This is a genomic window from Halalkalibacter urbisdiaboli (genome assembly GCF_002156385.1).
Classification (GTDB): domain Bacteria; phylum Bacillota; class Bacilli; order Bacillales; family Bacillaceae_D; genus Halalkalibacter_A; species Halalkalibacter_A urbisdiaboli.
On the sequence record NZ_MVJM01000002.1, the window covers coordinates 173,014 to 230,684 of the forward strand.

Sequence of the window (57,671 nt, forward strand, 5' to 3'; positions counted from 1 at the left end):
CTTTCATCTTGCTGAGGATATGACGTATTGGCTCTCAGTTTTTAAATCAGTACAGTACGAAATTAGTGCAGGACACTTTTTACCTGAACCTACTGGGCAATGGAATGTTTCTTCCTTTCCGTTTAAAAAATGGCTTAAAGCATTACCAGAGTCTAGTATGTCACTTCGTCCAAACACATCTTACATTCAACGTGAGCAAGTAAACATTTCACTTGAAGAACGCTTTAAAAAAGCTGTTATTCAAACAAGTGATGCTGCCATTCGTCATTTGCTAACTCATGACGAAGTTACGAATCAATTTCGACTATGGGAACAATCAGTCGATTCGTCATTACGACCCGTTGTTCGCAGGCTTATTAAACCTGAAATGATTGAAACGTCCATTTCAGCCCAAGCCTTTCAACAACAGCTTGGTACTGTTACTGTTCAGCCGTTTAAATCAGGTCTTGCTTTACATGAACCGAACTCACCTGAAGACCCGTGGAAGTTAACTCTTTGTGTGATTGACCGCAAGCGCCCTTCGCATATAGTTGAGATGGTTGATCTTGAACGTGGTGAGCATCCTTGGCGAAGTAATCCTATTGCTCAATTAAAGCAGGATGTTCAACAGGCTAAACAACTAATTCACATCCTGTCTTCATTAAGCTTAGCAACACCTGAACTCAGTTTAAGTCCTGATGAAGCCTATGAACTATTTACAACACATGACCAAACGTTAAAGGATATAGGCTTTCATTTAATTATTCCTAAATGGGTTCACGAAAAAAGACGCGTCCGGATTGAATTGAATATGGAAGAACAACAGCCTCCTGCTGGCTATAGTGAGCCATTGCTTGACTGGCAAAGCTTAGCATCATTTACTTATAATATTGCAATTGGGGATGCTACGTTATCAGTAGAGGAATTTGAGAGCTATGTTGAAGGGCATCGGCCCTTTATTTATAGTAATGGACAATGGATAGCATGGGACCCTACTTTAGCGAGTCAGCTTCGTTCCTACCTTGATCAGTTGGACCAAAAAACATCATATCTTGAAGCATGGAAATTAGACCAGGAAGAAGGTCCAGAGCATATTGATATCGGGTGGGATGTTAACTGGGGAAGAGAGCTAGCCCAATCCCTAGAAGCTATATATAGTCAATCACCTCCACTCATTAACTTGCCTAAAAGGTTTCATGGTGAGCTAAGACCGTACCAGCATGAGGGCGTTTCATGGCTTGCTCATTTAAGAAGAACGGGTTTTGGTGGTTGTTTAGCAGATGATATGGGATTAGGAAAATCCATTCAAACGATTGTCTACATCCTTTATGTCCTAGAGGCTCAAAAACGGGATGGAGAACCTTCTAAGCCCTTTTTGCTTATTTGTCCAACATCCTTGCTTTATAACTGGCTTCAAGAATGTGAAACCTTTGCTCCTGACTTAAAGGTTTTCGTACATCATGGTCAAACACGAGTACAAGATATCGATGAGTTCACTCTCTCTGAATGGGATCTTGTTTTAACTTCCTATCAGCTTGCTGTCCGAGATGAGGAGTTATTTTCTAACCTAACGTGGAATGGGTTAATTTTAGATGAGGCTCAACATATTAAAAACGTCGAAACAAAACAAAGAAGAGCCATCAAAGCGATTCATGCCAAACATAGAGTGGCATTAACAGGAACACCGATAGAAAATAAATTAAAAGAGCTATGGTCGCTTATGGATGTATTAAACCCTACTTATCTTGGCTCCTTTCGACATTTTCAGGAGCAATTTATCCGCCCTATTGAAAGAGACCAGGATAATAAACGGCTTGAACAGCTACAGCAACTCATTCATCCATTCATTTTGCGAAGAAAAAAATCAGATGAATCCTTGCAGCTTGGCCTACCAGAAAAACGAGAACATGTTCACAAGGTTCATTTATCTGTTGAACAGGCAGCTTTATATCAGGCTGTTGTTGATGATGTTCTTTCTCAGCTTGAACAGGTTTCACAATTTGAACGACGCGCGTTAATCTTGAGAAGTCTGACGAAATTAAAGCAAATATGCAATCACCCTGCGCATTTCCTTAAGGATCGTGACATTGAAGGCCACCAATCAGAAAAGTGGGATGCTTTACTAGAATTAACGGACGATATTCATGCTCATAATGAAAAAGTCCTTATTTTTACTCAATATAAGGAAATGGGTTCACTTATTACAACAGAACTTGAAAAACGCTTTAACCAACCAGTTCCGTTTCTCCATGGGAGCTTAACGCGCTCGAAACGCCAGGAAGCCATTCTCACCTTCCAAGAAAACAAACAAATTCCTGTGTTTGTTTTATCATTAAAGGCTGGTGGGGTTGGGCTAAATTTAACAGCTGCCAATCATGTCATTCACTATGATCGTTGGTGGAATCCTGCGGTTGAAAATCAGGCAACAGACCGCGCCTTCCGAATTGGTCAAACACAGGATGTGACCGTGCATAAGCTTATGACAAGAGGAACCTTGGAAGAACGGATTGATCGAATGCTTACTCAAAAACAAGCACTTGCTGATCAGATTTTAGCGGCAGGAGAACAACGGGTTACTGAATTATCAAATGATGAAATTTATGAGCTTATTCGCTTAACGACGACAGTGAAAGGATGATTTTAAGTGAATAAACGATTATCTGAGCCATTTCAAACCTACTGGAATGGCAAAGCGAAAAGACCTGAAATAACAAAGAGCTCGACTACCGATAAGAATCATACTGATTCACAAGATGAACAGTGGTTAGAACTCCGTCAAGCGATTCAACACGCTGCCCAACAGCAATGGTCATTAAACAAATAATGACCAACGGGCTGTCTTAAAAGCTTAAAGCGTACATGAAGGCAGTGCCAAAAGGTTAAAAAACAACCTTTTGGCACTGCCTCTTTTATAATCGACTCAAAACATTCTTAAATACCGACTAAAAGTCACTATTCAGACCTCAGCCTATTTGGTAAAGTAAATAAATTCAAACTACATTTGAGGTGTATAGAAAATGGATGAGCTTTTTAAAGCGATTATTCTAGGCATAGTTGAAGGTCTTACAGAATTTTTACCCGTTTCATCTACTGGCCATATGATTTTAACTGCTCATTTATTAGATTTTAAAGGTGAGCGCGCAGCAACGTTTGAAATTGTCGTTCAGCTAGGTGCCGTGCTTGCCGTGCTCATTTTATATTTCAAACGATTTCTTGGCTTTCTATCTCTTAAACCCGGTATAACCGAGCGTTCAGGGATCAACCTTATCCACTTAATCGTTGCAATGTTACCTGCTATTGTCGTTGGACTTGCACTACATCGGTTTATAAAAGCTTATTTATTCGGTCCTACAACTGTACTCATTGGTTTGATACTTGGCGGTGTTTTGTTAATTGTTGCTGATAAGGTAAACAAAACGATGACCTCTGAAACGATGGACGATATTACGTATAAACAAGCATTCGGTATCGGTTTGTTTCAATGCCTCGCTCTTTGGCCCGGATTCTCTCGCTCCGGTTCAACTATGTCTGGTGGAATCTTACTTGGCGTTAGTCAAAAGGCTGCTGCGGAGTTTACCTTTATTATTTCCGTTCCGATGATGTTTGCCGCTTCTGGCTTAGATTTATATAAAAGTCGTGATTTCTTAACAAGCGCAGACCTTCCTGTTTTCCTCGTTGGTTTAGCTGTATCGTTTGTAGTTGCCATGTTCGCAATTGTTACCTTTTTACGCGTTGTTAAGAAACTTAAACTCTCTTACTTTGCTTATTATCGCTTTGCGTTAGCTGGGGTTTTCTTCTTTATCTTATATGTCTAAAGGCCTTTTTGTCTTAGACAAAATTGCTGTATCAAAAGCTTAAAGAGTGCCTAGCTTTTACGATGAGACCCCACTCATCGTAAAGGCTGTGCCAAAAGGTTAAAAAACCACCTGGCACAGCCTCTTTTTTTTCTTATTTCACTTCAACTGATTTTGTGTACGTATCTGCTGCCACTTCTTCACCATTGATTGCAGCGACTAGTAAAGAGGCGTGCAGGGTATATGGACCTGCTTCCATCTGTTCTAGATTAATCGTTTCCTCATACACCTTTGATTCACCTGGTGCGAGTGTTTCATGAACGAGTGCCATTGTAAACATATGCTCCCTAGAAAAACGATATAGCTCTTCCCCAGACTCGTTTGTTAAAACTAGCTCATATTTTTGCCCAGACATAAAATCTAGTGTTACTTCTTCATTTGTTTCATTTGTTACCGTTACTTTTATTTCAAGCTCGTGATCTATTTTTGAAGCATCGACGTTAAAAGTCAAAGGTTCCCCCCCTTTCACTGGAACAGATACATTTGTACTTTGGCCACATCCTAGTAATATAAGAAGTAAAGCGATCATAAAGAGGTAAAAATGACGTTTCATTTAATCCCTCTCCTTTCTATTCTTTTCGAAACAACCCAAAAATTCCTGCTGTTTCAACTATATTTGTAAAGGCATCTGGATCTGAGGCTTGAATCACATGCTTTAATTCATATAATTCATAGCGGGTTAATACCATCATGAGTACTTCTTTCTCGTCATCAGTATAACCGCCTTTTGCTGGTAAGCGAGTTATCCCTCGAGATAACTTCTCATGAATCGCTACTCTAAGCTTCTCCGCTTTTTTCGTCACAATCATCGCCGTTAGCTTTACGTGTCGAGTATGAATCGCATCGATAACTCTAGATGAAACGTAAAGGGTAACGAGTGTATATAGTGCCTTTTCTGGATCAAAAATAAATCCAGAAGCAATAACGATAACGCTATTAATCGCAAAAAAATAAATGCCTACTGGACGGTCACTATATCGTGATAATATCAGCACAACGATGTCAAGTCCACCAGTAGAAGCTCCCCACTTAAGGGTAATTCCAGCACCAATGGCAATGATTACCCCGCCAAATACTGCATTTAAAAGAATATCTGGAGAAAAGGACCAAATGGGAATAAGTTCAAGTGATAAAGTCGTTACAGCTACACTAACAATGCTATAAACGGTAAAGCTCTTTCCAATTTTCATCCACCCTAAAATAGCAACAGGAATATTTAACACAAAGAGCAACACACCTGTTGAAATTGGTAAAACCGTTGCTAATAATTGAGCTAATCCAGTAAAACCACTTGCAAAAACATTTGCTGGAATTAAAAAGAAATTCAGTGCAACTGCAACTAATATTGCGCCGATAATAATAATTATTGCTTTTTCTATTTCCTTTATCATGTATAATCCCTCTTTTATGATACCTGCTCCTTACCTTGTATTAAATGAGCTTCAAACCACTTGACTGAATGAAGAATCGCCTTCCGTGAAACTTTGTGATCCGCTTTCTCGTCGATTGAAAAATGAAGACGGTCAGGTGCATGCTGATAATGCTCCGTAATATCACGATAAAGTTGCTCTGAAAATGCATAAGGGACAACCTTATCTCTCTTTCCATGCCAAATAAAGAGTGGGCGCTTTTTTAGTTTGTCAAATTGCTGTGCTGGATCAAACGCCTTTAATTTTTCAAGCATCGTTTCAACCATTGATGGTTCAATCTCGATGCCTTTATTCTTAAACGACTCAAGCTGTTGCTCTGCAAAGCTTTGATAATAAGCAGTCCCCATAAATGATACAGCTGTATTAATCCACGAATACTGCATCATTGCACCGAACGTTGTTATGGCCCCCATCGATGTACCGACTACGCCAATTCGCTCCTCGTCACTCATTAAACGTTCGATAACATGCTGCTTTAATTGTTCTAATTCTTTCACAGACGTAAGGACAATATCCCAAAAAGAAAAATCGCGCTCTCTCCCTACTACGTCCCCTTCTCTTTCACCATGGTGAATAGCATCTGGTAATAGAACTCGGAAACCTTTTTCCGCTAATAAATACGCGACATGTAAGTTATGCTCCTTCGCACTTGTGTATCCATGAAGAAAGAATACAGTCGGCATCTTTCGTGAGTGAAGGAATTCTTGTTTCACTACATGTAACGTTGGAATCTCAGCAATAGTTTCATTACTAACCAAAATCATCGTATCCCCCCGAATTAAGACATATACCTAAGTATAGCATTACCTAATCATTCCTTATACTTACATAACCTTGAAAATAATCAAAGAAAGGTGCCCCAGAAGCAATGTGCGGAGTTGTTGCCATCTCTTAAAAAGCCTGCTATGAGAGGGGCACTGAAAAAGGGTGCTTTTCCCTTTTTCAGTGCCCTTTAAGTAATGTGCGGAGCCGTTGCCTGGTTTTGAAAGCCTTGCTACGAGTGGTTTTCTCGTAGCAAGGCGCGCAACGTGCGAAGCCATTACTTCTTCTTTGAGTTACAAGAAGTAGTTTTTCAGTGGCCTCGCTATGAGTGGGTTTCTCATAGCAGGCGAGCAACGTGCGAAACCATTACTTCTTCTTTGAGTTACAAGAAGTAGTTTTTCAGTGGCCTCTGGCTTTTACCTTTTTATTAGTGTCTACTCTATAGGATACAGTTTACCTTTTGGGGCACCTCTTTAATTATTGGTGTTCTTTATTGAAATATTGGACTGTGTAAAGAGCACCTTCATTCACCATTTCATTATCTTCCATCTCGTTCGGGTGGGGATGTCCAAGTTTCAGACGCTTGTCCTCTGCAACATCGGATGCTGTTCGATTGGTTAGGTTCGCATAAAACTCTCGTACCTTACGCCCTACTTTTGCTCTAGTTTCCTCGTTTCTTAAAAGGACTGTCCCAGTTCCAACCGCAATCATTGTTGTCGTTAAAAGTATTTTCTTTTTCACCAGAATCTCCACCTTTCTTATTCTGTTACCATCCCTATTCCCGTTCTCTTTAGCTTTAAACCTTACCTTCATATATTTAAGAGAATTGGACATAATAAGGTTGACAACGAATAGAAAGAGGTGCCCTCATGTCTAGAACTGGAGATTCCAATAAAAAAAAGAAAGACAATAATGCTAAAAACCAAATGAAAAACATCCAAGCTCATGAGAATGCAGAGCATGGAAAGCATACGTACTCTAAAGAAGTCGACCACAAATAGGCTCATAAATGAGCACAAAGAAGGAAGAGAACTAAAGGTCCTCTTCCTCTTTTTCCTTTTGCTCACCAAAACCATAAAGATGGTGATCCCAAATACCAATTCGTTCAATCTTTTGATTCTCAGCAATAAACCAAATCGACCCAAACTCTACATCATAAACAACAATTTGTTTTCCATCTTCCTGAAAACGAGTGTTCTGACTCCCGTATGCCCTTATCGCGTCTGTAAGCCTGTCTCCCACTTTTATCCCTTTTGACGTCTCTAATTGATTAGTTGCTATTAATAAATAGGTGACTTCATTCTCAATAATTTCAATTTGAATATCAGGTACTTCACCAGTTCTAGTATATCCATAACGATCCTTATACGAAAATGAGTTCATTTCACCATAAAAACCAATATAATCAGCTTTTTTTCCAAAACCAGTATTCCAATGGATCCCTGACAATTCCTCGTTAACTTCTTCTTTCGTCATACCAATTGTTAAGTTTTCAACAACCATGAGCTGTGGAGTATTCACATGAACAATTGCTTCTTGCTCATAGAAATAAGCATCAAATCCTAATAACTCCACATCTGAAAGCTTGATCATATCCCGATTATTAATTTTTACTATCTCTAATTCACAAAGCTCTTCAATTTCCTCTTCTTCCTCAAGCTCACCCTTTAAAAGGCGCGTAATATATGCCGAATCGATATTCCACTCCTCGTTAATTTCCACCGCTTTTAACAAAATAGGTCGAACAGGGAGCCAAATCTCGTCTTCAAAAAATTCAATATCACCTTGATAACGTTGTTCCTGGCCATCAAGGTAGAACCATATTTTTTCTGCAGCCTCTATTTCATTTGAGAACATTAATAGAGTTGACACTGATAATAAACATCCTAGTATCCAAGCTTTCACTGTTCGTCTCAACTCCATCTCCTTTTATTCTTCCAATAGTTTACTAGATTTAGTACAATTTTTCTAATGAATTTTTTGTAGAAAAATCAGATAAATCAAGTAACCATGTCAACTTCTGATTGCATTCATATGAAAAAAGTATCATACTAGGTTTATAAGAACACAAGATTATCAAAAAAAGGGGAATAATGATGCTGTTTTCGAAAAAAAAACCTTCACAAAATCAGACCTTTGAACCAACTATGACTATATCGACAGAACCGAAATTATCTTTTTTCAATAAAGAACTTGAGTCTCGGGTTCAATTTATAGGTTTTACAAAAAAACACATTGAACTTTTGCAAGAGTTACATCCTTTTTTTCAAACGATAAGCGATAACCTTGTTGAAGCTGCAGTTCAACACGTATATCAGGAACCTACCTTGAAAAAAGTGGCTGATGCTTACTCTACACGCGATCGGCTTAAAGAAGTATTTCAAGAATACTTAGATTCCACTTTTTCAGGAAAAATTGACGATGAATATATTCAACAACGTACTAAAATTGGACATGCGTCTCGTGATGCAGAACTGTCGCTTACTTGGTTTCTAGCTACATACCAAGTATTCCTTCAGCTGCTTGTTCCTCAACTAGTTAAACAATTTCACCATGATCCAACGAAATTATCAGATATGATTGTTGCAGCTACAAATACATTAAGTTTGGATTCTCAACTCATTGCTGAGTCTTTTATGCTAACAGGTCGAAACGCATCTTCAATTGATGAGGCCACCGCTTCATTACAACAAGAACTTACAGCAATAAGCGAGGAGCTTGCTGCAACGATTGAACAGACTGAAGCATCAACTACTGAAACAGCATCAAAAGCACAGCATGTAGGGAAGGAAACTGAAGAAACTGTGAAAACAAGTGAGCATCTCCGCACATTAACGGGGGAAAATGTTTCACATGTGAGCTCCATGAGTGATACATTCCAACATCTTGAAGAACAACTAGTTGATTCCATCTCAAAAACTGAACAACTAAAAACAATTGCTGAAAAAATAAATCAAATGACAAACGAAATCGAAAAAGTATCTGACCAAACAAACTTGTTGGCGCTCAACGCCTCTATTGAAGCAGCACGTGCTGGCGAGCATGGGAAAGGGTTCTCTGTTGTAGCATCAGAGGTTCGAAAACTTGCTGAGCAATCAAAGGAAATGAGTACAACGATTATCTCTCTCGTTCAGCAAAGTAATCAAACGATTGAAACTTTAGTAGCAGCAATGAATGAAGTTAATGAATCACGAGATAAATCTAGTAAGAGTCTAGAGCAAATGAGAAATGGACTCCAAACGGTTGAAACGGAAATGGCCCAATATATAGAAAGACTTCGTGGAAACAAACTGGATATGGATAACATCGTAGCCGCTGTTCAAGAAATTCAAAAAGCAACAGGTGGACTAACCGCTATGTCAGTTACTTTATTAGAAAAAGCAGAGGGATTAACTAGAGAATAAAAACATAAATATCATTCATTGTTTAACTTGAAAAAAAGGGGCTGTGCCAAAAAGGTTAAAAAAACAACCTTTTGGCACAGCCTCCTATTAATTTCGTACAATTTCCCATTGCTGATTAGCACCACCGTTTTTTGTCCATTGTACGACATTTCCTCCATCTGACATTGATTTCCCTTCGACATCAAGGGCTTTCCCACTGTTACGATTCACAATCGAAAAATATCCATCACTGTTAAGCTTCAATTCCCATTGTTGCATCGTACCACCATGATGTCCCCACTGAACGACATTGGCTCCATCTGAGGTTGCTCCGTTATAAACATCTAATGCTTTTCCACTGTTTCTGTTTATTAATCCAAAAAAACCGTTATCGTCCTCATTTAGCAACCATTGCTGGCAGCTACAATTTGTATTTGCCCACTGATTAACATTGGCTCCATCTTCTGTACTTGCATTTCCAACTTCTAAAAGCTTTCCACTATTTCGGTTTTTAAGGTGATAGCTCCCATTCCCTGAAAAGAAATTACTGTTTCCTTGATTAGTATTGTTGCTACCTCCTTCAATACTTACTAACGTTCCTGAAGTGTCTATAATATTGTTTCTTATTGAATTGTACGTTGAAGAACCAGTTACACGTATTCCGATATTACGAAAACTAGAATGTGTTTGTAAGTAGTTATAATGGATGTCATTGCGACTTCCCGGTGCTAGACGAATAACCGCTTCAGGGTTTAATGATGAGTCTATTTGCTGAATTAGATTACCAGAAAACGTATTATTGTCTGCCTGAATGAGAATTCCATGTATTCTTGAATCAAGAACTGTATTATCTATAATCGTATTGTTAGTAGCCCCAGTCAAAACAAAGATTCCTCTAGGATATTTCTCAATGACATTATCGCTAACTACGTTGTGCTCCCCACCATTTGGGATTCTGATTCCTCCATATGAATCCTGTTGCTGCTGTTGATTAATAATACGGTTGTTTGTAACAGTAGTGTACGTCGCTCGTGATAGATTAATTCCACTTCCACCTGTTGAATTCGTTATCTCATTATTTGTAATCACGTTATTTCTGACATCACCGACAGCATGATTTTCACTACCAAAAGCAATCCCGTGACCACTTGTTAAGTCAAACCGACTATTACGAATCTCCGAGTCCTTTAACCTTCTTAGTAGCGCACCAATTGTTGCATCACGTACCTCAACTCTATCTAACGTTAAATTACGAACATCTGCATCTATATTAATCCCACCAACTTGGCCAAGACCTTGTCTAGCACGATTAGTACGGTCCGCATCGAACGTCAAATCGGAAATCGTTACGTTTAAGTTATTCGAATGATTAGGTAGAATCGGATTACCAACAACATAATTCGGACTACTACCAATTTTTTTCAAGACTGTTTTTCCCATTCCATCTCCAATGACATTTACACCCGCATGAAAACGAATCGCCTCATCAAAATAATACGTTCCTGCCGGTATATAAACTGTTCCCTCCACTCCCCTATTATAGAAATAGCGCATTGCATCATGAAGAGCTTCCGTTTGCGAGCTATTCTCATTTGCTGTCACACCAAAATCTCTAGCATCAACAACCTCAGACGCTTGAACTGACTGTAGACCAGCTCCTAATCCTATACTTATCGTTAAAAATAGAATGAACCAAAACCACCCATTACGTTGTGCTACTCCTTTTTTATTCATTTGTTTCCCTCCTCATTTTTTATCAAAATCTAAACCTCTGTCCCCCCTTTACCATAATATGAAAGCGTTTACTAACTTCCCAAAAAAAAAGGAAACACGTTAAATATGTGTCTCCCTCAGAAGATTACTCACTTTTCTAAATATTATTATAAATGGGAATCTTTAACAAATAAATATAACAAAACAATTTTTTCTTATAAAAAGCAACAAATTACTAATTTCCCCAAATAAAAAAAGCCCCGTTTCTTTTTGAAACAGGACTTTTTCCTATTTAGTCTTTTCCTTTATACAGCTCCCCAGTATCTTTAACAACCCATTCTAAGCCAGATGAACGTTCACCGTCCCAATTAAGCATTCCACCTGCATAATTTTTGACATCTGTAAAACCGTGCTCATTTAAATATAGTGCAACATTTTGACTTCTTGCTCCACTTCTACAAACAAAAACATAAGACTTTCCTTTATCAAGTTTTTCCATATGATGTGGAATCGAGTTCATTGGGATTAGTGGAACACCTGGAATATGTGCTTCATCATACTCTTCAAGCTCTCTAACATCCACAATAATGGTATCAGAATTTAATAATTCCTTTAATTCATCAACTTCTACTTGGACAATTCCATCTTGTTCGAATGCCATCCTGTCACCTCATTACACCGTTTATCCTTTAATATTTTCACATTTAAGAGGGTAAAGTCAAATTATAGTGGATGTTTTAACCTCCAAAGTCGATAACTATGTAAGACAATGACTTTACCAACAGCGTACGTTGGAACAGCGAGTAATAACCCAAGTAATCCTGCAAAACGCCCAGCTACGAGTAAAAGTAAAATAATCGTTAATGGATGGATATCCAGCTTCCTCCCCATGACTTGAGGTGAGATTAAATTACTTTCTATTTGCTGAACGACAACGACAACAATGATAACGAATAACGCCATTATTGGTGAATCTAGAAAGCCTACAATCACGCCTGGAAACGTACCAATCCATGGACCAACAAAAGGGATTACATTTGTAAACATCGCAACTAGCGCTAATACAAGAGGGTAATCAATCCCAATGATTAAATACCCAATATATACTAGGACACCAACACAAACACTAACAATAATTTGCCCTTGTATGTACGAGCTAAGCGCACGATCCATATCAGCTAATACATGACGACCTTCATGCTGCTGCTTTTCTGGTAAAAGCTTGAGAACTTGTTTCGGTGCTTTTTCCCCTTCTTTCAACATGTAAAATAACACAAAGGGGATAATCACTAAAATAATGATAACATTGGCGATAAACCCGATAAAATACGCAACATTTGAGCCTATTGCTGAAAAAATCTCATTTAAATAATTTGCAAAGCGTGCTGTAATTTCTTCTAAAGAAAAGTTTTCACTTTCTTGGAATCGTGAGACGTACTCATTTTCTTGGAGATGGATAAACATGTCACGAATTTCATTAATAAAAACAGGCATATTTCGAGCCAAGCTATTAAATTGCTGTTGAAGTTCTGGACCTATAATAAAAACCAGAGCAGTGAAAAACGCAACTACACTTAGATACAAAATTAAAATCGCTATCCCTCTAGGTATTTTTTTTGCTAAGAGGTTGACAAACGGCCGAAATAAATAATATAAAACGCCTGCCAAAATAATCGGGGCAAACAAGGTTTGAACAAATACAACGATTGGTCTGAATATCCAATCAATAAGTGTTCCTAAGTAAATCACTAGGAAAATAATAATCAAACCATACCCGAAATTAAACAACTTATTTTGTGGCATATATGATATTCCCTTCCTTACTACTTTTTCTTAATTATACCATTAATTTGAGTTAGATGGGTTAACCTTGACACCTTCTTTATAATAGAGTTATTATAGCTCGTTATATATTTAAACGTTTTAAACCTAGTTCAAAAGATAGAGTCTAAATTTATGATTGAAATTCATTTTTTATGATGTAAAATTTAGCTGAAAGGGCTTATCCTAAGACAAGCTTTTCTTGGCTAAATCTATAAATCTTTTAAGGGGGAGCGGCATGAAAAAAATAGTGAATTTGACAATACTAACTCTGTTTTTCATCGTCCTTACTGCTTGTGGTCAGAGCGATGCACCTATTTCATCAAACGAATCTTCGGACGGAGTGAAAACGGAAGAAAATAAAGAGTTAACAGGCTCAGATTTAGAAGATGACTCAGAAACAGCTGGTACTTCTACTGAAAGTCCAACTGAGAGTGACTCAAGTGATGAGCCAACGCCTACTGTCGCAGAACCGACGAAAACACCCGTTGAGTTATTTTTTGCTGATGCGGATGTTATGAATATTTACCGAGTAGAACGGCAAATCGAAGCAACTGATGAAGAGCTATTTGAAAAAACACTTCAAGCCTGGGTTAAGGGACCAGAACAAGATGATTTAGTTTCTCTTATTCCTGATAATGTTCTTGTTCAATCAGTTGAAGAAATTGAAGGTGTGGCACATGTTTCCTTTTCATCTGAGTTACTTGATGCACAGGTTGGTTCGGGTGTAGAAGAAATGTTGTTACAGCAAATTGCCATGACGATGAAGCAATTTGGTTTTGATGAAACACAAATTTTAGTTGATGGTGAAGTGGTACCAGAGTTATTTGGTCATTTCGATACTAGCGTACCAATCGAAGCTGATAATCCTGAAAACTATGAAAAAGTTAAATAATTTGGTACACTCCTAAGGCAGGAATGAGAAAACGACTCTTCCTGCTTTTTTGCATGGATCCTCATACTTTAAAAGCTAGGTAATGTGAATTGACATCTTTAGAAGATTATCTATCACTTAAACTTTCGTAATACTTTGACATCATTACATAAATTTGCTTAAATTAGGATATAGTTAGTCGAATTTACTAACTTATAAAGATAAAAAGGGGGAATCGTTATGAAAAAGAAGTTTACTTTCTTATCAGCTGCTTTCTTATCACTTTCTTTAGTCCTTGGGGCATGCGGTACTGATGAAGAAGCACCAACTGAAGAGCCAGTAGGTGAAGGGACAGAGCCTGATACTGAAGAAACGGAAGGATCAGATGCTGCCGCTCCAACAGGTGACTTCCTTACAGACCTACAATTAGGAACAGGAAGTACTGGAGGTACCTACTATCCACTTGGTCAGGAAATGGCAAACATTATGAATGACCATGTTGAATATGAAGGATTTAATGTAAGTGCAGTTGCATCTGGTGCTTCTGTTGAAAATCTAGGCGGTATTTTCCAAGGGGAAATGCAACTAGGTATGAGTGTTAACGTAACTGCTGTGGAAGCTCTTACAGGCGCTGGTGATTTTGAAGGCGTTGAAATTGATAACTTTGGTTTTATGGGACATATTTATCCTGAAGTGATGCAGGTTATCACGACCGAGGATACTGGCGTCACTTCTATTGAAGATTTACGTGGTAAACGTGTTGCGATTGGACCAAGTGGCAGTGGTACACAAGCAGCAGCTAAACTAATCTTAGCAGCACACGGTCTAGAAGATGGCGATTATGAAGCGTTTGAAGAAGGATTTGGCGATGCTTCATCTCGTTTACAAGACGGTCAATTAGATGCCTCTTTCGGTCTTCTCGGTTTACCAGCAAGTAGTGTTGAAGAACTCGCTTTCCAACGAGAGGTAGTCATTCTTCCAATCGAAGGAGAAGCACTCGACTATATTGTTGAAAACAGCGACTACGGACATTTAGAAATTCCAGCTGATTCGTACGAGTTTTTAGATGGTCCTGTTGATACGATTACAGCCTATGCCATTCTTGTTGGCTCAACAACACAAATTAGTGAAGATCTTGGCTACGATATCGTAAAAGCACTATATGAAAATGCTGATAAAATTTCTCACCCACAAGGTTCATACTTAACACTTGAAAACGTGATGAACGGGTCTGAGGGTCTTCCACTTCACCCTGGTGCACAAAAGTATTTTGAGGAACAAGGAATACTTGAATAGTAATTGAACAAAGGACTGGGCATGCGTGTCCAGTCCTTTTTTAAATAATTCTTTTTTTGTTTTGTTTGTATTTATTAAATATCAGGAATATACATGTTAATTCAAAGGAGAATTATCTTCATAATCACTCCTTTCACGTACACAATATGGTGTAGACCAAAAATTACTCTTAGGTGGTGAGTTGTATGAGTGATAACGTAAAGCAGCAAGAGCTGTTAGCTAAGTATGACAAAGAATCTGCTTATCGGATCGATTTGCAAAAATGGGCCTGGATTGTAAGTATTTTAGCCATTATGCTTACCCTCTTTCAGCTTTACACATCCTTTTTTGGTTTTTACGTAACGCTAATCCAAGGAGCCATTCATTTAGCCGGTGGGCTTTCTTTAATCTTTATATTATATCCCGCTAAGCGCTCGATGTTAAAAAAATCAGGAGTTCCTTGGTATGATGGTATACTCGCTTTATTAGCACTAGCTGTAAACTTTTATATCGTATTTGAATATACTCGTCTTGTAAGTCCTAAAATTACCATTTTAGGCTACTCTACACTTGATACAATTGTTGCAACATTTGGTGTTTTGCTTGTTCTTGAAGCTACGAGACGGGCTGTCGGTTTACCTATTGTCATTATTGCTATTATTGCATTAGCTTATGGATATTTTGGGAATCTTTTTCCTATTAAAGCGTTTCAACATGCAGGATTCGATTTTGATCGCTTAATGACACGGATGTTTTTTAATACAGAAGCCATTTTTGGTACACCGATTCGTATTTCTTCCACGTTTATTTTCTTGTTTCTTTTCTTTGGTGTCATGCTAACGAAAACAGGAATCGGGAAGTTTTTTAATGATTTAGCTTTCAGTGCAACAGGTGGAATGACAGGTGGAACCGCAAAGGCTGCAGTAACTGCTAGCGGACTTCAAGGGATGGTTACAGGATCTTCTGTTGCAAATACGGTTAGTTCCGGTTCGTTTACGATACCAATGATGAAACGTGCAGGCTTTAAGCCAGAATTCGCAGCCGGTGCAGAAGCCTCTGCCTCGACCGGTGGACAAATTATGCCACCAATTATGGGAGCGGCAGCATTCATTATGGCTAGTAACACAGGGGTTCCTTACCGTGAGATTATATTAATAGCAATCATTCCGGCATTACTATACTTTGCAGGAGTTTTTATGGGAACTCATTTCGAAGCAAAGAAAAATGGAATACTTGGTTTACCAAAAGAAGAGCTCCCTTCAAAAAAGGGGATTTTACAACGACTCGACTTATTAGCTCCACTTATCACCATTATTGTGATGCTTTATCTTGGCTACACACCTACAAGAGCGGCGCTTTTCGGCATTGGGGCAGCTGTTCTAGTTAGTATGTTCCGTAAAGATACGAGAATGAGCTTAAGAAATTTCATAGATGCACTTGAGCAAGGTGCTCGTGTCGCTCTCCCAGTAATTGCAGCATGTGCTACTGCTGGTATCATTGCCGGTATTGTAACGATGACTGGATTAGGGGGAAAAATTGCTGGTGGAATTATTGATCTTGCTGGCGGTGTTTTCTTCCTCGTTCTATTCTTTACAATGATTGCATGTATATTACTTGGAATGGGGTTACCAACAACTGCAAACTATGTTGTTACCGCTTCAATGGCTGCTCCTGCATTAGTCGCCTTTGATGTTCCAATGATTGCCGCACATTTCTTTGTATTTTACTTTGGGATTGTGGCAGATATCACACCACCTGTTTGTCTGGCCGCATATGCTGGCTCTGGAATAGCCAAGGCGAACCCGATGAAAGCCGGTGTGACAGCCTTTAAGCTTGCCATTGCAGCATTTATTATTCCGTATGCCTTTGTATCGAATCCTGTTCTTTTATTACAGGATTGGACCGTCGCTACGCTTGTCCCTGCAATTGTGACAGCATTATTAGGAATGATGGCTGTTAGTGGCTCGTTAATTAATTATTTTGTTGTAAAACCAACCATTATTGAGCGAGCTCTCTTATTCGCATCGGGGTTAGCTTTAATTTACCCTAATAATTTGTTTATCTCTCTAACAGGTTTGGCTGTTTTCGTCATTATAGTTATCATTCAATATTTACGCGAAAAGCAGTCTAAGAACGAATCAGGATTAGCCTCCTAGGGCCAACAAACAAGGTCACAAACCGAGGGTATTGAAGCAATGTGCGGAGCCGTTGCCATCTTTTTAAAAGCCTGCTATGAGGAGGGCACTGAAAAAGGGTGGGTTTCCCTTTTTTCAGTGCCCTCCTCAAACCGACCTTGTTTCGTGGCCCTTATTCATGAAAGACGTCAAAGGTGCCCCATAGTTCTTCGAGGCCTTTAAGGCGTTTTTCTACTTTTGTGTGTTCGGATCGGGTTACTGCGGTGATTATGGCGTTTACGATGCTTAGCGGAGCTGTAAAGGAGTCAATAAATGAATTTATCTCAGTTGGTGCGTGGAGCACTCTATCTCCATACGGGACAAGTGGTGACATAATATGGTCTGTGACGACCAAGGTTTTTGCTTGTCGTTGTTTTACATATTTTAATACTTCGACCGTTCGTTTTGTATAGCGCGAGAATCCAAATCCGATGACTAAATCCTCTTCACTTATATCAAGAAGGTGCTCAGAAACTCCATCAGCATGCTCGATAAGTTCAGTGTTTTGCAGGACTAAGTCTAAATAAAAGCTAAGGAACATCCCTAAACTTGCTGCACTTCGATAAGCGATAATATAGATTCGTTTAGCTTGAACGATATCGTTTACAGCATTTTGAAACACTATGGGGTCAACCTGCATTAATGTTGATTTAAGATTTTGAAGGTCATCTGAAATAATTTCATTTAATGTATGCTGTGGTGTATCTGTTTTATCGGTTGTTCTTGCAAACACTTCTGCAGCAGTCATTTTTCGTTGTAACGCCTCTTGTAAGTGGCGCTGTAAATCGGGATAGCCTTTATATCCAAGGAATACCGCAAATCGAACAACCGTTGCCTCGCCGACCTTTGCGTATTTTGCCAATTTTGAAGCTGTTAAAAACGGTGCTGTATCCGGATGAGCAATTAAGTAGTTTGCTATTTTCTTTTGAGATTTACTCATTTCTTCTTGTGCCTCTGCTATTCGTTTATAAATGTCATAATGAAGCATGCTCTCCCCCTCTTTGTTCAACCTCACCTTACCTTTTTAAACATTTCATTCTTTATTCTATCTCTTTATACTACATGAAACTGAAGGCGAATCCAATTAAGGTACTGCTCAAATGAAAGATTCGTTTCATTTTACAAAAAGTCTGAAATGTCAACAATCAAATACAACTTATTATAAGAGATTTTTGAAGGATTCCTTTCATATTCTATTAATTATTCAATTTTTCTTTCTTTTTTGACTATAATCGAAACTACTTGCTATAATTCTAGTGGTAGAAAAAATAAGCAAATAGGATGGTGATGAAGGATGGCTCAACCTAAATATGTCATGAATCTCGATAAGATTGAGCAAATACCAGAAGAAGAAAGAGAGAAATTAAAACAAATAACTGAGAAATTTGTATTCCGTGTCAATGAATACTATTTAAATTTAATTGATTGGAATAATCCGAACGACCCAATACGTAAATTAGTAATCCCTAATGAAGGTGAATTAGCTGAATATGGTCGTTGGGATGCTTCCGATGAAGATACAAACTATGTTGTCCCTGGCTGTCAGCATAAGTATAAAACGACTGCTTTACTAATCTGTTCAGAGGTTTGTGGAGCCTATTGTCGTTATTGCTTCCGAAAGCGACTATTTAGAAACGATGTAAAGGAAGCAATGTCAGATGTTGATCCTGGGATTGAATACATTGCAAACACTCCGGAAATCAACAATGTCCTCCTAACAGGTGGTGACCCTCTCATCCTTGCAACAAAGAAGCTTCGGATGATTATTGAAAGACTACGAGCCATCGACCATGTGAAAATTATTCGCATAGGCTCGAAAATGCCCGTTTTTAACCCTATGCGTATTTATGAGGATGAGGCCTTACTTGATTTGATTAAAGAGTATTCTACTCCTGATAATCGAATTTATATTATGGCCCACATAAATCATCCAGTTGAGATTACCGATGAAGCCAAAAAGGCATTCAAAGCATTGCATGATGCTGGAGCCATTGTTGTTAATCAAACACCTGTTTTAAAAGGGATTAATGCCGACCCTGAAGTTCTCGGAAGTCTACTTGATAAGCTTTCTTGGGCTGGTGTCACGCCTTACTATTTCTTTATTAATCGACCTGTTGCTGGGAATAATGACTTTGTACTTAGTTTAAAGGAAGCGTACCAACTTGTTGAGCAAGCAAAAGCAAGAACTTCAGGTCTTGGAAAACGGGTTCGTCTCTCTATGAGCCATACATCTGGAAAAATTGAGATTCTGGCTATTGAAAATGGAAAAGCTTACTTGAAGTATCATCAATCTCGTGATAATGAGTATGGTAAATTTATGGTCCTTGATTGTCCTGAGGACGCTGCTTGGTTTGATGACTTACCGGGTAATGAGCAATACTGGACACCACCAACGAAAAAAACGGATGAAGTAGTATCTGTAAATGAGATGCCTGACGTACCGCAAAAGAAACGCGTCAAGGTTACAACATAAGAACCTTAATAGGGGCTGTCTCAATAGCTTAAAGCGTACAATTCACTACGCCCCTTACGATAAGAACGTAGATGTAGCGACTACGCTCACTGCCGGCTGTACCAAAAGGTTAAAAAACACCCTCCTGGTACAAAGGCCACTGAAAAACTACTTCTTGAAACTCAAAGAAGAAGTAATACTTCCCACGTTGCGCGCCCTGCTATGAGAAAACTACTCATAGCAGGGCTTTCAAAACCAGGCAACGGCTCCGCACATTACTTAAAGGGCAGTGAAAAAGGGACCCCCTTTTTCACTGCCCTCCTGGTACAGCCTCTTCTATTTTACACATCAAAGTTTTTATAGGAGTAAGCAAGCTGTCATGGTAAAATAAAAAAAATGTCGATTTTCGAGGTGAGCATGGTTGAAGTGTTCTAGATGGCTTTTATTGCTTGGCGTGTTATCAATCCTTTCTAGTTGTGGACCAGATACACTTAAATCTGAGCAAGTCGACGCTATTGAAGCCTATAATAGCCACATTCATGTTTCCTTCACTGGAATGGAGAAAGGCGAATGGAATGGTGAAGAAGGCTTTTTTGTTTATATTGAGGCGAAATCTCTTTTAGATTATAAGACTGATGATTTTTCTTATACACTGCAACGTACTCTTTATGATGAACAATCAAGATCATATGAAACAAAGCATTCAGAAATCCTATCTACTGATATAAACAACCAACCTTTAGAGGATAGAACGGTGTTAATTAAACAATTTTTTAGTCCCTCCCCACCTAAAGATATTGATACTCTTGATATTCATGTTTTCGTTCGACCTGATTATTATACTCGCTCTATTCTTTTTTCGAATCTAAAGGATGGAGACACCAATATTATGAATAATGACTTCTACATCAACGACGTTAAAATAAATAAAAAAACATTAGCCTTTCGTGCTCATGATGTTCACGAAATTAAAGGCTTAGATGTCTCATTAATTCAAGACAAAGAACAAATTTATCCTTTCTTTCGCTCTACTGACTATAATGAAGAAACAAACGAGCTCTATGCAACCTATGAATTTGCTCAAGCGTTGCCTGAGGCGATCACGTTACAAATTACTAGACTTCGCTTACAAGAAAACATATGGGAATTTCCTTTAACGATTCCTGTCAACCTTAAATAACTGTACACTCCTTGAAAAGAAAGGCCTTCGCTTAAAGAACGAAGGCCTTTCTTTTTATTGCATCCACATTTTAAATAACCCTTCAGTAATTCCGAGGTTATACATATAATACACCCCAAAAACTAAGCTAATGAAGCCAGTCACTTGAGTCAACACTCTGTTGATAACAAGTTTGTTCTGGCTAAGTACAAATGGAATCCCTAAAATCGTTGTGAATACAAGCATTCCAATAACCGTACCCACTCCGAAAATTAGAATATAAAGGGCACCCTCTAGTAAACTTTCAACTGTACTCATTGTTAATAAAACCATTGCAGCACTTCCTGCGAGTCCATGAATCAGTCCGATAAACATTGACTTCAAATAGAAGCCTTTATGATTTATTATTTCTCCTTGCTTACGTTTAGCCTTTTGATACGATGTCATGGCAACATACCCGAAATAAACGAGCATCATACCTACCAAAAATTCTAATGACATTGCCCAAGCATCCGATATGGTTCCTTTCATCAAAATAATAACCATACCAATGATAAACAGAGTTAACGTATGACCAAGGCCCCAAAATACCCCTGCCAAAGAGGATTTAAATAACTTCTTGCTTTGGCTTGCAATCGTAGATACAGCGATAACATGATCTGGTTCGATCGCATGCTTTATCCCAAGAATGAACCCAATTCCTAATATTGACAATAAACCTAATTCCACCTTTTATTCCTCCCATTCTAAAAATAAAAAACATCCTTCTACATGTAGAAAGATGCATTACGTACAAATGGTACACTCTTACGTAACACTCCCTATACTCCCGTAGGTTTACACAGTGTTGCCCTTTATGGCAGGTCTCCTGACTTAGCATCATTCATCTCTTTCCCCTTCCCAGCTAAATAGCTAGTGGATTAAAAAAAGATGTCCGCATCACAGTGGCGGGTCCGTATCGGATTTACACCGAGTTTCCCTTTTAAGCAGTTGTTTGTTCAACTAGCACCATAAAGCACATTATTAAATTATTCTCTCATTGTAATATATTTTTCTACGAAATTCTTCCTTTTTTTAGAATCGTTCTTAAAATAGTAGATACTAGCGAAAAGGCTTAGTAAACAAATAGCCAATATAAAAAAAAGTTTCTCTCATTAAAAATTGGAATTTCACTTGAAAACTTTGATATACCGAGCTTCTCGTTGGTGATGATAAAACCGTCATTCCTTCGTGCTTAGCGATCATTATCGCTCTCTTCATATGTAGCGGATCACTAACAATTAAGAGTTTCTTAAAGCCTTGCACCTTAACAATCTCATGAGCATAGCTAAGGTTTTCCTCCGTAATTCGTGAAACGGTCTCAATAAAAATATTTTCCTCTGGCACTCCATATGATACCGCATATGATGCAGCTACTTCCGATTCAGCCTGTTCGTCTTCATTTCCTCTGCCTCCAGTAAAAATGATAAAATCTACGTACCCATTTTGATAGAGAGAGATGGCATGGTTGATTCTTTCCTTAAACACCGGAGATGGCTCGTCTCCCCACACAGCCGCACCTAAAACGATAGCAGCATCAGCTTTAGCGGTGTAATCCTGAAGACCGAAAGACCATATTCGATAACTAACAAATGCTGCCGAAAGAAAGATGAATCCAACAATCACTAATAACAACTGGAAACGATATCTCTTTAAGGTTGTCATTATCATAAGACCTACAACTCATCTGGTAAATGATGTTTATACATTTCCAGTGCATGGAGATTCTTTTGTAAAACATCTATCGTTTTGGGATGAGGAGTTGCAAAAATAATTGGATAATCTTTTTCATTTAATTCTGGATGAATTGTAAATGCTAGTTTTTCATGCTTGATTAGAAATTCGGCTTCTACGCCTTGCTTATTCCCACGAGCATCAATTCGAACCCAACACGAGTGAGAGGCGAGGTAAACTCCATTAAAGGCATGAAGCGCATAACCTTTATCTGGGCTGTCAAAAATCATCAGCCTTTGATAACAAAAACCTGTTGGAATATCTACGGAACGGAGCAGTGCTGCTAATAAATTCGATTTAGCATAACAAATACCCTCACTAAATTGAAGAACATCAGAGGCCTTACAGGTTATTCTGGAACTTTGGATGTCCCATGAATGAGCTATTTCGTCACGTACAAATTCAAAAGCAAGCCTTACTTTTTCAATATCAGACTGCTCATTATGAAATAATTGCTTTGCCTTTTCCTGAATAAGCGGGTGGTGATAATTAACAACACTAGACTCCTTTAAATACTCTTCAAGATTTGTAGTTTCGAGGATTAACTTCATCAAATAGCATCCTTTCTATTTCCAAATTACTTAAGAGCATCATATCACTCTATGTATATTTATTCAATCAATTTTATATTTATAGAAAACACACCGTACTACTCATGAAGTTTTTCAGCAAAAAAAACCGTATCTAAAACTCAATGAAGCAAAGTCAATTCGCTACGCACCTTATGAGGAGAAAACTGCTCCTCATAAGGCTTTAAAAGATGTAGCGACTTCACACATTGCTTTCTCTCCAATATTAGTTTAATTGTAGCTTCTTAAGCTCAGAAAAAACCTCTTCATAATCTTCTTTCTTTTTAGCATCAAACGATGTATTACTGAATTGTATACTCCCAGCTTTATCAACGACAAAGACAGAACGAATCGCTGTTTCACTTTCTTGATTAAATACTTTGTATTTTTTCACTGTTTGTTTATGCCAATCAGAGAGTAATGGATACGGCAATGTACCTAGACTAGCCGCAAATACATTATGAGCATAAATATGGTCAACACTTATCGCTAGCACTTCGGCATCTAACTTTTCGAAGCGTGTATAATCCTCTTTCCAAGAGGTGATTTCTTTAATTCAACCAGGTGTAAAATCAAGTGGATAGAACGCAACAACGACATTTTTTTTTCCTCGGTAATCCGTTAACGAAATTTTTTCTTTAAGTGTTGAGGACAATGAAAAGTCTGGCGCCATGTCGCCTACTTTTAATAGCGATTCCATTTGGTTGCCTCCTCCATTAAATATTTAAGTACCTCTTTATTTTCTCCATTGTTTCCTCTTATTAGACTGTTATTTGCTTATTAAAAAAAGTTAGCAATTTAATTCTCTAAACATGAAGAAAGCTTGTTGACGTCATCAAAGACCTTCAACAAGCTTTAACCTATTGCAACGTTTCTGGTTCTGGATAATCAATACCCTTCGTATCCACAGTGACAGTATCGATACGTTGATCCTCTAACGGTTTATCTTGACTATCTCGTTCTACCGAAACAATAGCATCAACAACGTCCATCCCTTCTACAACACGCCCAAATGCAGCATATTCGCCATCAAGATGTGGTGAGCCTTCAACCATAATAAAAAATTGTGAACCAGCAGAATCCGGAGACATTGAACGAGCCATAGATAGCACTCCACGCTCATGTGTTAACCAATTCTCAAAGCCGTTTGACGTAAATTCTCCCTTAATAGAATAACCAGGGCCGCCTGTACCATTCCCAGATGGATCACCACCTTGAATCATAAATTCAGGAATCACACGGTGAAAAATCAAGTTATCATAAAAACCTTTCTCAACGAGTGAGATAAAGTTTGCGACCGTATTAGGTGCGACTTCTGGGAACAGCTCAAGGACAATTTCCCCGCCATTTTCCATTGTTATCGTCACAATTGGATTCTCATCAGAGCTAGGAAAATCTGTTTGTTCACTAGTAGGATTCTGTTGTTCTCCAACTTGTTCGTTTTCAGATTGTGTACCACATGCAACTAATGGTAGGAGCATTGCAATAAAAATGAACACGCTTTTCATCTAAAACCCTCCTGCATTCCTTTATTCGTCATAGCAGACAATATTATATCACTATTTTTAAAAATAACTACAGTGTACTTAAAAAGGAAGTGCCGCTTTGTTTATATTTTTTGATTGCTTTATTAGCTTGTAAATTAAGAAAGTGCTAAACGCTAAAGCAATTACCATTAATAGAAATGGTATTTTTGGATCGAGTTTGTACGTTATTCCACCAATAATCCCAGCAGGAGAAATAAAAAGCAGTAAAAAAACTTGAAGGATTGAAAACATATTTGCACGATTGTCATCTTCAATTGCATTCGCTACAGCCGTTTCTAAATATGGGTTTGATAGTAATAGCCCCGTAGCAAGTAGGATTGTGCTTATAATTACCGTTGGAAGTCCGCCTTGTTGAGCAAAGAGTAATAAAATCAACGCCAGTATTGAACAGACGAAACCGACTATCATATATTGATGCTGTCGTTCTTCTTTAAATTTCGGAATAACAACGATTAATAATACAAGCATACAAATGGAAGAGATAGCGGGAAATAATGCAATAGTAGAATCCCTGAAAGCTAGTACATCGACTAAGTAAATGGATAAATACGTGTTTTGTAAGACGAGTTGAAATTGAAACAAGATGTATACCATGAAGATAATCATTAATTGTTTATTCTCTATGATGCTTTTAGCGAGTTCAATATATCGCTTCCATTCTTCACCTATATTTAATTGGCCGGAGTTCTTCCGTTTTCTGATACCTATTTCACTTTCAACCGTTGTAAAGTGTCTAATAATAAACATTGTCGTCATACTAATAAAAGCAATCGCGTACATAACTCTCATGGCTGGAATAAGTGACATTTGACTTACAAGTAATCCTGCCAGAGGGGCAAATAATCCACCAACTACTGTTATAAACTGAAGAACGGTAAACACAGCAGAGCGTTTTTTCGGTTCGGTATCTTCTACAATTAAACAAGTCCAAGCTGTATGCGGTATTTTTTGAAAGCCATTAATAATGGCGGCAAAGAGAAAGAACCAAAAGTTTTGCGAAATTGACCACAGAAGTGTCGCAACTGACCAACTGAATAAGTCAAAAACAAGCAATGCATTTTTCCTTCCTAACCAGTCTGTTAAAAATCCGCTTAAAAATGAGGAAACTATTTGGACAATAAGCCCAATACTCGTAATGAACCCAATTTGCATTTCATTTAGACCAAGCATAAACATATACACGGATGCGTATGTCATAAATAAGCTATACGGGATGATAAATAATGGTTCAACAAGCATGCATGCTCTTGCATTTCCTTGAATATGTCTAAACAAGCGCTTCCCCTCACCTTTTAAAATTTAAATAACCATTTCATATAATAAAACAGCTAAAATCATGAGACGACTTTAGCTGAATACTCCATTATGTGTCCTATCTTCTAATATAATTCAAACTCATAAAAAGGCAAGGCTTCTTTTAAGTCTGATAACACACTATCCCCGTCTAACTCTTGTCCTTTTTCACTTCTCATAAATACCTCGGTTATCGTCGGCCCAAGCTCTTGAACGACGTACGCCTGAAAATCAAACATACCATTATCTGCATGAAACGTACTATCATGCACCTCTTTATAGAAGGAATGATAATCATCAATCTTTATGCTTATTGTTTGTTCATTTTCGATTGAGAGCTTATAAGGAAACCCATACGTGTACAGCTCTAATAAATGAATCGGTCGCTCATTTGAAACGTAGCGTACAGATTTATGCTCAACTACTCTTGCCGTTTTTTCAGAAATAATAATATCTCCATGATATGCGGTTGAAATCCATTGTTCATGTAATGCAAAATACACCGTTCCAGCTAGAAGCGTTAATCCAAACGCCACAATATTTTCTAGCTTTTTCCTCGGCTCTTTTTCCTTTTTTCGAAGCCATTTACTTAAAAGCACACTACTCGCGAAAATAAGTGCTAGCATGCATAAAATTAATAGAGTTTCGAATAACCATGTCTCTAAAATGATTGTCATTTCTCCTCCACACCTTTTTTTCTTTCCATATTTGATCGGCCTTGTAAATGTTTTTCTCTTTTAAGTCTAGTCCATACTAAAGATGAAAATACTTCTAATAGGATGATCGTTTCTACGTACTCTAAGTTATGGTATCATACAGTACGATAGGAAAGAAGAGAATTGAGGGATTAAGCCATGAAAACCGTCGTGACGACGTTAAATGCAAAATACATTCATACCTGTCTAGCCTTACGCTGTTTAAAGGCTTATGCAGAGCCAGATTTCCCAATAGAAATGGTTGAATATACGATTAAAGACCCTGTTATGAATATCGTTTCTGACTTATTTGAACGCAAACCTGATGTTGTTGGCTTTAGCTGTTATATCTGGAACATCGAAGAAACGATAAAAGTGATTGAAATGGTCAAAAAAGTCATGCCAGAAACAAAGGTTGTATTAGGTGGACCTGAAGTGTCTTACGATACAAAAGAATGGTTACAAACCCTTAATGATGTAGATTTTATTGTTGTAGGCGAAGGTGAGGAAACCTTTAAACAACTATTAGAAGAAATCAGTACAACACAAAAGTACCATATGGTGTTCGGACTTGCTTATCGTAAGGGTGAAGAGGTAATCATGACCGCTCCACGACCAAAGTTGAAGCTTGATGATATCCCAACACCCTATCGCTTTCCAGAAGATCTTGATGGTTTAAAGAAGCGGGTTACCTATTTTGAAACAAGTCGCGGCTGTCCGTATAGCTGTCAGTTTTGTTTATCTTCCATTGAAGTTGGTGTTCGTTATGTAGATATCGAGCGGGTAAAGTCCGATCTTCTTTACTTGATCGAAAGCGGTGCTAAACTTATAAAATTCGTTGACCGGACCTTTAACATTAAACGTGATTACGCACTGGAAATTTTCAAGTTTTTGATTGAGAATCATCAAGGCTGTGTTTTTCAATTCGAAATCACTGCCGATATTATGAGACCTGAGGTGTTATCTTATTTAAATGAGAACGCTCCTGCTGGTATTTTCCGATTTGAAATTGGTGTTCAATCAACCAATGATGCTGTCAACGAGCTAGTCCACCGCCGCCAAAACTTCGAAAAACTAAAACGTACAGTAACAATGGTAAAAGATGGTGGGAAAATTGACCAGCATTTAGATTTAATTGCTGGTTTACCTGAAGAAGACTATCAGTCATTTCGGAATACGTTTAATGATGTTTTTGCAATGCGACCTGAAGAGCTCCAGCTAGGGTTCTTAAAAATGCTGCGTGGGACAGGCTTAAGACTTCGAGCTGCTGACCACGATTATGTATATATGAATCACTCACCGTATGAAATATTAAAAAATAATGTGCTTTCATTTGCGGAAATTGTGCGGATTAAACGTGTAGAAGATGTACTCGAAAAATACTGGAACGATCATCGAATGGACGCGACGATCGAATATTTAGTTGAGCATGAATTCTCTTCACCGTTTGATTTCTTTCAAGAATTTGGTGATTACTGGGATTCGCAAGGTTGGGCAAGAATCGGTCACCAGCTTGAAGATTTATTTACACGGTTGTATCAGTTTTTACAAGCTCAAAACCGTTCGAACCTCCACCTAATCAAAGGCTTAATGATGGTTGATTATTTCCGAAATCACAAGCACAAACCGCGCAAAACATGGTGGAGCTTCTCTTTAACCAAGGAGAAGCAAACAAGTTACTTACAGGCCATTACTGAACAAGCAATGACGGTTTCTACTCAATTTGCTGCCCTAAATTTGTCAGAGAAGGAGCTTCATAAGCATACGATGATTGAAGTCATCCCGTTCTCTCTAGATACGTATTTGAACGAAGGGAAGATGCTCGAGCGTGATGAGTTATTGATTGCTTATTTTGATCCAAAAACTCATCAATCAAACCTCTATTCAGTCCCAATTGCTTCGCTTTCATTGAAACAGCTAATCTAAAAGGACAAAGTAATGTGCGGAGCCGTTGCCCGATTTTGCACGCCTTGCTACGAGTGGTTTTTTCGTAGCAAGGCGTGCAACGTGCGAAGCCATTACTTCTTCTTTGAGTTACAAGAAGTAATTTTTCAGTGGCATCTGGTTTTTACCTTTTTCAGTGCCTTCAGGATAGAACCGGTTATGAAACCAGTTCTATCCTTTTTAGTTTGAATTCAAATGATTTGGGATATTAGCATTTCTATGTTTTAATGTTCATGATGAAGGGAGTGTTATAATATGAATGAAACAATTCGTACAATCAAACAACACCGCTCTTACCGTGCTTATCAAAATAAGCCAGTATCACATAACGAATTAGATGCGATTATCGAATCTGCACAATGGGCTCCTTCCTGGATCCACGGCCAGCAAGTAACAATCATATCTGTTAAAGAGGAGGACAAAAAAGCAAAATTAACCGAGCTTGTCGGTAACCAAGCACATGTTGCACAAGCTCCTGTGTTTCTCGTTTTTTGTGCAGACTTTTATAGAGCCTCTCTTGCTGGTGAAACTCAAGGAAAACAGCTTCAAGCATTAGAGGATATTGATGCGCTTTTAGTTGGGGCAACTGACGTAGGTCTCGCAATGGCCAATGCCATCACTGCAGCGGAATCCTTCGGTCTAGGTACGGTTCCAATTGGTGGGATTCGTCGTAATCCACTAGAAGTAATTGAGCTGCTTAACCTGCCCAAATACGTGATTCCTATTGCTGGACTTTGCCTCGGATATCCTGAGCATGATCCTGGTCAAAAGCCACGTATGCCAAAAGAATTGATTCACCATCAAGAGAGCTATCAGCAGAACGTGGGAGCGCTTCTCACTGAATATGATCAAACGATGACTACATACACGAAGGAGAAAACGGGGCAAGCAGCTTCCTGGTCTGAGCGCATTTCTAGCTTTTATGAAAAGCCTTATTATAACTCCATTGCAGATATGGTAAAAAGACAAGGATTTACTTGTAAAAATTTAAAATAATACGAGCATTTATAAGTGGTCGAATAAAGGGTGCTTTCAAGGACAAAGAACTCCTCGGAAGCACCCTTCTATTTAACCAACCGTTAAAGCCTCTCGCTTTGTTATTAAACAGCGCCCTTTTCCATGAGGAATACAAAGTGGTGTGCCAAAAAGTGGGTCGGTGGACACCTGACATTCCATATCAAACACATCTTTTACCATATTACAATTGATAACCTCCTCAGGCTTCCCTTGTGCAAACACCTTTCCATCTTTAATCGCAACAATGTTATGAGCATATCGACAAGCTAGGTTTAAATCATGTAATACCATTACTATCGTCCGTTGCTCTTGGTCGTTTAATTCAAACAATAAATCTAATATTTCAATCTGATGAGTCATATCTAAATATGTGGTTGGCTCATCTAAAAGCAATACATCCGTATCTTGTGCTAACGTCATCGCAATCCATGCCCGCTGACGCTGTCCGCCAGATAATTGATTAACAGGATGATTTTGCAAATCTGCTAGTCCTGTAGATTGAATAGCTTGATTCACTTTTTTTTCATCTTCTCTCGACCACTGCTTTAGCCAAGATTGATGCGGATAACGTCCGTGCTTCACAAGCTGATGAACGGTTAGCCCTTCCGGAGATACTGGTGACTGTGGTAAAATCGCAAGTTTTTTTGCCATTGTTCTTGAATTCATACTTGAAATTTCTTTTCCTTCTAATAAAACTGCACCAGAGACTGGTTTTAAGAGGCGAGCAACTGAACGTAATAACGTTGACTTTCCACATCCATTTGCACCGACAAAAACAGTGATCTCACCTTTTGGAATGTCTAAGTCTAGTTCCTTAATTATTAATGATTCCCCATAACCAAGTGACAATGATTGAACAGAGATAGTTTGTTGCACCTTTAACATCCTCCTATTTTACCTTTTGTCTCAACCTAAACAGAAAACGATATTCATTCTCAATTAAGTGTAAGGGAATATCTGATTACTGTCAATAAAAGAAAAGTAGGTGAACAAAAAGGCGAAAAACCTCATCCCGGTCACCTACATAAAAGACAACTATCTACAAGAGAATGTGAAAATAAGCTCTATCATTGAAGCAATTGAAAAAGGGAAAAGCCCCCTTTTTCAGTGCCCTCCTATCATTCGCCTTGTTGTCGTCGTTCATACTCTTTCAGTAATGTACTGGCAGCCTCTATTACTGTCTTTTTTTCCGATTTTATATCGTTATAAGCGTTAGGCAGTAGTTTTTTTACTTTCTCATCTTCGTAAAATCGTGAAAGTAACTCTATTTCTATTAATTCATTTAACCATTTAATCCATTGTTCTTTCCGTTTAGAAGCGAACTGATTTGTTCGTTTTAGGCTCTCAATATTATGTTTTATCGTATCCCAAAGCTCCGTGATTCCTTCACCAGTTAATGCAGAAACAGCAAGTGCTTTCGCATTTTTCCCTTTACTTATCGATAGCTTTAGCGTTTCGTTTACATGCTCTGTCAATTGTACCGCTCTTTCTATATTTTCACCATCAGCCTTAGTGACAGCTACCATGTCGGCTAATTCTATAATCCCCTTCTTTAAGTTCTGTAGATCATCACCAGCTCCAGTTATCATTAGTAGAATTAAAAAGTCAACCAACGCCTCAACCATTACTTCACTTTGACCGACCCCAACTGTTTCGATTATGACGATTTGATAACCAGCTGCCTCGCATACATACATTGATTCTCTCGTTTTTCTTGCAACTCCGCCTAAAGCTCCTCGTGATGCAGTCGGTCGAATATAAGAATTTGGGTGCTTCACAAGTTCTTCCATTCTTGTTTTATCTCCAAGGATACTTCCATAGTTAACCGTGCTAGATGGGTCTATTGCTAGAACGGCTACCTTATAGCCTTTTTCACATAAATAAAGTCCTAGCCTTTCAATTAGTGAGCTTTTTCCAACACCTGGCGCCCCTGTTATCCCAATACGAATTGATTGACCTGTATAAGGCATAAGTTCCGATAAAACGTGCTCAGCTATCATGCGATGATGTGCCGCGCCACTTTCAATTAAGGTAATCGCTTGTGCCAAAATTACACGCTCTTTATTTAAAACACCTTGAACATAATCGTCTACTGTCAGCTGTTTTCGACGAGGATACTCCATCATTCATCCTCCCACTTTTTTAAGAAAAGGAGAAATCTTTCTCACTGCTAATAATTTTTCTATTTATTCGTTATTACTCTTAGAACAACCTTTTTCCTAGTTCTTCTAAAATAGTTTTGGCGGCATCAGGAATGACCGTTCCCGGTCCAAAAATAGCGCTTGCGCCATGTTCATGCAGCCAAGTATAGTCCTGTTTCGGAATAACACCGCCAACAACTACAAGGATATCTTCCCTCCCGCTATTTTTCAGTTCACCTATCACTTGTGGAAGCAAGGTTTTATGTCCTGCCGCTAACGAGCTGATCCCTAATATATGGACATCGTTTTCAACCGCTTGTAATACAGCTTCTTTAGGCGTTTGAAACAATGGGCCAATATCTACATCAAAACCGAAATCAGCAAACGCCGTAGCAACTACCTTTGCCCCACGATCATGCCCATCCTGACCTAACTTTGCAATCATTATTCTTGGACGTCGACCTTCCTGTTCAGTAAATGACTGAGTTAATTGTTTAATGCTTTTAATCGCCAGCTGTTCCTTAAATTCCGATGAGTAAACCCCCATTATCGATTGATTATTAGCCTTAAAACGACCAACCACTTTCTCGTAGGCAGTAGTAATTTCACCTAGTGTAGCACGACATCTTGCTGCTTCTATAGCATAATCAAGTAAGTTTCCTTTATTTTGTTCTGCAGCATTTGTGAGTGTTAATAATGCTGACTCTACTTTTTTAAAGTCTCGCCTCTCTTTAAGCTGCTGCAAACGTGTGATTTGTGCTTCCTTTACTTTGGTTGGATGAATTTGTAAAATGTCCAACGGTTCTTCTTCACTTTCATGCTGGTAACAGTTTACTCCAACTATTCTTTCTCGTGTTGAATCAATCTGAGCCTGTCTTCTTGCGGCAGCTTCTTCAATGCGTCGTTTCGGTAGTCCAAGCTCTACAGCCTTTGCCATCCCACCTAGTGCCTCAATTTCCTCAAGATGTCCAGCTGCCTTTTCAATTAATTGCTCGGTTAACACTTCTAGATAATAGGAGCCTCCTAAAGGATCAACAACATCGGTTATTCCCGTTTCATGCTGTAAGAATAACTGCGTATTCCTAGCAATTCTTGCAGAGAAATCGGAAGGCAGTGCCATTGCTTCATCAAGAGCGTTTGTATGCAGTGATTGCGTTTGGCCAAATGCTGCTGCCATTGCTTCAATACATGTTCGGATAACATTATTAAACGGATCATGAGCACTTAAACTCCAGCCTGACGTTTGTGAATGAGTACGTAAAGCAAGACTTTTATCGTTTTTCGGGTTAAAATCTTTCATTAGCCTAGCCCACATAAGGCGAGCAGCACGCAGTTTTGCAACCTCCATAAAATGATTCATTCCAATTGCCCAAAAAAATGACATTCGAGGTGCAAACGAATCGATGTCTAACCCAGCATCAAGCCCGGTTTTTACATATTCCAGCCCATTTGCCAATGTGTAGGCTAATTCAAGGTCCGCTGTAGCACCAGCTTCATGCAGATGATAGCCTGAAACACTAATACAATTAAATTTCGGCATTTGTTTTGATGTAAATCTAAATATATCAGCTATCAGTTTTAACGATGCCTTAGGAGGGTAAATATACGTATTTCGAACGATATACTCTTTTAATATATCATTTTGAATTGTCCCCTGAAGCTGTTCCCTTTTTACCCCTTGCTCCTCTGCTGCCACAATATAAAAGGCCATAATTGGTAAGACTGCTCCATTCATTGTCATTGATACCGACATTTTATCTAATGGAATCCCCTCAAATAATCGCTTCATGTCTTCAACTGAATCAATAGCAACTCCTGCTTTCCCTACGTCGGCTTCTACACGTGGATGATCAGAGTCATAGCCGCGATGTGTTGCTAAGTCAAAAGCAATGGATAATCCTTTTTGCCCAGAAGCAAGATTCTGCAGAAAAAATGCGTTACTTTCTTCTGCAGTCGAAAAGCCAGCATATTGCCTAATCGTCCATGGTTTTCGTTTATACATTGCAGGATAAGGACCTCGAAAAAATGGTACCATTCCTGAAAGATAATCTAAATGTTTTAAGTCTGTGATATCATTGCAAGTGTAATACGTTTTTGGATGTACAGAATGAGTCTGAAGCTGTTTTAGGTTTGGAAAAGCAATTGTTGAAAAATCAGGTACGTTCATCACTACCCTCCTCAATCCACTCGAGCATTTCCGATAATAACTGAACAGCATTGGAGTATTTTGTTATAGACTCTTGAATCCCTACTACTTTTAATTGGTTGACTAACGAGCCAGTTGCACCAGTGACATAGATTTTACGACCTTTAGTCAATGGTGAAGCTTCTTTCATTTCCTTTATAAATGATTTATAGCTTTCATTCTTACCACACAATATAATTAAAACGTGGCTGGACATCTGCATAAAAGTAGCTGAATGCTTATGATTGATGACAACCTCAAATCCACCTGCACTCAGTAAATCATGGACAAATTCATACCGACTTTGTATTTCAGCTTTTTCATCAAGTAAGAGGAGTGAAGCATGTGGCTTCTTCCCGTTTTTCTTTTCGTAGGTTCTACTTTTCTCAATTAGTCTATCAAAGGACTGTCCCCAACTTCGAGAAGCGATCGGGGTAATCGTTGTTTGACAGCTAGAATGTCGTAATAACTTCGTAAGCTTTGAAAAGTATATACCCTTTTCGACTGCTTCTTCCACTTCATTGAATGTTTCAATGCTTTCATGAAACTCCACATTCAATGTTGGCTCCTCTACTTGAGCATTCGTCTGCCTATGAGCTTCTCGCTCTGTTTCGGTAACATACCGATTCGTTCCAATGATAATTTGCCGAAGGTGTTCTATGTCTGCCTGCTTTTTTTTCCACTCTTCATCAACCCATGCTTGCGGAATTCCTTTTTTGAGCGCAGTTGACATTCCCCCTTCCTTTTCAATGCTCTGAAATCGCCTCCACGCAGCTCTCGCCATATCTTCTGTTAACCTTTCTACAAACCATGCCCCTCCTATCGGATCAACGACGTGACCAAATTGTGCTTCTTCTCTCAATATTAATAACGTATTTCGAGCAATTCGTTGTGAAAAATTAGTCTTTTTCTTCACTTTTTTATCAAATGGTTCAATATGAATACTATTAGATCCACCCAGTAAAGCAGCAAAGGCCTCTGTTGTTCCCCTTAGTATATTGAGATAGGGATCGGACATCATTTGGGTAAAACTAGACGCTTCTGCGTGAATAAATATTTTTTGTCCTTCTTCTGTCGCTCCGAATTCCTTCATGATTGCTGCCCAAAGTACTCTAACACTACGAAATTTGGCAATTTCTGCAAAAAAATCAGTCCCTACCGGTATAGAAAACACAATGGAACGACCAGCATCAGTTGCTGTGACACCTCGCTTTATCAGCTCAGCCACATACTCAACACCAGTAGCTAATGAAAAGGCAATCTCATCAACAGGAGATGCACCACCGTTGTGATAGATATGACTATGGACTAGGACGGTTTTAACTTGTGGTATTTGCTCTAATGCCCACTTTACCCCCTTTGCCATTTCATCATAAAGCATGGGAAATGAACGGTCTACCACCCCAATTTCCACCAATTGCTGAAGAGGATCTTGTGCAACAATCCCTTTTAATGCACTAATAGATTCTCCTCTTTCCTTAGCCACCGACATCATCGCAGCAAGAATCGGTAAGAATTTCTCTCTCGTGTTGAAATGAATTGGCTTCGCTGTTAATGGAATGTCTCGAAACAATTCTCGGACGTCCCTTATATGATTGATGACATTCTTTTTTAAAGGATCTATATGATATACATCCTGCCCCTTTCCGAATGATTTTTTAGCTAATTTATTTATTTTATTCGCCGAGTTAGCACTTAGCTTCTGACTAATCAACCATTGATTTCGCCTCGAATCCGTTCCCCGTAAAAAAGGATACACTCCAGGGATTTGTTCATTCAGCTGTTGAAATCGTTTTTGATAAAGCGGTTGAATCACTAATCCTCCGGCCTTTTTTGTCAATAATGTCTCGATGCTATTCCCGTCTAATGATTTCAAAGCTTCTTGCTGCCACTCTTCAAAAGTCGGGACTGGAAACTCACAAAATGTCAAAAGGCGTTGCCTCGGTTTTTCCATTTTGACGCGGTAAAGTACCGCTCCCCCCTTCCTACTGTCATGGATTAAAGTGGCATATTCCCATGTTTTTTTGGTGGTAGCTGTTTCTTTTTAAAACGGAGGATGTCTAACGCATCGATAAGTGCTTTTCTCGTATCTCTAGGATCTATAATGTCGTCGACCATACCATTAGCTGCTGCAATATATGGATTTGCAAAACGGCTACGATATTCTGCAACCTTCTGAGCTCTTACCTTTTCAGGGTGCTTACTACTAGCTAGTTCCTTTGCGTAAATAATGGTAGCTGCTCCTTCGGGTCCCATAACGGCAATCTCAGCTTGTGGCCATGCATATACTAAATCTGCGCCAATTGCTTTTGAATTTAATGCGACATATGCACCGCCAAATGCCTTCCGCAAAATAACCGTAATCTTCGGAACAGTTGCTTCCGAGTATGCATAAAGGATTTTCGCACCATGACGGATAATCCCATTATGCTCCTGCTGTACACCAGGAATGAAGCCACTAACATCCTCAAATGTTACGATCGGTATATTAAAGCAATCACAAAATCTAATAAACCGTGCACATTTATCTGAGGAATGGATATCTAGTCCTCCTGCTAATGTTTTTGGATTATTTGCTACAAAACCAACTGTTTCTCCTTCCATTCTCCCAAAGCCAACGACAATATTTTTCGCAAACTTCGAATGAACCTCCATAAACTCCTTATCATCAACGACTTTGATAATTACATCACGAACATCATATATTTTTGTCCCATCCTCCGGGACAATATCAAGTAACTCATGTACCCGCTCCTCTCTTTCCTTTACCTCCATCGGCCCTACCTTAGATGCCTTCTCTTCAGAGTTCGAAGGAAGAAATTTTACTAGACGACGCACCTCTTTTAACACACTGTTCTCAGACGCTCCTAAAAAATGGGCATTCCCGCTAATTGAGGCGTGGACCTCTGCTCCACCAAGCTGTTCGCTGTTGATTTTTTCCCCAGTAACGCTTTCGATCACTTTTGGACCTGTAATATACATCTGACTTGTTTGTTCAACCATGAAAACAAAATCGGTTAACGCAGGTGAATAAACGGCCCCTCCTGCACACGGCCCCATAATAACGGAGATTTGTGGAATAACACCCGAAGCTATTGCATTTAGATAAAAAATCTGACCGTAACCATCAAGAGAAAGGACCCCTTCCTGAATTCTCGCCCCTCCTGAATCACTAAGACCAATGATGGGGGCTCTTGTATTTAATGCCAAATTCATAACATGAACAATTTTTTTAGCATGAACCTCCCCTAGCGCACCTCCAAAAACGGTAAAATCCTGGGCATATAAAAAAATTCTCTTTCCAGCAATTTTCCCATAACCTGTCACAACTCCCTCGCCAGGAGCAGAAGCTTTTAAACCTTCCATAAACGGGTTTAATTCAACAAAGCTCCCTTCATCTACTAGCAGATCAATACGCTCTCTTGCCGTATGTTTTCCTCGTTCATATTGATTTTGGATGCGGTCTGGCCCACCTCCTAGTTTTAACTGTTCACGACGAACTTCCATTTGATTAATGTGATCAAAGATATCCATAAATGTACTCCTCTCTTTACATATAAAATGTATGAAAATGAGGCCAACTTATATTCTTTGAAACAAATCAATGGTGAATCTATTTATTGAATTAAGAATAGGGTTAAAAGTAGGGTAATAGAATGCAAGAATAGGCAGAAGATGATTTGATAACGCTTTCATTAGTGTGGTTTGTAAGAGGTTGTTTATAGGGATGAGGATAACTTGACTTATTGTCAAGCTCCCCATTTGTTTATGAATCAACTTTTTCCTGTAAGAAAAACTTTTGATACTCTTCTTTAAGTAATGCCTCTTTTGTTAATACTGCATGCATCACAATATCAGCATATATAAGAGCAATTTCCTGAATAGAATATTTCCCGGTATCTTTATACCATTTATACGTCCAGTTTGTCATACCAAAGATAGCCATTGATGTAATTGGGATTGGAATTTCTTTTCGAAACTCTCCAGAAAGAACGCCTTCTTCAATAATCCGAAACATAATTTCCTTATAACGTCGGCGCTTAATTTTTATCGTATGAAAATATTCTTCACTTAAATACAAAGACTCCTGATAAAAGACAGTAACATGAGGTCTGAAGAGTTCAAACATCATCACAAAAGATTTAATTACTTCAAAGAGTCGTTCAGCAGGACTTTCATACCTTTCATAAGCATCCTGTGCTTTATCTAAGATATAGTTTATAAAAGAATCATGGATCGTGTAAAGTAGCTCATCCTTTGATTTGAAATTATGATAAAATCCACCCTTTGATGTCCCACTCGCTTGAACAATTTTATCAACCGTTACTGCATGAAAACCATTCTCTTCAAAAAGAAGGAGAGCGCTTTCAATGATTCTTTCTTTTGTAGATTTCTTGGACATGTAGTTCTCTCCCTTATCTTAAACAATACACTGAAAGAATAGTTAAAACCGACTAGTCAGTATTATTAGTTTATGAGAATTTTACGGAAAATTCCCACTATAGTCAATCATTTTTTTACTTTCATGCTGAGTAAGCGTTTCTTTACTCAGCATGAGGATAGTTAAGTGATAGAATCATAACGCTCTTATCCTATATTGTATTAATGTAAAAGCAATTTATGCTCCTTTGTTAAGCGAGCTTTTATATAATGAGTTTCCTTGGCAAAAGTATGGCTACGATTCCCTATTTGAATAATCGTATCCCCCATTGCCGTCTCAATTTCAATCACTTGGTCTGCTGGTACTTGAATTTTTGTTTTCACCCCTGCTTTAGAGCCAGTAACTTTAATTTTAGCCCCGAGGCCAGCATAAGCGTCTCCAGTCACGAAAACACCGTCAATTTCTAATACACCACCCGCATGAATCTTTGAGTTATATGCCCCTTTTCCTTTAATCATAATATTTCCGCTACAATATATTTCACTGTTTAAGGCGTAAGAACACGTAATACTCGCATTAGGCTCAGGTGGTAAAATACTTATTTCATATACATGCTTCACGAAACGGTTCATTTTTTCTAGGTCAGCGATATCTCGGAAGCCTTCGGGAGGAAGCAAAAGAAAGCCTGAGCGGAACCGGTTCGATAGCCCTACCCATTCATCATCTAATAAGGAGCGATGTTTCTTCACCTGTTCCACAAACTCTTTAATAAGATGATTAAAGCTGTTAAACTTCTGCTCTAACAATATTTTTAATACTGAGCTAAGTCCAGGATCACTAGTTTCTTCATTTTTAAACGCATTTACTTGGTAAATTTGTTTAATTGCACTTGTTATCATGATTAACTCCTGTTGAATCATTCCGAGCTTATGCCCTAATTTGGCAACAATCATATTACTTTTTCCTGCTTCAAGTTTACTATTAATAGCATTTTGCTCAATCTTAATCGAATTCCCCGACTGGATTTTAGCATTCATTACATTTTTTTTAATCCAGACATCACCATCTGTATCAATGAGCATATTCTCTTCTACATTTCCTAATACTTCAACGTCTCCGCTAAAATGAATATTCCCAGTTCCAATATTAACATCCCCTGAATGAATAAACTTCGGGAGGACAGATGCCCTAATCATTCGACCTTGCCGCTTAACCTCAGGTCTTCCTGAAACAGTGGCAATTAATTTATGATCTTCTTCAAGATACATTGCACCTTTACCTGTTCTCACGATAATAGGAACAGCTTCTTGAGCAGGAAGAACCTCTCCTAAAATACTTTTGCCATCCTTTCCTTTTAAAGGGGGTTCAATAATAGCAAAAACCGTTCCTTCATCAATTGTTGGGATAAAATTAGTCTCACGAAAATCTACACTGCCGTCTGAACGTTCCAACGGCTTTAAATTCTTTTCATCGACCTCTACAAGAAAAGATACCTTGCCATGCTCACCCTTTTCAGGTTCCTTCCCTGTAACAATTTGATAATGCCCTTCTTCAAGGGAGGCACATGCTCTTTCAATTAACTCTTGATCTATTCCATAAGTTACATTTAAATCATCTAATTTGGCTAAAATATCATTTTTTTTCAATTGTAAAAGTGGAAAGCTTTGACTCTCTGTCTCTAGCTTTATCTTCGTTGCAGGTGGATGATCTTTTAATTGGTATTGACGATAAAAACCAGGCTTCACATGTAGAGTTGCAAAACGATGATGACGATCTAATTCAATGGACCAAACCGTTTCCTCTCTTTCTTCATCAAGCTCGATGACCATTTTATCATCTTCTTTAACGATGCAACGGTCTGTAACTTCAATATCATTTCGGTAGACCTTCATATGAGCGCCTATTTCTATAACAGGATAATGTGACTCTTTATTTTGACAATATATTTCACCATGCTTAACCCAAGCAAGTCCAGCTAAATCATTTTTTTTCACATCTGCCAACTTCATCGTTGAAGTCTCGTCTTCGTCGACAATAATATCGATTAACTCGTCTTCAAAATCTTGAATGACGGCTGTAATTGCTTCATCAACATCCATTTTCGTTCGTGTAACTCGAACAAGAGCTGGTTTTACTCCCAAACCAAACATTCTCTTGCCACTATTTTCAATTACTTCAACTTCTACTTGCTCCTGAGTGGCACCAAGAAGATTCAATGCTAACTGCACCGCCTCTTCAATCGTTTTCCCTCGTGAAAGAATGCTTTTTGGCAAGCCCATCACCCCATTAGTCCGAATTTTTAGACTTTTTATCCAAGATTATAGTCCTATATTCTAATTGTATCTTCTGATTATAAGCTTGTCTATGCTTTCATCCGACAGTAAGTTGTTAATATCTACTAACTACGCAATAATCTACAAAAAGCAACTATTTCCGTGGAAATAAAAAAATAAATGATGAACCTTCTTATATAGAGGTCCATATAATAAATTGAAAACGTTTTTACGAGGAGGCTTGCGGAGATGAGCTTTCAGCCGGAAAAAGTTAAAAAATTGGTAAAACAAGATCGGTTTTTATCAATGACGTACGAAGAAATCATTCAAGATATACAAAACGAACATGAGGCATTGTACTATATTTATACGGTCTATATTCAAAAAGAACCCATTCTATTAAATGCCTATGATTTAGTATAAGATTTGACTTCCCATATCGGAAGTCTTTTTCTATTGTCGAAAAGCTACGTTAGCTTTCCTGTCAACCATTTCAGTCTTAATAAAACATTATAACAAGCCTTAAGAACTACAGACCATGAACCCACCTTTCCCTTTAATAGTCCCTCTTAAATTTCTAGCTGATTGCATGAAAAACATCTTTCGAGTATAATTTACAAAACGTAATGATTTCGCTTTGTTACTCAGGAGGTACATAAATGTTTAATTGGACGATTATCGGTGGCGGAATACAAGGAATGACTTTGGTAGCGTATTTACAAAAAAAGTTGAATATAAAGACAAGTGAACTTGCCATTATTGATCCTCACCAGCATCCCCTTTCGATGTGGAAAAGATGTACATCAAATATCGGCATGACCTATTTACGTTCCCCATCTATTCACCATTTAGATCCAAACCCATTTGCCCTAGAAATTTTTGAGAAATCAAAAAGAGGTAAAAATGAAACTTCATTTGTTCAGCCATATAGCCGCCCAAGCTTATCTCTTTTTAATATGCATTGTGAGCATTTATTCGAAACGTTACATGTAGCGGATTCCTGGATACAGGATCGAGTTCAAGGTATAGAAAAAAAGGTAAACGGTTGGGAGATTAAATTATCGAGTCGGAAAATCCTTACGAAACATGTTGTACTTGCGATAGGGCTTTCAGAGCAACCAGTTTGGCCTGCGTGGGCGGAGGAATTAAAAATGAAGGGGGCTAATATAAAACATCAATTTGAAGACTTGGATTCCAACCCTTCTGCCCCACTTTTAATTGCAGGTGGAGGGATTAGTGCTGCCCACTCAGCATTATTATATACCGAAAGCAACCCAGGCAAGGTAACGCTGCTTACTCGTCATCCATTGCAAGTATTTCAATTTGACTCAGACCCCGCTTGGCTTGGACCAAAAAAGATGAGGCTTTTTTTAAAAGCAGCTTATCAAAAGCGGCGTCAGTTCATTTCAGAGGCAAGGCATCGCGGCTCTATGCCAGGTGAAGTACGAGTGCGCCTTCGTAAAGCAGAATCTGAACAGCGCCTGGTAATAAAAACAGCAGAAGTGCAATCCACTTCCTTTAACAATCAGCTTATCACTTTGGTCTTTTCTGACGGTGAATCCTGGGAAGGAAAATCGATTCGTTTGGCAACGGGATTTCATACGAGTGCTCCCGGAATGAATTGGTTGATAAACGAGGAAAACGCAGCTTTCTTACACTGTCACACTTGTGGTTATCCGATATTAAATGATGCTACCCTTGAATGGGCCCCAAATCTTTACGTTATGGGAGCTCTCGCTGAACTCAGCTTAGGACCAGTTGCTCGTAACATTTCCGGAGCACGGCGTGGTGCCGAACGAATTATTCGTTCAATCAGTAAGTAAGCAATAAAACATCTGGCTTCATGAAGGGTGTCCTTATGCTTCTATTTATCAAGACACCCTTGTTATGTTATTCAAATGTAAGTAGCAGTTCAAAGCCATTTTCTGAAATAATTTTCCCTTGTTTATGCTTCGTTAACCACGAATTATAGGTCGTTGAATGCTTCTGAAATGCTTCTTTATCCTTAAGAATAAGCGCCTTATCAATATCTTCAAGGATTTTTTGCTTATTAAAATTATAGAGAGAGTATTCCAGAACAGCTTGCGCATACAAAGATTGGACCGTTGTTTCTGTACGTTTCTGTAAACTCCGAATCACATGTAGCTGACGCATGACATTGTTATCCATTGCAAATTGATTGTTCATCATATCCCCCCCAAAAAAGTTTCGCTACTTTTCTATACCCACTATTTATGCAACTCAAACGACTATTGCCAATATATTTCTGAAATTTTTTATTAAGTGACAAGATTTTAAATATGGGTAAAAGGGTATGATATTCTAGGTGTTTGACTTAATAGCTATATGAATATTATAGTTCTTTTTTTCTATAACAATTATTATGAAAAATATTCCCCATATTTCCTAAGTTCAAAAACCATACTTTGATTGTATTTTTAATTAATTTGGTCAAAATATAATTAGCGATTCCGAGTGGGGTGATTAGATCCGTTTTCCTCCCTCTCTAGGAGTGTGATAGTTCGTGGATACGATTCCTTTAAGTATGATAAGCCTTTTTCTTCTGTTATTACTGCTTTCTGCTTTTTTCTCTTCAATTGAAACGGCTTATTCTAGCGTAAATAAGATTCGTTTAAAAAGCTATGCAGATGAAGACCGCCCTGGAGCAAGAAAAGCTCTATATATTACTGATAACTTTGATAAGGCTCTTTCTACAATTTTGGTCGGCAATAACCTTGTAAACATAGCTGCGGCAACGATTTCAGCCCAGCTTGCGACAGAGCTCTTCGGGCCGAGTCGAGGCGTATTTATTAGTACATTTGTTGTTACAATTCTTGTACTAATATTTGGAGAGATTATGCCAAAGTCATTCGCTAAAGAATATGCGGAGTTAATGGCACTTAAAGTTTCCGGAACATTGCTGTTTTTAATTAAGATTCTTTCACCTTTAACCTGGTTATTTTTACAACTAAGAAAAGGCATGTCTTTACTCGTAAAAAATAAAGAGCAAATCCCCTCTTTTACAGAAGATGAATTGAAAGTGATGTTAGATTTAAGTGAAGAGGAAGGGGTTCTTAACAAAAAAGAAAAAGAGCTAGTACATCGTTCATTAGACTTTGATGACATCATCGTTGGTGAAATTTTAAAACCGCGAATCGATATAGTCGCCATTGATATTGACCAGTCAATAGAGGAAATAAAAACAACTTTTTTTAAAGAACGATATTCGCGTATTCCAGTGTTCGATGGAAGTATTGACAATATTATTGGGATTTTATCAGAGCGTGATTTTCTTACAGCTCTTATACAAAAAGAGCAAGTTGACATCCAACCGTTATTACGAGAACCATTACTAGTTGTAGAATCCATGAAAATTTCGTCACTTCTCCCTGAATTACAAAAGAATAAAATTCACATGGCTATTGTCATTGATGAATATGGTGGAACAGCTGGATTAATCACCCTTGAAGATATTTTAGAAGAAATTGTCGGCGAGATATGGGATGAGCATGATGAAACCGTTAAATTAGTTCGACAAATCGATCCTGAAACATATCTATTTAATGCAGATTATTCCATTGATGATTTTGCTAAGGTGACGAACGTTCATATCCCAGAAACCTCTTATCATACACTAGGAGGCTGGTTAGTTGAAGCCTTTCAACGCATTCCGTCCTCAGGTGAAGAAATCCAGTATGAACATTTGACACTAAGAGTCGTTGAGGCCGAAAATAGGAGAATTCGTAAGGTGAAAGTAAAAATGGCTTCCTTGTAACCGTATAAAAGGGGTGACCAGGATATTATTTAACGCTTCGGTCCCCCTTATTTTCTACTCATTATTAGCGCGTTCTATACTGTCAATTTCGTATAACTTTAAATGGATGACTTCTTTGCGATCATCATCATAAACAAGCAACGAGCCATTCTGCTCATCAAAAAGAATCAGTCTACAAAAAATTATCGTACTCCCGACTTTCGGCTCTACCCTCACAACCTTTAATAAACAATTGGTCTCTTTCCATTCCTTAAATTTTTTAATTAGACTTTTCAATTGTTCTCTCCCCTCTTTTTCATCTACTTTTAAATGATGTCCAGGTAAGCTTTAATCCTTACCAAATATAAGAAAATAATCAAGGACCATCGATCAATTGAATGATTGTTTTTTAATCATAAAAAGAGTATACTTATAACAAACATATGTTCGTATTTTTTTGCAGGAAGGAGTAAAGCCGTTGATGCTGACTAAAGAAGAGCAAGCTGTGCTTCGTCACTATATCATTATATCTATTGCTAGAAAAGCCTTAGAGAAGGATTTATTTTTATTAGAAAAGACGCCTTTAAAGCTGCAAGGTACATACCTCGAACTTGTTCGGAAAACTCTTGAGCAAATTAGTAAAGAGATGGCGTTAATAAAACGATATATGAAATTACATCAAATGAAAATAGAAAAACAGGAAAGCGACGGTTTCTTTAGTACATATGCTTACTGGTGTAGAGGATATGAAGGAGTTAATCGGATTCTAAATACTCATCTAAAACAGCAAGTAACAAACTACTTAATGAGATTTTTCACGTTTGAAAAAAGCCGTCTATCTCAACTAGACGGCTAACCTTGTCAACCAGGCATTTTAACCTTCTCTTTAGTCGACTTTTGACCATACAAGAGTTTGGCTATTCTTGGTGCAAATTGAAATAATACGATCCCTATCATTGCAGAGGCAAGAATAAACACACTGCTAAATGTTTTATAAACTCCTGTAGCAAGAGCTGCAATAATAATTGAAAACTCTCCCCGTTGTGTTAAACTTAAACCAGCACGTAGCGAGACACGTTTTGATAATCCGTACCACTTTCCTCCATACACCCCAACAATGATTTTTGCAATAATCGACCAAACTAATAAAACAAGTAATAGCCTAACATAAGGTATGCCTTCTTCTAATGAAATCGTTGTACCGAAGTATAGAAAAAAGAGCGGCAACAGTAAATCACGAACAGGTAGAATAATAGATTCAAGCTGATGAGAGCGACGAACTTCTGCTATAATAATCCCCGCTAAAAAAGCACCGAGTACCTCTGACAAATCTAACCATAAGGCTAGACCACCATATGAGAGTGCTAAGCCTATAATAAAAAGTACAAATACATCTTTCTCCATGTGTCGGTCAAAAAATGTCCCTAATCGGCTAAATACGAAACGTCCAATCATGATAGCTCCGAAAGAAAGCAACACTACTTTACCAATTAACAACACCATTGATGAAGCTGTTACATCATCGCCTGATGTTAATCCAACTAAGATTGCCACAAGTATTGGTGCCACTAGGTCTTCAAATATTAACAATCCTAGTATGAATTCCGATTCTGGATTGGCCATTCGTTTCGAACTCTCAAGCAATTTAGCGGTAATGGATGAACTTGTTGCATAGAGGACTCCGCTTATGATGAGTGCTATGACAATCTCCAATCCCATGAACCAACAAATGAGAAACGTAATGCCTAAATTTAAAGCTACATCAAGCGTCCCAGCAGGTGTCACCTTTTTGGCAACAGTAGCTAATTGTTTAAGTGGAAATTCCATACCTAATAAGAAAAATAGAAGGACGATACCTATTTCCCCAGCAAAGTGCAATAAGTGTGAATCAGTGAGAAATCCACCTAAGACAATTCCCAACAAAATATAAATAATCACTTCAGGTACTTTAAATCTCATTCCAAGAAATCCTGTCAGAAATAATAAAAGGAGAATAATTCCCGCACTAAGCATTTCCGGAAATTCCAAGGACTACACCGCCTCTCCCTCACAAAGACGTTCGAATTCATCAATTTGTTCACTTTTTCCAATTGCCATAATTGTATCCCCAACCTCAAGTTTCTGATCTGCCTCTGGGCTAGCAATGACCTCTCCTTTTCTGAAAATCCCAACTACTGATACCCCAGTACGTTTACGAATTTCAGATTCTTCTAAGGTTTTACCTACAACTGGAGATTCTTTCTTAATTTCAACCCATTCCATAACAATTTGACTTCTAAAAATCTTCATTTTGTCGTTATCAACAGGTTGAAAGACAGCTCCAAGTAGCTGAGCACCTAATTCTCGCGTTTCATCCCCAGTTAAGTCCATTGAGAAGTCGGCTTCGTCATCATCCGCATCCTTGAAAAAATAGAGTTCCCGCTTTCCTGTATGATGAACAATAAGGCAAATCATGCTTCCTTCAGCTGTTAGAAACGATATTTTTTTACCTATTCCCGGTAAATCGGCCATTTTTACATTCATTGATAGTCTCCCTTTCCTTTGTTTTCGGGCTCATCTTTACTATTTTCTACAAACGTACTTTCCATCCTCTACAAATGATAAAATACAACAACTCTGTATTACTCTATTCAACCTCTACACGCGTTGTAGACGTCCAAACCCTTATTTTTATCTTTTTAGATAAATTTAAAAAACAATCACTATCCGTTTAACGAATAGTGATTGTCCAAAATTATTGTCCTAACACCTTTTTGATGGCTTCTAATACACGATCTGCTTGAAAAGGTTTAACGATAAAATCCTTAGCTCCTGATTGAATTGCATCAATAACCATTGATTGTTGCCCCATTGCAGAACACATAATGACCTTTGCCCCGCCATCTATTTGCTTAATTTCCTTAAGGGCTTGAATACCATCCATTTCTGGCATCGTAATGTCCATTGTTACTAAATCAGGCTTGAGTTCTTTATATTTTTCGACAGCTTCAGCCCCGTTTGCTGCTTCACCTGCAATTTCAAACCCATTTTTTGATAAGATATCTTTAATCATCATTCGCATAAATGCTGCATCATCTACAATCAAAACCGATGCCATGAAATCACCTCTTCAACCTTTTTACTCCATTATCATACCATGTTTATTCTTGAATTACCTTTTCTAAATTCAATAAAGTAAATAATCGATTATCTAATTTTACGACACCTCGTAAATATTCAGCTTCCACTCCACCAACCACTTCAGGCGTTGGTTCAATTTTTTCGACTGGAATATCAATGACGTCATTTGCCCCATCAACGATAAAACCAATCTCTATGTCATCCTTTGAAAGAACAAGAATGCGAGTAGCCTCATCAAATTCTTTATCCTCAATCCCAAATCGCTTACGCAAATTAATAATCGGTGTGATGACACCACGTAAATTCATAACGCCTGTTACAAACGGGTATGTTCTTGGGATTCTCGTCACAGGCTGCATCCTTTCGATCGATTGAATATAATCAACCTCGATAGCATACTCCTGATCTTTCAATTGAAAAACTATCACTTTAATGTCTTTTTTTATCGCGGTTTCATTTGACAACGTGCTCGGCCTCCCCGTTGTTTACTTAATCAATGCATTTGTATCAACAATTAGTGCTACTTGTCCATTACCTAAAATTGTCGCACCTGAGATGGCGAAAACATTCGTTAAGTAATTACCAAGTGATTTCAAAACAATATCATGCTGGCCAATTAATGAATCAACAACGAGTCCTGCCACTTTGTCTCCCTTATGGATAATGACAAGCGAATAAAACTCTTCCTCTTCCCTTTCTCCTGGAACAGAGAAGATATCTTTTAAGAAGACGAGTGGAACAACTTTGCCACGGAAATCAATCACTTTTTGATTATGGGCGCTATAAATCTCTTTCTTATTAACAATTGCTGTTTCAACAATTGACGACAGCGGAATCGCATACTTCTCTTCGCGAACCTCAACAAGCATAACGTCAATAATTGATAACGTTAATGGCAATTGAATTGAGAAAACAGAGCCTTTACCTAACTCAGAATTCACAGTTACGACTCCACCTAGGGATTCAAATGTAGCACGAACTACATCTAATCCAACTCCACGTCCAGATACATCTGTAATTTTCTCTGCTGTACTGAAACCTGAAGCAAAGAGTAAACCAAACACTTGCGAATCGTTCATCTTTTCTGCTTCTTCTTCTGAAACAACACCGTTTGATATTGCTTTTTTCAATACTTTTTCACGGTCAATCCCTGCACCATCATCTTCAATTTCGATATACACATTGTTTCCACTGTGATAGGCCTTTAAGATGACTGTGCCTTCTTCAGGCTTACCTAACTCACGACGTCTTTCAGGTGTTTCAATGCCGTGGTCAATGGAATTTCTCAATAAATGCACAAGAGGATCACCGATTTCATCAATAATCGTTCGATCAAGCTCTGTCTCCGCACCAAGAATTTGTAAATTAACTTTCTTGTTTAAATCTTTTGAAAGACTACGAACCATTCGTGGGAAACGATTAAACACTTGCTCAACTGGCATCATTCTCATATTTAAAATGATTTCTTGTAAATCACCTGAAATTCGTGACATCCGTTCAACCGTCTCATTTAATTCGTTATTTTGTAAATCACTGGCTATTTGCTCAAGACGGCCACGATCAATAACTAGCTCTTCAAATAAATTCATTAAAACATCGAGGCGTTCAATGTTTACACGAATGGTTTTATTTAATTCATTTCCTGATTTTTTTTGTGGAGGAGTTGCTTTATCCTGCTTATTTGCTGCAACAGTTTCGTTCTTTTTTTCAACTTTTACTACCTCTTGCGTTTCTGCTTCTACTTTCTTTAACATTGATACATCAATTTTTTGAGCAATAACATTGGTAATCTCTGAAACTTTTAAAATTCGTTGTTTAATTTCCTCTCCATCAACATTAGAGATAATCGTAACAAGGAAGTCTTGGTCAAACTTTTCTTCTTCCAAGTGTTCCGCAGATGGAGTAGATTTAATAATCTCCCCAACCTGTTCTAACACCTCAAAGACCATAAATACTCGTGCAGCCTTTAACATTGCCCGCTCATCTAAAGATACTTTAACTTGATACGCATTAAATCCTTGTTCAAATGACTGTTCAAGAACAGTTCGTTCAAATTCATCGTAATCCTCTTGGAGGTGATCCTCCGGATGAACAGAACTCACTTCATTTTCTTGGAGCGGTTGAGTACTCTCTTCTACAGTTTTTACAGGGGATTCCCCTTTTTCAATCCGCTCTAATTGAGCAACAACTTCGGAAACGTCGCGTTTTCCGTTTCCACCACCTGCTATATCAGTGACCATTGACTCAAGGTCATCAACAGCAGTGAAAACAACATCTAATACTTCTGAAGTTGCATTTAGCTTATGGTTTCGAATCATATCGAGCACATTTTCCATGTTATGGGTCAAATGTGCTAAATCTTCAAATCCCATTGTAGCAGCCATACCTTTTAGTGTATGGGCAGAGCGAAATACTTCCCCTACGATAGATAAGTCATCAGGGGCTTGTTCTAATTTTAATAAATTATCATTAATCGCTTGTAGATGCTCCTGACTCTCATCAAGAAACACATCCAAATATTCTGAATTAATCAAGATCCATGTCACCTCGATGTTTATAAATTCACCCACATTTACTTTCAACGATTCTGCTTAAGTAGAAGAATTCATTTCTTTCATCATAGCATATTTTTAATAAAGAATAAGTATTTCTTCATAGGAAAGTATAAATAGTTTTCGTTAAAATCGATTTCTAGTATTTTTTTTGGGGGGCATTCCCAATTATTGTTGAAGCTTCAAAAATTGCTCATAATGCTCAATTGATAGCGGCTCGGAATGTAGAAAGCCTTGAATCCGATCACAGCCTTGATTAGCTAAATAGTGAAGCTGTTCTTTTGTTTCTACCCCTTCTGCAATAACAAATAGCTTTAATAAGTGGGCTAGATTAATAATCATCGCAATAATCTCTTCACTATTTTGCCCCTTTCCAATTCCTTGAACAAATGACTGATCAATTTTCAACTCTTGGATTGGAAGCTGACTTATATATTGTAGAGAGCTATAACCAGTACCAAAATCATCAAGACTTATATGAATTCCTAGCTGCGTTAACTTTGTTAAGACACCTAATGTTCGCTCAATATCAATCGCTACACTCTCTGTGACTTCCAAATCTAAATACTCTGGTGGTAAGCCCGTTTCTTCTAAAATTGTTTCAATGAAATGAACAAATCTTACTTGTAAAAATTGTCGTGATGAAATATTAACAGACATCGGAACATTAGGATAACCAGCATGAATCCAACTTGCCTTTTGTTTACAAGCCTCTCTTAGAATCCAATCACCTATTGGAATGATAAGACCTGTTTCTTCTGCAATCGAAATAAAACGACTTGGACTAAGCAAACCATTGTCAGGGTGATTCCATCTTACTAATACTTCTTCACCACAAAGCTTCCCAGTACGTGTATCAAATTGCGGTTGAAAATACAGCTTAAACTCATTACGTTCTAACGCCTTACGAAGGTCGTTTTCAACATTAAACAGCTTTGAAATATCCTCGTTCATATTACGATTGTACAGTTCAAAGCCATCACTTCCATTTGCCTTTGCTCGATACATCGCTGCATCAGCAGAACGGATCAGTGATTCAGCGGTAGAGCCGTTGTCAGGGAAAATAGCAATGCCGATACATGCAGTAATTGTAAATTCATAGCCATCGACTATGAGTGGCTTGCGAATGATTTTTAAAATTCTCTCAGCCACATCAGTAGCCATCAACGGCGAGGTTAATTCGGGAAGATAAACGATAAATTCATCTCCCCCCATTCTTGCTAATACATCCTTGCTACTGAGCCCTTTTTTTAAACGTTCGGCAATCATTTTTAATGCGTGATCACCAAAAAAATGCCCAAGTGTGTCATTTACTAACTTAAAACGGTCCAAGTCAATGAACAGTACTGCTATCTGTTGTTTCACCTTTTTAGCTTGCTTAATAGCCACTTCTAAAGAATCAAGAACATAGCGTCGATTCGGTAGTTGTGTGAGCGCATCCTCATTCGCTATCTTACTTATTTTTAGTTCAGCAAGCTTACGTTTCGTGATGTCCTGTGCAATTCCAATTACCCCTTCAATGTTCCCATCAATTTGATTAGGCATGAGGGTGACATTGGCAAACAAACTCTGTCCAGTTTGATGCATTAACTCAATTTCAAACGTATTAGCCTCTCCATTAAGAGCAAGCCTAAAATTTTGTCGTGCTAACGGTCGTTCCTCAACATTCACTAAATTTTCAAAGTTCATTTTCAAAAGAACTTCCTCGGGTTGCCCGGTGATGTTCGTCGTCGCTGGGTTAACGTGCAAAAATGAACCTGACCGAGTGAGAATAAATATAGCATTCGGATTAAAGTGAACCAAGGATTGATACTGTTGCTCACTTTCCCTTAACCGTTTTTTCAATTCAGATAGCTTCATAGGCGCTTCATCACTTTCCCTTATCAAAGTTCTTTTCGTGATTCAATATCTATTAAAACTCTCTTACCTCTATTATAACATGACTTTAGGCTTAGTTCATGATGATTATAAAAAGTCTCATTCGTTATTTTTAATCATTTCATAATCAGTTCTCGTTGTTGAGTTTGCTCTTAATGCATGCAGCTGCTCGATCGCTTGATAAACAGCTTTCTCTTCATTAGGCTCATAGGTAATTGAATGTAGTGGCTGTTCCTGATCACGAAGAACGAATAACGACATAGCGGAGACCGACCTTCCCATTATGTGTTCATAAGCCATTTTATACAAATAGAGCTGTGGTTTATACATTTGAAGAAGTTCAGCACCTGATGCCTGGATACGATTCGTTTTAAAATCGATTATATGAACCTTTCCATCCTTTTCTACTATCTTATCTACCTCGCCAATGACCTCAACACCATTTATCCGAAACGTAAAACTCCACTCATTTTCGAGACTCTTCCCCAAATCCTTCCTTTTCGCTTCATCATAACTAGCCATTAAATTTTTTACAATCGTTACGTACGCAGATTTATTCTCAATTTCTTCAATATAGGAACAAGCATCTTGAATGGCCATTTTTTCTGTGAATCCATAATCTCGAAGTTCGCAGGCGCGATGGACAATGGTACCTACCTTTGCAAAATCAATTGATGACGTTGCTCCAACTCCCTTCTCGTTCAAGCGCTGTTCACTTATTCCTAAGATGTACCTCTCATAATAGAGGATAGGATCTTTCATAAAGGTCATAATTTCGGAAACAGAAAGAGAAATTACTGCTTCCTTCCGTGGGATGATTTGAACCGGTTGGTATTTTTGGAGCTCAGTTTCCCAAACTTGTTGTTCTTCTACTTCATTTATTTCAAGACACTCATCTGATAGACTTGTCTCGGCTTGAGCCTGTCTGATTAGTTCAAGCCATGAATGCTTTGCATTACGGTCTTCACCTAGCATAATTAAATAGTCTCTTGCCCGCGTCATTGCTACGTAGAAAAGTCGCTTAGATTCTTCACGTGCTTCTGCATTTGCTTGCTCTTTTACTGCTGCATAACCTGGTGTCATCAAATGCGTCGGTTTATTGCCGATCATTTCTGCTTCTTCCTCTATTTGAAAGACAATTCCTTGAGTTGGATGAAAACGAATCAAGCCTTTATCAGATTGTGGACTTCTTTCAAGCTGTGGTAAAAAAACAATAGGAAACTCAAGACCCTTCGAAGCATGGACCGTCATGATATGTACAGCATCACCATTTATACGCTCCGTCTCTGATTCGCCTTCCTTGCTACCTAGCAAAATACGTTCATCCAGTTGTTCAACCATTTCCTCATAAACATTCGCACCATCTGCTACAATTGTGGCAATTAATTTTTCAACATTTTTAACCTTTTGCATTCCGTTTGGTTGAAGAAGTAACGATTGCTGTAGTCCTGATTCCTCGAAAACTTCATATAATCTTGCTTTTAATGATTGATGCACCTGCAGTGGAACCCAACGCGCTAACCATGATTGAATCTTGGAACATGCTTGGACAATCTGTTCTGGAAAACGGTCCATCTGGGTCAATCCTCCACATAGAACATCAGCAAACGATTGATACTCTTGGCATTGCTGCCGGATAAAAGCAAAATCCTTTAACGTTAAACCGAATAACGGACTCCTTAGTAAGGCGAGTAAATGAACCTCTTCAAAAGGGCGGTTTAACCAACGAAGAAGCGTGATAAAGCCGACAATTTCCTGTCTTTCATAAAAACCAACTCCACCGTAAACGGTATAAGGAACACCTTTAGATGATAAAGCACGCTCTAAGCGTAAAAGCTCGGTTCTTGCAGGTATTAATATCGCAACATCCTTCCATTGCGGAGCCCTCCATTGTTCGTTTTCAACTACACGTGGTTCGCCTTTTTTGATTATAGTAACCAATCGATTAGCTAGTAATTGAAACTGATCAAGCTCATCCTCTTCTTCACTTTTGATTATGAGTTCAACCTTTTTTTCCTTTTCCTTTTCCTTTTCTGATTTTCGTTCTGCATCTAACGGAGCATACACCGTTTCATATGTCTCTGTCAGTTCATCAACCATGGCATGAGAAAATAATTGATTTACTACCTTGATAATTGGGGCTTGTGTTCGATAGTTTTTATTCATTAAAATTGCTTCTGCATGATCAGCATTCGCTGCCCTTTGTTCCATTTCATTCATTAAACTAACGTTGGCCCCGCGAAATCGATAAATAGATTGCTTTGTATCTCCGACAATAAACCGATACAGCGGATTAATACGAAAAAGCATATCAAGCTGGAGTCGATTCGTGTCCTGAAATTCATCGATCATCATATGGCGAAACTGCGTTTGACAAGCTTGTTGAATCATTTCATTGTTTAATAATGCGACAGCTTTTTGTTGTAAATCAGAGAAATCAACGAATCCATACTCATCCTTTTGTTCACGGTAAAGATGATCAAACTCTTGCAAAAGTTCAATAAAACTAGTTAAAAGATTTACCGTTTGCGAATCGACTGCCGTCGTACCTCCTAACGCTTTCCACGTTTCCTTTAAAGGTTTCCAGTGATGCTCGAATAATTCATATAACGATGGAACTTGCTCTGCCCATTTTTTATCACTACGCTTTGGCATCACTTCGCTTATATGACGAAAATAGCTCTCATTATCATCGAAGCTGTAATCTAACGAAAAAGCAGTTGATAACCGCTCCACATGCGAGGATTGAGCTTTCGTAAGCATGTCAACTGGGGGGAATTGTTGAGCACAACGACAGGCCTGTTCATGAAACTGCTGAATCAACTTGTTTTTTTGTGCTTCCTTTTCTGTTATCTGGATATCTAGCATCATCTCAGCATTTAATGTGGCAATCACATTTTCCCCTGCTAAAAGCTCTCGAATCTCATCATATATGTCCTCTAGATAAGAATTTAATTGCGTTCTAGTCATATATGAAAAAAAGGGTTCTGCTTTTTTAACAAATGAAGCCTGATTAAATAGCCGTTTTAACGTCTCTCTTTTTAATTGCTTCGCCTGAACCTCATCAATCACACGTACACGAGGAGGCAGTCCCGCACTCATCGCATATTGTCCAAGTAACTGTTGACAAAAGCTGTGAAACGTAGAGATATGCGCCCGATCTAGCAATTCCTTTTGTTCTTTCCAAAAGCTGTTTTCCTTAGTTGTTACAGCTTCATCCATTTTCTCAGAGATACGTTTACGGATACGGTCCTTCATTTCTCTGGCCGCCTTTTCAGTAAACGTAATCGCAACAATTTCCTCAACTGTTGCACCTAAATTATGATTAGGATTTTTAAATTTTTGCTCACAAAGATAAATAAATCGTTCGGTAAGAACACGTGTTTTTCCAGATCCAGCTCCGGCTGAAATTACCACGAATGGTGACTCACTGAAAATAGCGGCCTCTTGGGCTTTATTAAAGTTCATCTTATATTCCTCCACTTTCCTTTTGTTCCTCCGTAACACGACAAACTGAGCGATATGAACAAAACGCGGAGCACTCCAATGGTTTTACAGGGAAATTCCCCTTCATTCCTTGCCATAGATTTTCTATTCGCTGCTCTAACTCATATTTTTCTAGAAAAGCATTTGTCCCAAGCTCATCCTCACGATTACGGCATTGAGCACTTACGTTATATTGTGATTCTTTGCCAACATGCTCCGACCGCCAAATCCCATTTCCCGCCCGTTTTCCTGGCTCTTTTAGTGAAATATATGAAGCGCCGTGCGCAGGAACGGAATGACCTTTACGTTGAAGTTCCTGACTTATAGCATGAGTATAGAGGGGAAGCTGAAGTTTTAACCCAGTCCGTACCTCCTCCTCCATTTTGATTGAAGCGTTCCCCGTTTTATAGTCATAGAGAACGAAGCCATCCTCTTTCACATCAACCCGATCTACCTTACCTACTAAAACGAGCCGTTCACCACTTCGTAGATTAAGCTCCCAGCGTATACCTGTTTCCATCGTATCAATTTTCATATCTTGAACCTTAGGGTTGTCCCAAAAATGCTTACATTCTGCTTGCCACCATTTTGATAATTTCCGTTGCCATTCCTTTTTAACAAGTTGCAAATCAAGCTGGGAAATGTCATGTGAATGGGCCTCAATATGCTCCCAAAGCTCTTCAAAACGTAATGCTATTAAGGCAGGTACTTGCTCTTTAATTTCCGCAGTTATTTGCCCAAACGGTAGTCCGATTAACTCTAGTTCTTTATAAACTGATTCTATTAATGTATGAACAAGCTGACCAATATCGAGTGGAGAAACTTGTTCTAATTGTGTTTGTGGCTCCTGAACATGGAATACGCGCTCCATTGCATACTTAAATGGACAGCGTGCGTAGCTCTCAAGCTCTGTAATCGAAACAACCGGCTCCTTCCTTTCTACCTCTACCGTTTCCTCTCCTAAAGCCAAACGCTCGATATGTTGGTTCATTTCTTTTAGTCGCTCCGGAATCTCCTCTACTTGAAACCCTTTCCCTAAGTGGTAAGCGATTTTTTCAGAACGATCTCGTAACGAAATAGCAAACGAATGGGATAATCTCTTCTCCCAAGACCAGTTGCGCTTCTTCAATGATAGATCAGCTAATAGAGGGGAAGGCAGCAACGGATGACTCGGATCTAGCCCTTCGACATACGTAAATGTTATCGATTCTGCGATATAAAAGAGCTGTTGAAAATATGCGTCTTGTTTCTTTCTAAAATGAGCTTGATTCGGCTTTCCAAAACGGATCGGCATTTCGTACAAATCACGCTCTTGCACATAACCACTTAGCTGATGGGCAGCAGGAAATATTCCCTCATTCATTCCAACAACATACACTTTTCTACCAGAAAAAAGAGCAATATCACGCCATGAATGAACTTGAACACCTGTTTTTGTACCACGTTCTATATATAGCTGCGTCGTTTCACCTATTTCTTTAAACCAATCTTGAAAAATATCCACATCTAGTTCGAAAGATGTTAAGCTTTTTTCCTGAAGTTCATTTTCATAGTTTGAAAGTTTTTCAAGTAACACATCTAATGCCTTCTGTTCAAGGATAAACTGTTTTAGCTTGACGGTATTCGTTTCTGCCATACTCTTTTTCTCCCATTCAAGTTCAAAGGCGAATGCTTTTATCAACTCATGCATTCGTTCAAGATAGGAAGACAAACTCGCTGCTTTGGGCCATGTTGTTTGAAGAACAGTCTTGTAAGCAGCGTCTATCACTTCATCGACGATTTCATTTGTCTGCAAAAAGTGCTGCTTTACTTTCGCATACTGTAATCCTTCAACAAAATAAACTGAGAGAAGCTGTTCAATCAGAGGTAGACGCTCCCATTTTGTTTGATAGGCTCCAGTTAGTTGGATACAAGATAACAATACATTATGAACACGGGTATTTCTTAAAGGAATCGTCTTCGAGCGATTAATAGGAATACCATTTACTTTTGCCTGACGCATAAACTCCTCATAATCACGACGCTCATCGACCATTAGGACTGCAATTTCCTCAAGGGGACACTCAGACACTAAAATATCCGTTAGTACTCCGTTCCACTCTTCTTCCTTTGTAGTAGCTGCCACGATCTCCATTTCAGAAGTCCGAAGTTTATTTTCATTTATTTTGTAATTAGAAGTAAATCCAA

Annotated in this window: 49 protein-coding genes and 1 riboswitch (2 of these 50 only partly in view); of the genes, 16 read left to right on the top strand and 33 right to left on the bottom strand. The window is 38.3% G+C overall.

Going from position 1 to position 57,671, the window contains the following annotated elements; all coding sequences use genetic code 11:
* From B1R93_RS08745 to bacA, 3 genes are all read left to right on the top strand, one after another.
* Positions 1-2,617 carry the 3' portion of a DEAD/DEAH box helicase gene (locus B1R93_RS08745; protein ID WP_088103602.1) on the top strand. 377 nt of this gene lie to the left of the window's left edge, so only the last 2,617 of its 2,994 coding nucleotides appear in the window; its start codon lies off the left edge, out of view; the stop codon is at positions 2,615-2,617.
* 6 nt (positions 2,618-2,623) lie between these two features.
* A complete protein-coding gene (locus B1R93_RS08750) occupies positions 2,624-2,803 on the top strand; it encodes a hypothetical protein (protein ID WP_088103603.1) in 180 nt (59 codons plus the stop codon).
* Positions 2,804-2,996: 193 nt separating this feature from the next.
* Positions 2,997-3,794 (top strand): undecaprenyl-diphosphate phosphatase, encoded by a 798-nt coding sequence (gene bacA, locus B1R93_RS08755; protein ID WP_088103604.1) that lies wholly within the window; start codon positions 2,997-2,999, stop codon positions 3,792-3,794.
* 133 nt (positions 3,795-3,927) lie between these two features.
* Here bacA and B1R93_RS08760 read toward each other — a convergent pair whose 3' ends face one another.
* From B1R93_RS08760 to B1R93_RS08775, 4 genes are all read right to left on the bottom strand, one after another.
* Positions 3,928-4,386 carry a BsuPI-related putative proteinase inhibitor gene (locus B1R93_RS08760; protein ID WP_088103605.1) on the bottom strand — a complete coding sequence of 153 codons (459 nt, stop codon included), beginning with the start codon at positions 4,384-4,386 and terminating at the stop codon, positions 3,928-3,930.
* Between the two features lie 16 nt (positions 4,387-4,402).
* Positions 4,403-5,224 (bottom strand): YitT family protein, encoded by an 822-nt coding sequence (locus B1R93_RS08765; protein ID WP_088103606.1) that lies wholly within the window; start codon positions 5,222-5,224, stop codon positions 4,403-4,405.
* Positions 5,225-5,238: 14 nt separating this feature from the next.
* On the bottom strand, positions 5,239-6,027 hold the full coding sequence (locus B1R93_RS08770) for a serine aminopeptidase domain-containing protein (RefSeq protein WP_088103607.1): 789 nt from the start codon (positions 6,025-6,027) through the stop codon (positions 5,239-5,241).
* 475 nt (positions 6,028-6,502) lie between these two features.
* Positions 6,503-6,766 carry a hypothetical protein gene (locus B1R93_RS08775; RefSeq protein ID WP_088103608.1) on the bottom strand — a complete coding sequence of 88 codons (264 nt, stop codon included), beginning with the start codon at positions 6,764-6,766 and terminating at the stop codon, positions 6,503-6,505.
* 128 nt (positions 6,767-6,894) lie between these two features.
* On the opposite strand from B1R93_RS08775, the gene B1R93_RS08780 reads away from it, so the two are divergent.
* Positions 6,895-7,026 carry a DUF3941 domain-containing protein gene (locus tag B1R93_RS08780; protein ID WP_088103609.1) on the top strand — a complete coding sequence of 44 codons (132 nt, stop codon included), beginning with the start codon at positions 6,895-6,897 and terminating at the stop codon, positions 7,024-7,026.
* A gap of 31 nt (positions 7,027-7,057) precedes the next feature.
* Here the strand turns inward: B1R93_RS08780 and B1R93_RS08785 are convergent, their stop codons facing one another.
* Positions 7,058-7,942 (bottom strand): hypothetical protein, encoded by an 885-nt coding sequence (locus B1R93_RS08785; protein ID WP_088103610.1) that lies wholly within the window; start codon positions 7,940-7,942, stop codon positions 7,058-7,060.
* Between the two features lie 179 nt (positions 7,943-8,121).
* Here B1R93_RS08785 and B1R93_RS08790 point away from each other — a divergent pair, with 179 nt between their 5' ends.
* Positions 8,122-9,429 (top strand): globin-coupled sensor protein, encoded by a 1,308-nt coding sequence (locus tag B1R93_RS08790; protein WP_165763778.1) that lies wholly within the window; start codon positions 8,122-8,124, stop codon positions 9,427-9,429.
* Positions 9,430-9,516: 87 nt separating this feature from the next.
* Here the strand turns inward: B1R93_RS08790 and B1R93_RS08795 are convergent, their stop codons facing one another.
* The 3 genes from B1R93_RS08795 to B1R93_RS08805 form a co-directional block, all read right to left on the bottom strand.
* Positions 9,517-11,142 (bottom strand): RICIN domain-containing protein, encoded by a 1,626-nt coding sequence (locus B1R93_RS08795; RefSeq protein ID WP_088103612.1) that lies wholly within the window; start codon positions 11,140-11,142, stop codon positions 9,517-9,519.
* 271 nt (positions 11,143-11,413) lie between these two features.
* Positions 11,414-11,782: a rhodanese-like domain-containing protein gene (locus B1R93_RS08800; RefSeq protein ID WP_088103613.1), complete on the bottom strand. Its 369-nt coding sequence runs from the start codon at positions 11,780-11,782 to the stop codon at positions 11,414-11,416.
* Positions 11,783-11,844: 62 nt separating this feature from the next.
* Entirely contained in the window at positions 11,845-12,924 is a 1,080-nt protein-coding gene (locus B1R93_RS08805; protein WP_088103614.1) for an AI-2E family transporter, read from the bottom strand.
* A 256-nt stretch (positions 12,925-13,180) separates the two neighbouring features.
* Here B1R93_RS08805 and B1R93_RS08810 point away from each other — a divergent pair, with 256 nt between their 5' ends.
* The 3 genes from B1R93_RS08810 to B1R93_RS08820 all read left to right on the top strand — a co-directional run bounded on the left by B1R93_RS08810 (position 13,181) and on the right by B1R93_RS08820 (position 17,247).
* The gene (locus tag B1R93_RS08810; RefSeq protein WP_088103615.1) at positions 13,181-13,837 is read left to right on the top strand and encodes a GerMN domain-containing protein; all 657 of its coding nucleotides are present in this window, start codon (positions 13,181-13,183) and stop codon (positions 13,835-13,837) included.
* 219 nt (positions 13,838-14,056) lie between these two features.
* The gene (locus B1R93_RS08815; RefSeq protein WP_088103616.1) at positions 14,057-15,112 is read left to right on the top strand and encodes a TAXI family TRAP transporter solute-binding subunit; all 1,056 of its coding nucleotides are present in this window, start codon (positions 14,057-14,059) and stop codon (positions 15,110-15,112) included.
* 185 nt (positions 15,113-15,297) lie between these two features.
* Positions 15,298-17,247: a TRAP transporter permease gene (locus B1R93_RS08820; RefSeq protein ID WP_088103617.1), complete on the top strand. Its 1,950-nt coding sequence runs from the start codon at positions 15,298-15,300 to the stop codon at positions 17,245-17,247.
* Between the two features lie 151 nt (positions 17,248-17,398).
* Here B1R93_RS08820 and B1R93_RS08825 read toward each other — a convergent pair whose 3' ends face one another.
* Entirely contained in the window at positions 17,399-18,253 is an 855-nt protein-coding gene (locus tag B1R93_RS08825) for a MurR/RpiR family transcriptional regulator (protein ID WP_088103618.1), read from the bottom strand.
* Positions 18,254-18,559: 306 nt separating this feature from the next.
* Between B1R93_RS08825 and B1R93_RS08830 the strand changes: the two genes are divergently transcribed.
* A complete protein-coding gene (locus tag B1R93_RS08830) occupies positions 18,560-19,738 on the top strand; it encodes a KamA family radical SAM protein (RefSeq protein ID WP_088103619.1) in 1,179 nt (392 codons plus the stop codon).
* Between the two features lie 400 nt (positions 19,739-20,138).
* The gene (locus tag B1R93_RS08835) at positions 20,139-20,897 is read left to right on the top strand and encodes a hypothetical protein (protein ID WP_133058628.1); all 759 of its coding nucleotides are present in this window, start codon (positions 20,139-20,141) and stop codon (positions 20,895-20,897) included.
* Between the two features lie 54 nt (positions 20,898-20,951).
* Here the strand turns inward: B1R93_RS08835 and B1R93_RS08840 are convergent, their stop codons facing one another.
* The 7 genes from B1R93_RS08840 to B1R93_RS08875 form a co-directional block, all read right to left on the bottom strand.
* On the bottom strand, positions 20,952-21,605 hold the full coding sequence (locus tag B1R93_RS08840) for a HoxN/HupN/NixA family nickel/cobalt transporter (RefSeq protein WP_088103621.1): 654 nt from the start codon (positions 21,603-21,605) through the stop codon (positions 20,952-20,954).
* Positions 21,606-21,717: 112 nt separating this feature from the next.
* Positions 21,718-21,904: riboswitch (cobalamin riboswitch) on the bottom strand.
* A gap of 73 nt (positions 21,905-21,977) precedes the next feature.
* Positions 21,978-22,586, bottom strand: a complete 609-nt coding sequence (locus tag B1R93_RS08845) for a YdcF family protein (protein ID WP_245308246.1) — start codon at positions 22,584-22,586, stop codon at positions 21,978-21,980.
* Positions 22,587-22,591: 5 nt separating this feature from the next.
* The gene (locus tag B1R93_RS08850; RefSeq protein WP_088103622.1) at positions 22,592-23,200 is read right to left on the bottom strand and encodes a transglutaminase-like domain-containing protein; all 609 of its coding nucleotides are present in this window, start codon (positions 23,198-23,200) and stop codon (positions 22,592-22,594) included.
* A gap of 244 nt (positions 23,201-23,444) precedes the next feature.
* Positions 23,445-23,918 (bottom strand): redoxin domain-containing protein, encoded by a 474-nt coding sequence (locus B1R93_RS08855; protein WP_342587519.1) that lies wholly within the window; start codon positions 23,916-23,918, stop codon positions 23,445-23,447.
* 160 nt (positions 23,919-24,078) lie between these two features.
* A complete protein-coding gene (locus B1R93_RS08865) occupies positions 24,079-24,726 on the bottom strand; it encodes a peptidylprolyl isomerase (protein WP_088103625.1) in 648 nt (215 codons plus the stop codon).
* 78 nt (positions 24,727-24,804) lie between these two features.
* Positions 24,805-26,040 (bottom strand): MFS transporter, encoded by a 1,236-nt coding sequence (locus B1R93_RS08870; protein ID WP_245308247.1) that lies wholly within the window; start codon positions 26,038-26,040, stop codon positions 24,805-24,807.
* Positions 26,041-26,144: 104 nt separating this feature from the next.
* Complete coding sequence (locus tag B1R93_RS08875; protein WP_088103626.1) at positions 26,145-26,735, bottom strand: hypothetical protein; 591 nt, start codon at positions 26,733-26,735, stop codon at positions 26,145-26,147.
* 177 nt (positions 26,736-26,912) lie between these two features.
* Between B1R93_RS08875 and B1R93_RS08880 the strand changes: the two genes are divergently transcribed.
* Together B1R93_RS08880 and nfsA are read left to right on the top strand one after the other, a co-directional pair.
* On the top strand, positions 26,913-28,679 hold the full coding sequence (locus tag B1R93_RS08880; protein WP_088103627.1) for a B12-binding domain-containing radical SAM protein: 1,767 nt from the start codon (positions 26,913-26,915) through the stop codon (positions 28,677-28,679).
* 273 nt (positions 28,680-28,952) lie between these two features.
* Positions 28,953-29,693 (top strand): oxygen-insensitive NADPH nitroreductase, encoded by a 741-nt coding sequence (gene nfsA / locus B1R93_RS08885; protein WP_088103628.1) that lies wholly within the window; start codon positions 28,953-28,955, stop codon positions 29,691-29,693.
* Positions 29,694-29,765: 72 nt separating this feature from the next.
* On the opposite strand, the gene B1R93_RS08890 is transcribed toward nfsA, so the two are convergent.
* The 7 genes from B1R93_RS08890 to B1R93_RS08920 form a co-directional block, all read right to left on the bottom strand.
* On the bottom strand, positions 29,766-30,590 hold the full coding sequence (locus B1R93_RS08890; protein ID WP_245308248.1) for an ABC transporter ATP-binding protein: 825 nt from the start codon (positions 30,588-30,590) through the stop codon (positions 29,766-29,768).
* Positions 30,591-30,832: 242 nt separating this feature from the next.
* On the bottom strand, positions 30,833-31,837 hold the full coding sequence (gene meaB / locus B1R93_RS08895) for a methylmalonyl Co-A mutase-associated GTPase MeaB (protein WP_165763779.1): 1,005 nt from the start codon (positions 31,835-31,837) through the stop codon (positions 30,833-30,835).
* A 79-nt stretch (positions 31,838-31,916) separates the two neighbouring features.
* Positions 31,917-34,022 (bottom strand): methylmalonyl-CoA mutase, encoded by a 2,106-nt coding sequence (gene scpA / locus B1R93_RS08900; RefSeq protein ID WP_088103631.1) that lies wholly within the window; start codon positions 34,020-34,022, stop codon positions 31,917-31,919.
* Positions 34,009-35,970, bottom strand: a complete 1,962-nt coding sequence (locus B1R93_RS08905; protein WP_165763780.1) for a methylmalonyl-CoA mutase family protein — start codon at positions 35,968-35,970, stop codon at positions 34,009-34,011. The genes scpA and B1R93_RS08905 overlap by 14 nt, the downstream gene beginning before the upstream one ends.
* A gap of 68 nt (positions 35,971-36,038) precedes the next feature.
* Entirely contained in the window at positions 36,039-37,574 is a 1,536-nt protein-coding gene (locus B1R93_RS08910; protein WP_088103633.1) for an acyl-CoA carboxylase subunit beta, read from the bottom strand.
* 232 nt (positions 37,575-37,806) lie between these two features.
* Complete coding sequence (locus B1R93_RS08915; RefSeq protein ID WP_088103634.1) at positions 37,807-38,442, bottom strand: TetR/AcrR family transcriptional regulator; 636 nt, start codon at positions 38,440-38,442, stop codon at positions 37,807-37,809.
* A gap of 200 nt (positions 38,443-38,642) precedes the next feature.
* On the bottom strand, positions 38,643-40,694 hold the full coding sequence (locus B1R93_RS08920; protein ID WP_165763781.1) for a flagellar assembly protein A: 2,052 nt from the start codon (positions 40,692-40,694) through the stop codon (positions 38,643-38,645).
* 249 nt (positions 40,695-40,943) lie between these two features.
* Between B1R93_RS08920 and B1R93_RS22985 the strand changes: the two genes are divergently transcribed.
* Both B1R93_RS22985 and B1R93_RS08925 read left to right on the top strand, forming a co-directional pair.
* On the top strand, positions 40,944-41,117 hold the full coding sequence (locus B1R93_RS22985; RefSeq protein ID WP_165763782.1) for a hypothetical protein: 174 nt from the start codon (positions 40,944-40,946) through the stop codon (positions 41,115-41,117).
* A 236-nt stretch (positions 41,118-41,353) separates the two neighbouring features.
* Positions 41,354-42,517, top strand: a complete 1,164-nt coding sequence (locus B1R93_RS08925; protein WP_088103636.1) for an FAD/NAD(P)-binding protein — start codon at positions 41,354-41,356, stop codon at positions 42,515-42,517.
* Between the two features lie 67 nt (positions 42,518-42,584).
* Here B1R93_RS08925 and B1R93_RS08930 read toward each other — a convergent pair whose 3' ends face one another.
* A complete protein-coding gene (locus B1R93_RS08930) occupies positions 42,585-42,881 on the bottom strand; it encodes an IDEAL domain-containing protein (RefSeq protein WP_088103637.1) in 297 nt (98 codons plus the stop codon).
* A 337-nt stretch (positions 42,882-43,218) separates the two neighbouring features.
* Between B1R93_RS08930 and B1R93_RS08935 the strand changes: the two genes are divergently transcribed.
* Positions 43,219-44,469, top strand: a complete 1,251-nt coding sequence (locus B1R93_RS08935; protein WP_088103638.1) for a hemolysin family protein — start codon at positions 43,219-43,221, stop codon at positions 44,467-44,469.
* Between the two features lie 54 nt (positions 44,470-44,523).
* Here the strand turns inward: B1R93_RS08935 and B1R93_RS08940 are convergent, their stop codons facing one another.
* Positions 44,524-44,745, bottom strand: coding sequence for a hypothetical protein (locus B1R93_RS08940; protein WP_088103639.1), 222 nt, complete (start codon positions 44,743-44,745; stop codon positions 44,524-44,526).
* A gap of 184 nt (positions 44,746-44,929) precedes the next feature.
* On the opposite strand from B1R93_RS08940, the gene B1R93_RS08945 reads away from it, so the two are divergent.
* Complete coding sequence (locus B1R93_RS08945; RefSeq protein ID WP_088103640.1) at positions 44,930-45,304, top strand: YhjD family protein; 375 nt, start codon at positions 44,930-44,932, stop codon at positions 45,302-45,304.
* Positions 45,305-45,309: 5 nt separating this feature from the next.
* On the opposite strand, the gene B1R93_RS08950 is transcribed toward B1R93_RS08945, so the two are convergent.
* The 8 genes from B1R93_RS08950 to B1R93_RS08985 form a co-directional block, all read right to left on the bottom strand.
* Positions 45,310-46,476: a cation:proton antiporter gene (locus B1R93_RS08950; RefSeq protein WP_207634142.1), complete on the bottom strand. Its 1,167-nt coding sequence runs from the start codon at positions 46,474-46,476 to the stop codon at positions 45,310-45,312.
* Between the two features lie 3 nt (positions 46,477-46,479).
* On the bottom strand, positions 46,480-46,971 hold the full coding sequence (locus B1R93_RS08955) for a cation:proton antiporter regulatory subunit (RefSeq protein ID WP_088103641.1): 492 nt from the start codon (positions 46,969-46,971) through the stop codon (positions 46,480-46,482).
* Positions 46,972-47,182: 211 nt separating this feature from the next.
* Complete coding sequence (gene cheY / locus B1R93_RS08960; RefSeq protein WP_088103642.1) at positions 47,183-47,545, bottom strand: chemotaxis protein CheY; 363 nt, start codon at positions 47,543-47,545, stop codon at positions 47,183-47,185.
* Positions 47,546-47,588: 43 nt separating this feature from the next.
* Positions 47,589-48,032, bottom strand: coding sequence for a chemotaxis protein CheW (locus tag B1R93_RS08965; protein ID WP_088103643.1), 444 nt, complete (start codon positions 48,030-48,032; stop codon positions 47,589-47,591).
* Positions 48,033-48,053: 21 nt separating this feature from the next.
* Positions 48,054-50,102, bottom strand: coding sequence for a chemotaxis protein CheA (locus B1R93_RS08970; protein ID WP_088103644.1), 2,049 nt, complete (start codon positions 50,100-50,102; stop codon positions 48,054-48,056).
* A gap of 186 nt (positions 50,103-50,288) precedes the next feature.
* Positions 50,289-51,980, bottom strand: coding sequence for a putative bifunctional diguanylate cyclase/phosphodiesterase (locus B1R93_RS08975; RefSeq protein ID WP_088103645.1), 1,692 nt, complete (start codon positions 51,978-51,980; stop codon positions 50,289-50,291).
* Positions 51,981-52,097: 117 nt separating this feature from the next.
* Positions 52,098-55,466 carry a UvrD-helicase domain-containing protein gene (locus tag B1R93_RS08980; RefSeq protein WP_088103646.1) on the bottom strand — a complete coding sequence of 1,123 codons (3,369 nt, stop codon included), beginning with the start codon at positions 55,464-55,466 and terminating at the stop codon, positions 52,098-52,100.
* Between the two features lies 1 nt (position 55,467).
* Positions 55,468-57,671, bottom strand: the 3' portion of a protein-coding gene (locus tag B1R93_RS08985; protein WP_088103647.1) for a PD-(D/E)XK nuclease family protein. It continues 646 nt past the right edge of the window; the window shows 2,204 of its 2,850 coding nt (coding positions 647-2,850); the start codon falls outside the window, past its right edge; the stop codon is at positions 55,468-55,470.

What these genes read in the sequence shown, in the direction of transcription:
- B1R93_RS08975 (WP_088103645.1), bottom strand. Translation starts at nt 51,980, where the DNA reads ATGAAGCTATCTGAATTGAAAAAACGGTTAAGGGAAAGTGAGCAACAG.
- B1R93_RS08815 (WP_088103616.1), top strand. Translation starts at nt 14,057, where the DNA reads ATGAAAAAGAAGTTTACTTTCTTATCAGCTGCTTTCTTATCACTTTCT.
- B1R93_RS08765 (WP_088103606.1), bottom strand. Translation starts at nt 5,224, where the DNA reads ATGATAAAGGAAATAGAAAAAGCAATAATTATTATTATCGGCGCAATA.
- B1R93_RS08945 (WP_088103640.1), top strand. Translation starts at nt 44,930, where the DNA reads ATGCTGACTAAAGAAGAGCAAGCTGTGCTTCGTCACTATATCATTATA.
- meaB (WP_165763779.1), bottom strand. Translation starts at nt 31,837, where the DNA reads ATGGAGTATCCTCGTCGAAAACAGCTGACAGTAGACGATTATGTTCAA.
- nfsA (WP_088103628.1), top strand. Translation starts at nt 28,953, where the DNA reads ATGAATGAAACAATTCGTACAATCAAACAACACCGCTCTTACCGTGCT.
- B1R93_RS08760 (WP_088103605.1), bottom strand. Translation starts at nt 4,386, where the DNA reads ATGAAACGTCATTTTTACCTCTTTATGATCGCTTTACTTCTTATATTA.
- B1R93_RS08770 (WP_088103607.1), bottom strand. Translation starts at nt 6,027, where the DNA reads ATGATTTTGGTTAGTAATGAAACTATTGCTGAGATTCCAACGTTACAT.
- scpA (WP_088103631.1), bottom strand. Translation starts at nt 34,022, where the DNA reads ATGAACGTACCTGATTTTTCAACAATTGCTTTTCCAAACCTAAAACAG.
- bacA (WP_088103604.1), top strand. Translation starts at nt 2,997, where the DNA reads ATGGATGAGCTTTTTAAAGCGATTATTCTAGGCATAGTTGAAGGTCTT.
- B1R93_RS08800 (WP_088103613.1), bottom strand. Translation starts at nt 11,782, where the DNA reads ATGGCATTCGAACAAGATGGAATTGTCCAAGTAGAAGTTGATGAATTA.
- B1R93_RS08795 (WP_088103612.1), bottom strand. Translation starts at nt 11,142, where the DNA reads ATGAATAAAAAAGGAGTAGCACAACGTAATGGGTGGTTTTGGTTCATT.
- B1R93_RS08820 (WP_088103617.1), top strand. Translation starts at nt 15,298, where the DNA reads ATGAGTGATAACGTAAAGCAGCAAGAGCTGTTAGCTAAGTATGACAAA.
- cheY (WP_088103642.1), bottom strand. Translation starts at nt 47,545, where the DNA reads ATGGCATCGGTTTTGATTGTAGATGATGCAGCATTTATGCGAATGATG.
- B1R93_RS08880 (WP_088103627.1), top strand. Translation starts at nt 26,913, where the DNA reads ATGAAAACCGTCGTGACGACGTTAAATGCAAAATACATTCATACCTGT.
- B1R93_RS08810 (WP_088103615.1), top strand. Translation starts at nt 13,181, where the DNA reads ATGAAAAAAATAGTGAATTTGACAATACTAACTCTGTTTTTCATCGTC.
- B1R93_RS08980 (WP_088103646.1), bottom strand. Translation starts at nt 55,466, where the DNA reads ATGAACTTTAATAAAGCCCAAGAGGCCGCTATTTTCAGTGAGTCACCA.
- B1R93_RS08780 (WP_088103609.1), top strand. Translation starts at nt 6,895, where the DNA reads ATGTCTAGAACTGGAGATTCCAATAAAAAAAAGAAAGACAATAATGCT.
- B1R93_RS08845 (WP_245308246.1), bottom strand. Translation starts at nt 22,586, where the DNA reads ATGATAATGACAACCTTAAAGAGATATCGTTTCCAGTTGTTATTAGTG.
- B1R93_RS08955 (WP_088103641.1), bottom strand. Translation starts at nt 46,971, where the DNA reads ATGAATGTAAAAATGGCCGATTTACCGGGAATAGGTAAAAAAATATCG.
- B1R93_RS08830 (WP_088103619.1), top strand. Translation starts at nt 18,560, where the DNA reads ATGGCTCAACCTAAATATGTCATGAATCTCGATAAGATTGAGCAAATA.
- B1R93_RS08875 (WP_088103626.1), bottom strand. Translation starts at nt 26,735, where the DNA reads ATGACAATCATTTTAGAGACATGGTTATTCGAAACTCTATTAATTTTA.
- B1R93_RS08825 (WP_088103618.1), bottom strand. Translation starts at nt 18,253, where the DNA reads ATGCTTCATTATGACATTTATAAACGAATAGCAGAGGCACAAGAAGAA.
- B1R93_RS08910 (WP_088103633.1), bottom strand. Translation starts at nt 37,574, where the DNA reads ATGGATATCTTTGATCACATTAATCAAATGGAAGTTCGTCGTGAACAG.
- B1R93_RS08805 (WP_088103614.1), bottom strand. Translation starts at nt 12,924, where the DNA reads ATGCCACAAAATAAGTTGTTTAATTTCGGGTATGGTTTGATTATTATT.
- B1R93_RS08925 (WP_088103636.1), top strand. Translation starts at nt 41,354, where the DNA reads ATGTTTAATTGGACGATTATCGGTGGCGGAATACAAGGAATGACTTTG.
- B1R93_RS08790 (WP_165763778.1), top strand. Translation starts at nt 8,122, where the DNA reads ATGCTGTTTTCGAAAAAAAAACCTTCACAAAATCAGACCTTTGAACCA.
- B1R93_RS08865 (WP_088103625.1), bottom strand. Translation starts at nt 24,726, where the DNA reads ATGAAAAGCGTGTTCATTTTTATTGCAATGCTCCTACCATTAGTTGCA.
- B1R93_RS08930 (WP_088103637.1), bottom strand. Translation starts at nt 42,881, where the DNA reads ATGAACAATCAATTTGCAATGGATAACAATGTCATGCGTCAGCTACAT.
- B1R93_RS22985 (WP_165763782.1), top strand. Translation starts at nt 40,944, where the DNA reads ATGAGCTTTCAGCCGGAAAAAGTTAAAAAATTGGTAAAACAAGATCGG.
- B1R93_RS08915 (WP_088103634.1), bottom strand. Translation starts at nt 38,442, where the DNA reads ATGTCCAAGAAATCTACAAAAGAAAGAATCATTGAAAGCGCTCTCCTT.
- B1R93_RS08850 (WP_088103622.1), bottom strand. Translation starts at nt 23,200, where the DNA reads ATGAAGTTAATCCTCGAAACTACAAATCTTGAAGAGTATTTAAAGGAG.